General features: G+C 59.8%; 48 protein-coding genes and 9 pseudogenes (1 of these 57 running past the window's edge). 22 read left to right on the top strand and 35 right to left on the bottom strand.

Translation table 11 applies throughout. The features are described from left to right. Positions 1-106: the 3' end of a hypothetical protein gene (locus tag MUBE_RS06820; protein ID WP_116539960.1), read on the top strand. It extends 221 nt beyond the left edge of the window; only the last 106 of its 327 coding nucleotides appear in the window; the start codon falls outside the window, past its left edge; the stop codon is at positions 104-106. 45 nt (positions 107-151) lie between these two features. On the opposite strand, the pseudogene MUBE_RS20095 reads toward MUBE_RS06820, so the two are convergent. Both MUBE_RS20095 and MUBE_RS06810 read right to left on the bottom strand, forming a co-directional pair. Then, a pseudogene (locus MUBE_RS20095) lies at positions 152-785 on the bottom strand (hotdog family protein). Positions 786-800: 15 nt separating this feature from the next. Then, a complete protein-coding gene (locus MUBE_RS06810) occupies positions 801-2099 on the bottom strand; it encodes an adenylosuccinate synthase (protein WP_116539959.1) in 1299 nt (432 codons plus the stop codon). An 81-nt stretch (positions 2100-2180) separates the two neighbouring features. On the opposite strand from MUBE_RS06810, the gene MUBE_RS06805 reads away from it, so the two are divergent. The 3 genes and pseudogenes from MUBE_RS06805 (at position 2181) to MUBE_RS06795 (ending at position 4105) form a co-directional block, all read left to right on the top strand. Further along, complete coding sequence (locus MUBE_RS06805) at positions 2181-2870, top strand: peptidase M50 (protein ID WP_116539958.1); 690 nt, start codon at positions 2181-2183, stop codon at positions 2868-2870. Between the two features lie 37 nt (positions 2871-2907). Beyond that, a pseudogene (locus tag MUBE_RS06800) lies at positions 2908-3603 on the top strand (zinc metalloprotease). 187 nt (positions 3604-3790) lie between these two features. Continuing rightward, positions 3791-4105, top strand: coding sequence for a hypothetical protein (locus MUBE_RS06795; protein WP_116539957.1), 315 nt, complete (start codon positions 3791-3793; stop codon positions 4103-4105). Between the two features lie 90 nt (positions 4106-4195). Here the strand turns inward: MUBE_RS06795 and MUBE_RS06790 are convergent, their stop codons facing one another. Further along, positions 4196-4609 (bottom strand): DUF3151 domain-containing protein, encoded by a 414-nt coding sequence (locus tag MUBE_RS06790; RefSeq protein WP_116540012.1) that lies wholly within the window; start codon positions 4607-4609, stop codon positions 4196-4198. Between the two features lie 121 nt (positions 4610-4730). Here MUBE_RS06790 and MUBE_RS06785 point away from each other — a divergent pair, with 121 nt between their 5' ends. Further along, entirely contained in the window at positions 4731-5603 is an 873-nt protein-coding gene (locus tag MUBE_RS06785; protein WP_116539956.1) for an Rv0361 family membrane protein, read from the top strand. 61 nt (positions 5604-5664) lie between these two features. Here the strand turns inward: MUBE_RS06785 and fbaA are convergent, their stop codons facing one another. Next, entirely contained in the window at positions 5665-6696 is a 1032-nt protein-coding gene (gene fbaA / locus MUBE_RS06780) for a class II fructose-bisphosphate aldolase (protein WP_116539955.1), read from the bottom strand. Between the two features lie 136 nt (positions 6697-6832). Between fbaA and MUBE_RS06775 the strand changes: the two genes are divergently transcribed. Next, on the top strand, positions 6833-7519 hold the full coding sequence (locus MUBE_RS06775; protein WP_116539954.1) for a DedA family protein: 687 nt from the start codon (positions 6833-6835) through the stop codon (positions 7517-7519). Here MUBE_RS06775 and MUBE_RS06770 read toward each other — a convergent pair. Continuing rightward, the gene (locus MUBE_RS06770; RefSeq protein ID WP_116539953.1) at positions 7512-8618 is read right to left on the bottom strand and encodes a glycoside hydrolase family 76 protein; all 1107 of its coding nucleotides are present in this window, start codon (positions 8616-8618) and stop codon (positions 7512-7514) included. The genes MUBE_RS06775 and MUBE_RS06770 overlap by 8 nt on opposite strands. 583 nt (positions 8619-9201) lie before the next feature. Between MUBE_RS06770 and eutB the strand changes: the two genes are divergently transcribed. Then, a complete protein-coding gene (gene eutB / locus MUBE_RS17600) occupies positions 9202-9417 on the top strand; it encodes an ethanolamine ammonia-lyase subunit EutB (protein WP_243632906.1) in 216 nt (71 codons plus the stop codon). A 988-nt stretch (positions 9418-10405) separates the two neighbouring features. Here the strand turns inward: eutB and MUBE_RS06760 are convergent. After that, positions 10406-10846 (bottom strand): hypothetical protein, encoded by a 441-nt coding sequence (locus MUBE_RS06760; RefSeq protein WP_116539952.1) that lies wholly within the window; start codon positions 10844-10846, stop codon positions 10406-10408. Positions 10847-12372: 1526 nt separating this feature from the next. After that, complete coding sequence (locus tag MUBE_RS15680; protein ID WP_165849657.1) at positions 12373-12543, bottom strand: hypothetical protein; 171 nt, start codon at positions 12541-12543, stop codon at positions 12373-12375. Here MUBE_RS15680 and MUBE_RS20090 point away from each other — a divergent pair. Next, positions 12523-12696, top strand: a complete 174-nt coding sequence (locus tag MUBE_RS20090) for a DUF222 domain-containing protein (RefSeq protein ID WP_165849658.1) — start codon at positions 12523-12525, stop codon at positions 12694-12696. The genes MUBE_RS15680 and MUBE_RS20090 overlap by 21 nt on opposite strands. A gap of 336 nt (positions 12697-13032) precedes the next feature. Here MUBE_RS20090 and MUBE_RS20085 read toward each other — a convergent pair. Further along, a pseudogene (locus MUBE_RS20085) lies at positions 13033-13302 on the bottom strand (SOS response-associated peptidase family protein); the annotation flags it as partial. A 61-nt stretch (positions 13303-13363) separates the two neighbouring features. Here MUBE_RS20085 and aroA point away from each other — a divergent pair. Both aroA and rsgA read left to right on the top strand, forming a co-directional pair. Further along, entirely contained in the window at positions 13364-14650 is a 1287-nt protein-coding gene (gene aroA / locus MUBE_RS06745; RefSeq protein ID WP_165849752.1) for a 3-phosphoshikimate 1-carboxyvinyltransferase, read from the top strand. After that, positions 14647-15669, top strand: coding sequence for a ribosome small subunit-dependent GTPase A (gene rsgA, locus MUBE_RS06740; RefSeq protein WP_116540011.1), 1023 nt, complete (start codon positions 14647-14649; stop codon positions 15667-15669). Before aroA ends, rsgA begins: the two co-directional genes overlap by 4 nt. A gap of 491 nt (positions 15670-16160) precedes the next feature. Here rsgA and MUBE_RS06735 read toward each other — a convergent pair whose 3' ends face one another. The 19 genes and pseudogenes from MUBE_RS06735 to MUBE_RS06645 form a co-directional block, all read right to left on the bottom strand. Further along, positions 16161-17447 (bottom strand): fatty acid desaturase family protein, encoded by a 1287-nt coding sequence (locus MUBE_RS06735; RefSeq protein ID WP_116540010.1) that lies wholly within the window; start codon positions 17445-17447, stop codon positions 16161-16163. Between the two features lie 94 nt (positions 17448-17541). Further along, a complete protein-coding gene (locus tag MUBE_RS06730; protein WP_116539950.1) occupies positions 17542-18678 on the bottom strand; it encodes a ferredoxin reductase in 1137 nt (378 codons plus the stop codon). Between the two features lie 139 nt (positions 18679-18817). Continuing rightward, positions 18818-19357 carry a DUF6912 family protein gene (locus tag MUBE_RS06725; RefSeq protein ID WP_424399052.1) on the bottom strand — a complete coding sequence of 180 codons (540 nt, stop codon included), beginning with the start codon at positions 19355-19357 and terminating at the stop codon, positions 18818-18820. Further along, positions 19358-19516, bottom strand: a complete 159-nt coding sequence (locus tag MUBE_RS20080; protein ID WP_424399051.1) for a hypothetical protein — start codon at positions 19514-19516, stop codon at positions 19358-19360. It lies immediately after the preceding gene. 2 nt (positions 19517-19518) lie between these two features. Next, positions 19519-19773: a polyphosphate kinase 2 family protein gene (locus tag MUBE_RS20075; RefSeq protein ID WP_424399050.1), complete on the bottom strand. Its 255-nt coding sequence runs from the start codon at positions 19771-19773 to the stop codon at positions 19519-19521. A 42-nt stretch (positions 19774-19815) separates the two neighbouring features. Further along, a complete protein-coding gene (locus MUBE_RS06715) occupies positions 19816-21225 on the bottom strand; it encodes a WS/DGAT/MGAT family O-acyltransferase (RefSeq protein ID WP_116539949.1) in 1410 nt (469 codons plus the stop codon). Between the two features lie 55 nt (positions 21226-21280). Continuing rightward, the gene (locus tag MUBE_RS15135; RefSeq protein ID WP_133297067.1) at positions 21281-21508 is read right to left on the bottom strand and encodes a hypothetical protein; all 228 of its coding nucleotides are present in this window, start codon (positions 21506-21508) and stop codon (positions 21281-21283) included. Positions 21509-22024: 516 nt separating this feature from the next. Further along, positions 22025-23182, bottom strand: a complete 1158-nt coding sequence (locus MUBE_RS06705; RefSeq protein ID WP_116539948.1) for a cation:proton antiporter — start codon at positions 23180-23182, stop codon at positions 22025-22027. A 4-nt stretch (positions 23183-23186) separates the two neighbouring features. Continuing rightward, entirely contained in the window at positions 23187-23669 is a 483-nt protein-coding gene (locus MUBE_RS06700) for a cation:proton antiporter regulatory subunit (RefSeq protein WP_116539947.1), read from the bottom strand. A 682-nt stretch (positions 23670-24351) separates the two neighbouring features. Beyond that, positions 24352-27165 carry a preprotein translocase subunit SecA gene (gene secA / locus MUBE_RS06695; protein ID WP_116539946.1) on the bottom strand — a complete coding sequence of 938 codons (2814 nt, stop codon included), beginning with the start codon at positions 27163-27165 and terminating at the stop codon, positions 24352-24354. A 101-nt stretch (positions 27166-27266) separates the two neighbouring features. Continuing rightward, positions 27267-27956 carry a ribosome hibernation-promoting factor, HPF/YfiA family gene (gene hpf, locus MUBE_RS06690; protein WP_116539945.1) on the bottom strand — a complete coding sequence of 230 codons (690 nt, stop codon included), beginning with the start codon at positions 27954-27956 and terminating at the stop codon, positions 27267-27269. A gap of 828 nt (positions 27957-28784) precedes the next feature. After that, positions 28785-30554, bottom strand: coding sequence for an MtrAB system accessory lipoprotein LpqB (lpqB, locus tag MUBE_RS06685; RefSeq protein WP_116539944.1), 1770 nt, complete (start codon positions 30552-30554; stop codon positions 28785-28787). Beyond that, entirely contained in the window at positions 30551-32248 is a 1698-nt protein-coding gene (gene mtrB / locus MUBE_RS06680) for an MtrAB system histidine kinase MtrB (protein WP_116539943.1), read from the bottom strand. The genes lpqB and mtrB overlap by 4 nt, the downstream gene beginning before the upstream one ends. Positions 32249-32306: 58 nt before the next feature. After that, positions 32307-32993 carry a two-component system response regulator MtrA gene (gene mtrA / locus MUBE_RS06675; protein ID WP_055576516.1) on the bottom strand — a complete coding sequence of 229 codons (687 nt, stop codon included), beginning with the start codon at positions 32991-32993 and terminating at the stop codon, positions 32307-32309. Between the two features lie 92 nt (positions 32994-33085). Further along, positions 33086-33718: a dTMP kinase gene (locus tag MUBE_RS06670; RefSeq protein ID WP_116539942.1), complete on the bottom strand. Its 633-nt coding sequence runs from the start codon at positions 33716-33718 to the stop codon at positions 33086-33088. Between the two features lie 64 nt (positions 33719-33782). Further along, positions 33783-35261, bottom strand: coding sequence for an adenosylhomocysteinase (ahcY, locus tag MUBE_RS06665; protein WP_116539941.1), 1479 nt, complete (start codon positions 35259-35261; stop codon positions 33783-33785). A 118-nt stretch (positions 35262-35379) separates the two neighbouring features. Further along, positions 35380-35880, bottom strand: a pseudogene (locus tag MUBE_RS06660) (TetR/AcrR family transcriptional regulator). 122 nt (positions 35881-36002) lie between these two features. Beyond that, positions 36003-36113, bottom strand: a pseudogene (locus MUBE_RS06655) (rubredoxin); the annotation flags it as partial. 1426 nt (positions 36114-37539) lie between these two features. After that, entirely contained in the window at positions 37540-39015 is a 1476-nt protein-coding gene (locus MUBE_RS06645; protein ID WP_116539940.1) for an amino acid permease, read from the bottom strand. Positions 39016-39070: 55 nt separating this feature from the next. Between MUBE_RS06645 and MUBE_RS17590 the strand changes: the two genes are divergently transcribed. Both MUBE_RS17590 and MUBE_RS20070 read left to right on the top strand, forming a co-directional pair. After that, entirely contained in the window at positions 39071-39262 is a 192-nt protein-coding gene (locus MUBE_RS17590) for a hypothetical protein (RefSeq protein WP_243632905.1), read from the top strand. Positions 39263-39826: 564 nt separating this feature from the next. Further along, positions 39827-40460: pseudogene (locus tag MUBE_RS20070) on the top strand (oxidoreductase); the annotation flags it as partial. On the opposite strand, the gene manA reads toward MUBE_RS20070, so the two are convergent. The 4 genes from manA to MUBE_RS06620 form a co-directional block, all read right to left on the bottom strand. Next, complete coding sequence (gene manA, locus MUBE_RS06635) at positions 40438-41670, bottom strand: mannose-6-phosphate isomerase, class I (RefSeq protein ID WP_116539939.1); 1233 nt, start codon at positions 41668-41670, stop codon at positions 40438-40440. The pseudogene MUBE_RS20070 and the gene manA sit on opposite strands and share 23 nt — an antisense overlap. An 8-nt stretch (positions 41671-41678) precedes the next feature. Then, a complete protein-coding gene (locus MUBE_RS06630) occupies positions 41679-42764 on the bottom strand; it encodes a TobH protein (protein WP_116539938.1) in 1086 nt (361 codons plus the stop codon). Beyond that, positions 42761-44167 carry a phosphomannomutase/phosphoglucomutase gene (locus MUBE_RS06625; RefSeq protein ID WP_116539937.1) on the bottom strand — a complete coding sequence of 469 codons (1407 nt, stop codon included), beginning with the start codon at positions 44165-44167 and terminating at the stop codon, positions 42761-42763. Before MUBE_RS06625 ends, MUBE_RS06630 begins: the two co-directional genes overlap by 4 nt. A 111-nt stretch (positions 44168-44278) precedes the next feature. Beyond that, positions 44279-44725 (bottom strand): DUF3499 domain-containing protein, encoded by a 447-nt coding sequence (locus MUBE_RS06620; RefSeq protein WP_207801672.1) that lies wholly within the window; start codon positions 44723-44725, stop codon positions 44279-44281. A 186-nt stretch (positions 44726-44911) separates the two neighbouring features. Here MUBE_RS06620 and MUBE_RS06615 point away from each other — a divergent pair, with 186 nt between their 5' ends. Next, complete coding sequence (locus tag MUBE_RS06615; RefSeq protein WP_116540007.1) at positions 44912-45334, top strand: metallopeptidase family protein; 423 nt, start codon at positions 44912-44914, stop codon at positions 45332-45334. 28 nt (positions 45335-45362) lie between these two features. On the opposite strand, the gene MUBE_RS06610 is transcribed toward MUBE_RS06615, so the two are convergent. Next, entirely contained in the window at positions 45363-45698 is a 336-nt protein-coding gene (locus tag MUBE_RS06610) for a WhiB family transcriptional regulator (RefSeq protein ID WP_116539935.1), read from the bottom strand. A gap of 407 nt (positions 45699-46105) precedes the next feature. On the opposite strand from MUBE_RS06610, the gene cofD reads away from it, so the two are divergent. From cofD to MUBE_RS06580, 5 genes and pseudogenes are all read left to right on the top strand, one after another. Continuing rightward, the gene (gene cofD / locus MUBE_RS06600) at positions 46106-47107 is read left to right on the top strand and encodes a 2-phospho-L-lactate transferase (protein WP_116539934.1); all 1002 of its coding nucleotides are present in this window, start codon (positions 46106-46108) and stop codon (positions 47105-47107) included. After that, positions 47104-48444: a coenzyme F420-0:L-glutamate ligase gene (locus MUBE_RS06595; RefSeq protein ID WP_116539933.1), complete on the top strand. Its 1341-nt coding sequence runs from the start codon at positions 47104-47106 to the stop codon at positions 48442-48444. Before cofD ends, MUBE_RS06595 begins: the two co-directional genes overlap by 4 nt. Before the next feature lie 74 nt (positions 48445-48518). Continuing rightward, positions 48519-49034, top strand: coding sequence for a hypothetical protein (locus MUBE_RS06590; RefSeq protein ID WP_207801671.1), 516 nt, complete (start codon positions 48519-48521; stop codon positions 49032-49034). Positions 49035-49230: 196 nt separating this feature from the next. Then, positions 49231-50832: an Eco57I restriction-modification methylase domain-containing protein gene (locus MUBE_RS06585; RefSeq protein WP_165849743.1), complete on the top strand. Its 1602-nt coding sequence runs from the start codon at positions 49231-49233 to the stop codon at positions 50830-50832. After that, positions 50829-51416, top strand: a pseudogene (locus MUBE_RS06580) (NUDIX hydrolase). The gene MUBE_RS06585 and the pseudogene MUBE_RS06580 overlap by 4 nt, the downstream one beginning before the upstream one ends. Positions 51417-51422: 6 nt before the next feature. On the opposite strand, the gene manB reads toward MUBE_RS06580, so the two are convergent. Genes manB through rfbD form a run of 3 tightly spaced genes read right to left on the bottom strand, consistent with a single transcriptional unit; the run spans position 51423 to position 54347 of the window. Then, complete coding sequence (gene manB / locus MUBE_RS06575; RefSeq protein WP_116539931.1) at positions 51423-52499, bottom strand: mannose-1-phosphate guanylyltransferase; 1077 nt, start codon at positions 52497-52499, stop codon at positions 51423-51425. Between the two features lie 35 nt (positions 52500-52534). Beyond that, positions 52535-53428: a glycosyltransferase family 2 protein gene (locus MUBE_RS06570; protein WP_116539930.1), complete on the bottom strand. Its 894-nt coding sequence runs from the start codon at positions 53426-53428 to the stop codon at positions 52535-52537. After that, positions 53421-54347 (bottom strand): dTDP-4-dehydrorhamnose reductase, encoded by a 927-nt coding sequence (rfbD, locus tag MUBE_RS06565; protein ID WP_116539929.1) that lies wholly within the window; start codon positions 54345-54347, stop codon positions 53421-53423. The genes MUBE_RS06570 and rfbD overlap by 8 nt, the downstream gene beginning before the upstream one ends. Before the next feature lie 88 nt (positions 54348-54435). On the opposite strand from rfbD, the gene MUBE_RS06560 reads away from it, so the two are divergent. The 4 genes and pseudogenes from MUBE_RS06560 to MUBE_RS06545 form a co-directional block, all read left to right on the top strand. Further along, a complete protein-coding gene (locus MUBE_RS06560) occupies positions 54436-55905 on the top strand; it encodes an LCP family protein (protein WP_116539928.1) in 1470 nt (489 codons plus the stop codon). After that, positions 55893-56606: pseudogene (locus tag MUBE_RS06555) on the top strand (TIGR03089 family protein); the annotation flags it as partial. The gene MUBE_RS06560 and the pseudogene MUBE_RS06555, both read left to right, overlap by 13 nt. Positions 56607-56729: 123 nt before the next feature. Then, a complete protein-coding gene (locus tag MUBE_RS06550; RefSeq protein ID WP_116540006.1) occupies positions 56730-57008 on the top strand; it encodes a DUF1490 family protein in 279 nt (92 codons plus the stop codon). 9 nt (positions 57009-57017) lie between these two features. Continuing rightward, positions 57018-57671, top strand: a pseudogene (locus MUBE_RS06545) (cation-translocating P-type ATPase); the annotation flags it as partial.

Raw genomic sequence — 57671 nt, 5'->3', positions numbered from 1 at the left:
TTCTTGCGGCAAACGTATCCAGCCTACCGGAGGGCCCGCCATCCGGGGTCGTGGTGAACCTGGTCACCACCCTGACAACTATGCCAGGAGGCGACCATCAGCGTAATGCTACCGCCGCAGAACCAATAACCGTCCGGCTAAAAAATCCCCCTTAGGGCTGCCCAGCGAGTAACCGCACTATCAGGCCGTTGTCTTCGGCGAGCAGCATATCATCACCGTCGACCAGTTCTGCGGGCACAAACGCCTCGCGTAACCCTCGGTCCTGGCGACCCGTCCCCACATCACCAATATCGCATCAACCGAGGTGATCTTGCGGTAGTCCACGTGCAGGAAAGCCGTCGGGCTGATCGACCGTACCGTGGCATGCGCAATTAGGCCGAGCAGTATGATAAAATATTGTTAGCAATATATCGCCGTGTACTGCGTAGCTGCCCCCGACATTGAAATCGGGTGAAATATCCGGTCATTATCGATACCGTCGGAAATGTATTGGATCAACGTGCAAGACGGCAGGAGACTGCCCATGCCTGGTATGTCCGGTGCCTCATCTTCGTTCGGCGGCAAACGGGCCGAGCAAACCTACCAATGCCGCGGCGCGGTCGACGACATCGTCCCATACCTCGTCGCTGTCGCTGGAGTCAGTGGACACTGTCAGGTCTTGCAAAGCGGTGCATGGTTGCCGCGAATCGGCGAAAACGCACACCTGAGGTAGTCGGCCCGTGTTCCGGAAAGTCGCCATAATGTTCGTATTCAGGTTCTTCTGAAGGTAGATCTTCTGGGCCCAGGAACGATGGAGTTGGTCACGGACGGTTCCGCAAAACGTCGCGGCGCACAATGGTCTGATCCCGTCCTGGACCTACACCGATGCACGAAACTTGTGCTCCAGCAAGCTCTTCCAGCCTCAATACATAGTCACGGGCTTTGCCGGGCAGGTCCTCAAATTCCCGGGCTCCAGAGATATCTTCCCACCAACCCAGCAGCTCCTCATAGATCGGCTCGGCACGGGCGAGATCACTTTGGGTAATCGGCATATCGTGGGTACGCACGCCGTTGATCCGATAGCCGACGCAGACTGGCACAGTTTCCAAACTGGACAGCACGTCAAGCTTGGTCAGGAAGTAGTCAGTAATCCCGTTGACCCGGGTGGCGTAACGGGCGATCACGGCGTCGAACCACCCACAGCGCCGTCGTCGTCCCGTCGTCACGCCGATCTCGCCGCCGGCTTTGGCTAGGTATTCACCATTCTCGCCGAACAGCTCGGTGGGAAACGGGCCAGAGCCCACCCGCGTGGTGTAGGCCTTGAGGATGCCCAGCACGGTACGAATCCGAGTCGGGCCAATACCAGAGCCCACCGCTGCACCGCCCGCCGTCGGATTCGACGACGTCACATACGGGTAGGTGCCGTGATCAACGTCTAGCAGGGTGCCTTGCGAGCCTTCCAACAGCACCGTATCACCGACCTCCAAGGCAGCATTGAGCAGCAGCCGAGTGTCAGCAATGCGATGCCGAAATTGCTGCGCCTGCTGTAGCAGCGTCTCAACAACCTGCGACGGGTCCAATGCCTTGCGGTTGTAGATCTTAACCAGCACCTGGTTTTTGAACTCGAGCGCGGCTTCGATCTTGTGGGTCAACTCCTCAGGGTCTAAGACGTCGGCAACCCGTATTCCCATGCGGGCGATTTTATCCTGGTAGCATGGCCCGATACCGCGGCCGGTGGTGCCAATCTTCTTGCTACCCATGTAACGCTCGGTGACCTTGTCTATAGCTACGTGGTAGGACATAAGCAGATGAGCATCGGCGGAAATCAACAGCCGGGAAGTGTCGACACCGCGATCTTGGAGGCCCTGCAGTTCGCTGAGCAACACACCGGGGTCGACCACCACACCGTTGCCGATGATGTTGGTGACGCCGGGTGTTAGCACCCCCGACGGGATCAGATGCAGTGCGAAGTTCTCGCCGGTCGGCAAAACGACGGTGTGCCCGGCGTTATTGCCACCCTGATAACGCACCACCCACTGCACGCGTTCACCAAGCAGGTCTGTGGCCTTACCTTTGCCCTCGTCGCCCCACTGGGCGCCGATGAGGACGATTGCCGGCATGACTTGCTCCCACCTAATCCCGCCTATCTATTGTGGTCCAGCCGGTGATCCACCCTAGCCCAGCGGTTTGCGAGGAATGTCTTGAACATAGCCGAGAGTGCCTGTAACGGAGCGGTGTTGCTGTTCGGTGATAACCAGACTCAGCAACGATGGAACGCCCTGGCCACGCTGTCTACTCACCGGGCTGCCTACCCAGACGATATTGACGCGGTAGACGCGGCAATCGGACCGTACCGGCGACTAATCGTCGTTGGTGGTGACGCCGACCTTGCGGCGGTGCTAAGCCGGCTGTTGCGCGTCAACCGACTCGACATTGAGGTAGCTTACGTTCCACGCCAACGCACGGCAGCAACCCGGATCTATCGCCTTCCGACCGGACGCCTAGCAGCGCGACGCGCTTGGCGTGGTTCTGCCACGCGAGTGCCCTTGATCCGCGACGAGACCGGGTCGGTAATCGTGGGAAGGGCTGATTGGCTACCTGTCGACGACCAGCGGCCGCTGCACGGTGAGGCAGTCGTTGATGACATCCCGCTGTTCAACGGCGATGTCGCAGGCGTGCACATCACACCGACACTGGCTATGCCCGGCTTGCGGGCTCGGTTGCGTGGCCCCCGAACCGGCATCAACAGTTGGCACCGGTGGTTCAGCGGCCGCGCGGTGCAGCTAGGCAGTACCGGTGTCGCGGTGGTCCGGGACGGTGTTGCGGCGCGCCGTCCGGCGCGCCGATCGACGTTCTACCGTAACGTCGAAGGTTGGTTGCTAATCCGATAATTTCGGCTAGTGAATTCTCCCGCTCTGCACAAACCAGATGCGACCTAGCCCGATCTCTATGGCCCTGCTAGGACCAACCGCCGTCGGGACTGTGCTTACGTAGCTCGCCCGGGCGAGCGTGCAGCCATTGGCCCATGCCGGAGTATTCATCTTTATGCTTGCTGGTTGGTCAGTGTCGCTATGTCTGCACGAATTCGTGCACGCGCTGACGGCCTGGTGATTCGGCAACCACGATGTCGTAGTGCGCTGATATCTGACGCTGGACCAACAGCGCTACAGTCATCCGGCATTGTCACTGCTAGTGCCAATGTTGTTCGTCCTGCTGGGCGGGATCGGCCTGCCGAGCGCCGCCGTGTATTTGCAGACTTGGCTCATGACACCTACCCGCCGCACTCTGGTCAGCTTGGCGGGACCAACAGCCAATCTGACGTTGTCAGCGCTTATGCGAATCAGACTATGCTTCGACCCTGCACGCACAGCCCTGTGGGCCAGAGTCGTGCTCCTGAGCTTTCTTCAGATTGTGGCGGTCGTGCTGAACTTGCTGCCGACCGCGAGCCTGAACAGTTACGACGCCTGAGAACCACATCGGGGTCCTGGAATCCAGCACGCGGTGGCGCAGGCTAAGCAATACGTCGTGTTTATTCTGCTGTTCCTCTTGTTGGCACCGAGCCCGACCCAGTTCCTCTTCATGGTCGTGGGCTGGCTCCTTGATTTGTCTGGTGCGCCCCACTGACTGGTAGCCATGGACAATGCGTTGAGCCGCTGACCCTAACAACACGTGCAATGTATACGTTAACGTAATAGGCGTTGGACATAGTCACACTCATGTCGAAGCCAACGTATCTCGGATGATCCTCCGCATGATTTTTGTTGCCGCAGTGATCCTGGTAGCGTTCTTTCTTTCGTAACTGAATACCACGTTGCTGATTAACTCAATCGCGCTGCCCACCGATGCAGGACACATGCTCACCAACGTGGTTGCCATATTCATGGGGCTGACCGCGATGGTGGTCCAGCGTGACAGCTCGTCACTGGCCCGAGATATTGACCGTGGTGGCCAACACCACGCTGCTGATCTGAATCGCGACATTCATCCTCTACGAGGCGGTCAACAACTCAAAGAAGCCCCGTCCATTTCCAGCGTGTCAATAGTGATGATACTGGCCGCCTTGGCCGGCCAGTATCATGGTAGCGCTGTTGCTGCGTTCACACTCGGAGAACAGCCCGGCAGTTAAGGGTAGCCTACATGGAGGTGGTCGCGGACTGGATCACTCGACCGTCCAGAACAAGTGCCCCGACGGCATCGGTGACTGTTCGGCAACCTTCTAGAGTCCGAACTCATTGCGGGCCGCGGGATCGCAATCGTCAAGCAGATCCAGACAGCGTCCGTATTCGTCAGTCTCCCCGATGGTGTCAGCGGCCCGCGCTAGCGCCGCCACGCAGCGCAGAAAGCCGCGGTTCGGCTGGTGCGAATACGGCACCGGGCCAAACCCTTTCCAGCCATTCCGACGCAGCTGATCTAAACCGCGATGGTAGCCGGTGCGGGCATACGCATAAGCTGTGATGGCCTTATCGGCGGCCAGCGCTTCTTCGGCAAGTGCCGCCCAGGCCACCGACGCAGACGGATGCGAGGCGGCGACGGTGCCCGGGTCCTTGTTTGCATGCAGTTCCGCTTCGGCGTCGCTGTCACCGGGCAGCAGGATCGGATCAGGCCCCAGGAGATCACCTATAGATGTCATGGTCTCCATTCTGTCGTTCGCCCCGCCACCCGCGTGTACGGCACCTCGGCCCACGCCCCAATCCGGTGCAGGGTCGCTAAGCTCAAAATACTGACTTGATAGCGGGAGGACAGAAGCGCTCATGCCCAATGCACCCGAGCCCGACCTCAACGTCACATCAAACCGCACCGGGTTCGCTCCACGCACTGCAGATCAGGATGCCACACCCGATCAACCCGAAGCCAAGGATGACCCGGCCACGAATCCGGGTGAAGAGACAGTCGAGGGACACCTGATGACACATAGCGACTCCGAGACCGCAACGATGGTAATCACCAAACCCGAACCGGACCAAGATCCCGAGCCAAACATACAGCAGCACCAGCGCCGCTTCACCGCACCCGGTTTCGACGCCAGGGCAACCACCATCATTGCCACCGCACCGGATCCCGTGACCGAAATCATCCACCTGCCCTCGACAAGACTACCAGAACATCCCAGAATTTCCCCGAAAGTTGCTATACCGCAATCGATCCCACCCCGATCAGGTGTCAAGTTGCGGACATCGCGGCATTCCAATTGGGGCTGGATGCTGGCGCTGATCATGATAGTGTTGACGTTAGTGGCGATTGCAATTCTTGGCACTGTGCTGCTAACTCACGGTAAACACGTGAAAACATCGCTGACAGATCAAGTTCGGCACACCATCCAGAGTTTTGATGCCGCGGTACAAACCGGAGACCTGATGACGCTGCGCTCCATCACCTGCGGCACCACCCGTGACAGCTACGTGGAGTACGACGAGCACTCGTGGGACGAGACATACCGCCGAGTTTCAGCGGCCAAACAATATCCGGTAATCGCCAGCATCGATCAAATCATCGTCAATGGCCGACACGCCGAAGCAAATGTCACCACGTTCATGGCCTACGACCCGCAGGTCCGCTCGACACGCAGCCTCGACCTGGAGTTTCGCGACGATCAATGGAAAATCTGCCAGTCCCCCAGCGACTAACGCGCCAGTCCTTTGTCATCGAACGTGTGGCCAGCTTCACGTTCGAGCATGGTTCTAGCAGCTAGCTAACCGACTTTCCTGCACAACGCAGGTCTTTACAGGCCTCAATCACTCGCTTAGTCATCGACGCTTCGGCCTTCTTGAGATAGCTGCGCGGGTCGTACACCCTCTTGTTGCCCACTTCACCGTCGACCTTAAGCACGCCGTCGTAGTTGGTGAACATGTGACCAGCCACCGGGCGAGTGAACGCGTATTGGGCATCGGTGTCGACGTTCATTTTCACAACACCGTACCGCAGCGCCTTCTCGATCTCCAACTTCTCCGAACCAGAACCACCGTGGAACACGAAGTCGAACGGTTTTGAGCCCTCGGGCTGACCGAGCTTGGCTGCTGCCACCTTCTGTCCTTCGGCCAGGATGTCGGTACGCAGCTTGACGTTGCCGGGCTTGTAGACACCGTGCACATTGCCAAATGTCGCTGCCAGCAAGTACCGGCCATGTTCACCAGCGCCCAGGGCATCGATGGTCTTCGCGAAATCCTCCGAGGTAGTGTACAGTTTGTCGTTGATTTCGCCCACCACGCCGTCTTCCTCACCGCCGACCACGCCGATTTCGACCTCGAGAATAATCGAGGCGGCCGTCGCAACCTTCAGCAGCTCTTGGGCGATGGCCAGATTCTCATCAATCGGTATCGCAGAGCCATCCCACATGTGCGACCCAAACAGCGGATCCTTACCAGCCGCTACCCTTCTAGCCGAGATAGCCAACAGCGGACGCACGTAGCTGTCCAGTTTGTCTTTGGGGCAGTGGTCGGTGTGCAGTGCGACGTTGATCGGGTACTTGTCCGCAATGGTGCGGGTGAACTTCGCCAGCGCGACCGCACCGACCACCATGTCCTTCACGCCGAGCCCCGAAGCGAACTCCGCACCACCGGTAGAGAATTGAATGATGCCGTCGCTGCCAGCGTCGGCGAAGCCTTTGATGGCGGCGTTGACGGTTTCCGAAGACGTACAGTTGATAGCCGGAAAAGCATATGAGTTTCCCTTGGCTCGTCTCAACATTTCGGCGTAGATTTCCGGCGTTGCGATAGGCATAAAACTTTCCTCCTGAAAACTGAGTCTAGCCAGTATCGCAACACCTCAATGTTGGTTAGCAGCTAGCCTGCGCGGGATTTTTTTTTTGTCCACAACCAGTGGGAACAACGTGTCTCGGCCGGTATGTTGTGACGTCATGAACACCGCCGTGGTGGCCTTGCCACACATCCTCGACCCGATGTTCTGGATCGGTCCCCAGGGCCTTTTCGCGGCCGCGGTGCTGCCCACCATCCTGGTTATCATCTTCGTCGAAACCGGCTTGATGTTCCCGTTGTTACCTGGCGAATCACTGCTGTTTACCGGAGGCCTGCTAGCCGCTAAGGGGACCCTCGATATCTGGGTGCTGACCCTTTCCGTAGCGGTGGTCGCGGTGTTGGGAGATCAGACCGGATATTTCATCGGCCGCCACATCGGCCCTGCACTGTTTAAGAAGGAAGACTCACGCTGCTTCAAGCAGCACTACGTGACCGGATCGCACACCTTCTTCGAGAAGTACGGGCCGTGGGCTATCATACTGGCCCGTTTCCTGCCGTTTGTGCGGACGTTCACCCCGGTTATCGCCGGCGTGTCCTATATGCGCTATCCGTTGTATCTGGGTTTCGACATCGTGGGCGGCGTGCTCTGGGGTGGTGGCGTGGCGGTTGTCGGCTACTTCCTGGGCAATGTGGGGTTCATCCACCAGAATTTGGAGAAAATCATCCTGGGCATTCTATCTGCCTCGCTGCTGCCGGCACTGATCGCGGCCTGGCGCGCCTATCGGTCGCGGCACCTAACAGCCAGAATCGAACCCACTTTATCTGACTGGCGCCGCATAGTTAGGTGACGCTACAGGCGGCCTCCATCAACATCCACCCGGACAGCTGCACTGACAAATCCCGCTCAGCGACCTCGGAGCTTTGCACGGCACCACCGACGAGCCGTACCTGTTCGCCTTCCGCCGTGGGTAACTGCGTCTCACGGTCCCAAAACGGTCCAAACACGGGCAGTCCGTTCACAAATTGCCGATAGTCCCACGCCGACTTCGCTGACGATAGCACTAACGTGCGGGCGGTCTGGCGGGCCGCGACGTCTTCGGGCAGGTCACCCGGCAGTGTGGTGGCAACCAGTGCGAGATATCGCGCGGTAATGCCGGCGAACAAACCACCATCCCCGCCACCGGCGCCACGTAACACCCCGGACGGCGCCATGTGCGTATTGACGGCCGCGACCATACGATGCACCCGTGCCGCGTGTCGGGCCGCGGCGGTCGGATCGGTGCGTACCGCCAACTCAGTTTCGAGCCCCAGCACCACGCCCTGGCAGTAAGTGTACTGCACACGAACCAGCGAGCCAGCCTTGATGCCATCAAACACCAGGTGCGTCTCCGGGTCAATCAGAGTGCGATCAATCCAGTCAGCCATCTGTTCGGCCCGCCGCAGCCGGTCTCCGTAGCGGGCCAAGAATATTCCCGCTGGCCCGTTGGCGGGTGTGTTAAAAAACTGGTCTTGCTTGCGCCACGGGATGCCGCCGCCGTCTTCCGGCACCCACGCTTTGACGAGCTGGTCGTTGAGTTTGGGCAATGCGCGCCGACGTTGGACGCCGGCTACCCGGGCGGCACGTTCCAGTGCCAACGCCAGCCACGCCATGTCGTCGTAATAATTGTTGGTCCACGACCTGTTGTTGCGTAGCCAGTGTGACCTGACCTGCCGATCGATCTTGACGCACCGAGCCGGCTGCGGGTCGCGCAACTGCGCATCGACCAGACAATCCAACAGCTGTGCTTGCCACCAGTAGTGCCAGGTAGTGAAGAGTCGGTCCCGCCAATGAGGTGGCCATGATACCACCCCCAGCTGTGTTCCCGGCAACGCCCAGAGCCTTTTCAGGTGCCGGTGTGTGACGGCGGCTTCGGCGGTAGCTGCACGGCTCACCCATACCTGATCCATACCTACAGATCCCCGCAGTCTGCTAGTGCTATATTGATAACCTAAAACACTGGAACCGATCTCACCGGTAATGACCTGGCCGGAGTCCGGGTTCCTCATGTAGCTGCACCGGGACATCTGGCTCATAGCTTCGGGATTCTCCCAGAATAGGGCGGGATGACTGCCGGGATTGACTTGGCTTAAGCATTGACCCATTTACCCGTGGGGCATCAATATTATTGCTCGCCGAACTGTGCGGTCTGACAGCATTTTCAGCATTCACGCCCTTTTAGGGCCTGGGCAACCAACATCAACTCGTCGCCAAGAGGTGACATGATCTACTAGCGTAGTATATCGGGTACCGCCTACACCTTCGACGGTCTGGTTGACATGACGGTGAAAGCAACACCGTTGCGCTTTGGTGACCAACTCGCCGACCGTGACGCTGAACGTGCCGCGGCCTGCATGAGTACTCGCTGTACATACTCCTGAAGACGTTTCTCACCGAGGTACTAGCGCCCTACGAAACTAGACGAGATCACCCGGCTCATCCTCAATACTCATGGCCGCGACACATTTAGCCCGATCGCCGACTTAACCGTAGGTGGTCTTTATAACTATGTTGTTGGATGCCGCAACGCTTGACGACAGCACGTCCCGGATCGTCGCGATTGCCATCAGTCTCACTCCAGAAATGACCTCTGCAATATCGCAGCTGATGCGTAAACAGAACTTAATCCCGGTTGCCGGCGCCGCAACTGCGACCCCGGCCTTCCACACTACCATCGGATTGCCGGGCCGGCTCGCCACTCAACTGTAGCTTAACCACCCAACCGATGATCCGCGCGGAATTGCCGCTGGGACGCTCAATGGTCTGCTCATGGGGTGTGGCAACGTTTCAACATCCCGATCCAGTCGTGCGTGCGGTTCCACACGAAAACCATCCTGGGATTGGCCCACCAGGATGTGCCGCAAAACTCATATTCTAGTCAGTTGCAGGCATCAAAGACACCAACACCAGTTTACGGATCTACGCCAGCCGTATCTGTGTCTCGAACATCTACCCACCCGAACGGGCTTGCCTGCTATTCAGCTTGAGTCATCATTGTAGCATTGGCGGCCGATGCTCGTAAACTAGGTCGCTCGGGGGTCGTCTTAAAAACACCTATCACATTGAACTGAACCAGATCTGCTAACCAATTTAGAGACCAGAAACCAAAGCCATTTCCGGCAGCCACAATAAGTCCCCACAAGGCACAGCTGACGATCAACCTCAACACCCAGCCCGCTCGACGAACGCATCAAGTTGCGGTAAGCACTTCAGGGAACACCATACTCAGTTGCGGGGTTCACTAGTCGTCTCGACGAGAACTCCCGCCCTAGTAAGCTTGGGTTGAGGTAGTGGTGAGCATTGGTGGATTCGATGTCCAGCTCCTGCGACAGTAATGCAACGTTGACAACAGGGCGGGAGGCTAACAAATTGGCGACAATACCGCGACAGTCGGCTACCAGCTGACTACCCATTCGCAATAGCCAGGACACTAGCCCGAGAATCACTCGACAATTGGCGCAACGTCACCATCACCGTAGGGCGAAGTACGCGTCTGTATCGGCCAGCAGCTCGGCCGAGACCGGCATCGTCACCCGGCGGGTCAGGCCTTTGTTGCACAACATGGCTTGTGCCAATGCGCGGCCCGTGCTTTCGTTCCCGTTGGTTCAGGGGTGCATGGTCTCGAACTGCGCACGAGCCACCATGGCTTGTTGCAGCGCAAGAACATCGGCGCGCTGGACGCAGGCGATCAGTGTAGTCAATCGCGCCGGAGACCGGTTTGTGGCGTAGGCTGACAAATACCGTACCAATTAGGGATAGAGCCACCGCCGATCCACACTGGCTCGGTACGGAATCCGCCTAGCGGATGACGTAGCTTATTAACCGTCAATGCGCGGTGCATCTCCAGGATGGCGTCGGCGTCAACAGTGCCGGACAGGATGATCGCTACTTGCAGCGCAGCGATGTGTTTGGCCTTGCCACCGAGCAGCTCGGCCTCGGCGATAGCGCGGGCTGATGCGGTTAGATTCTCGATTTGCGTACTGGCGGCTGACTCCAACCGCAGCAACATAGCGGCAAACGGTGCGATTTCGCCTTCGAGCTCGGCGTCAAAACGTGTGCTCTTGTGGCTGGCGGATTTAGCTTTTACAAATACCGACGGCGGCAAATCCAGGACTAAGTCAGCAATGTTAGCCCGCACAGCGGGGTGGTAGGTCGTACTTCGACAGCGTCACGCCCGCGTATCGTACCTCCTACGGTTCCCAACGAATGTTCTCATAGACAGAGAGGGCGGAGTGAAGTTATTGCCACATTTTAGAATCGCTTATATCATTAAATGAAGTTTAATGTCGGTTGACTTCACTGACAGCTCTGATCGTGACATCCACTAAGATGCCGCACAGGCAGTCTATGACCTACACCATCGACGGTAGATCATCGGATCAAATATGGCTGGTTACTACGACATTGGCACTATATTACTTGTGATCCATTTGTGCAACAATCACACTAATAGTTGGATAATGCAACGGCGCCTTGTTGAGAACAGTCAGATCAAGTTTATATTGCGCCTTCCGGATGACCAATCGCCAATCGTCCTTCGGGGCCGAGGTAATCAATGTATGCGCTTACAAAATCTCTCTCACGTAAGACAGCTATGGTGTTAGTAACAGGCTGTCCCAAACTGGTATGTGGAGAACGTGAACTTAGGTTTGAACTCACACACCACGCTTGCTGGTCATGGTACCAAGCGGGTGCGTGGTCGAGCGTTGCCAGGCTTGCTTGGTAGTAAATTGCGGCACTGAGTACGCGGCAATCATCTAAGGCTCAGCCCGCTACTCGCACGCAGTTCAATAAAGGCCCTATTAGCTCGCCTTCGTCGTGCGGTGCGACGACCACACCGGCGGCACGTATACCGTCACACAATCGACGCTTCCCATCCTATGTCCCAATGTAGGATCGTCGACCAAAACTTCCGCCAGGCAATAACATCTAGACTGAGCACATCCGCTAGCAAGATTGCCGTAGCCGCTTCATGACGCGGGTCGACGAGAGTGTAGATACACGATCAGGACGCTCACGTCCGGATCGATTACACTGGAAAATTCGCCCAAAGCCCAACAAGATAGTCAGGCCCAAACGGGTTGACTTGACAGCCATTGCTTGTCGACACGGCAGCACCATAGCCCCCCTCATCTTTCGTGCGCTCAGGGATACTAACATCCTCTCGATCAGGCGCCGTAGCAGCTTCAATTAGGGTTCACCGGGCTGTAGTTTAATCACTTAGTCTAACACGCGCTACTTGCGGATTTTCAGTCGTCTGATACGAAGTTTAATTATTGACATTAACCAACAATATGCACCGCGCTATTAACTAAGTGTACCACTTTCAAACACAGTGGTACACTTAGTAGTATAGGTGCTTTGACTTGATGCTGGCCGAGGATTAAAATGTCGGTGCTTATCCTTCTCCCACGGTGTCGGTTACCTAAATCGTCAGCAGAATTCTTAGGTTGCCAACCTTTAATCACTTGTGTTACCAATGGTTTCATTGGTTTCAAACGGCAGTTTTTTATCGGTGTCTTCCGATAGTTTGGTGTTGTGAGTTGAGTTCATTGTGGTGTCGTGGATAGGAAGGTGATCACGGCTGCGTTGGATACGTTGGATACCACGGTACGGGGTAGCGTGGCGGCAGGTTCTTGCATGCGATTGCCGAGTGGACGCGGATCAGCCGTACCGAAGTCTCCCCAACGCATCCGTGATGCCACCGATCTTGGTGAACGGCACGTGATTCACCAGCAAACCATTACCGCCACAGTTAGCGGCCACCACAGCAGCCCAGCGTGCCGAACGACTCGGTGCCGACCAGATCTCGCGGTGATCCACCGGTTCTGCCACCAACTACCCGGCTGGATCGATGCGGCCATCCGTGAACGCGCCAAGGCTGATCCGGCCAAGCAAGACACCCAATACCGGTCCGAACACCTGGCCGGGTTAGCCGATCGTCTCGCCGACTGCCTCAACCCCGACAGGCATCTACACCGACCATGAATCGGGCCCGCCGACGCAGACTAGCCCTAAGCAAAAAGCCGACGGCATGTCGGCGCTACACACCTAGCTGACCCCTGAGGCCCGCACCATACTGAAGGACATGTTAGCCAAACTGGCCGCTCCCGGGATATGTAACCCCACCGATAACACCGCCAAACGCTAACTCAGCAGTGATATTTATCGGCTGCTACAGCAGCAGAGCGATTTGTCGCGGCTGCAGCGGGGCTAGCTCGAGCAGTCCAGGGCCATTGTTACGCACACTATTGACCAGCGTCGACACCGGGCGCACGTCGATGTCGTGCACATCTGGCGATCGCGCCAAAAGTTCGGAATCCAGTTGATCAACAAAGAGCCTTTGGTGTACAGGTCACCGCCGAAGCTTGCTTTGATCCACGGCGGAACCAATCCCCAAAGCATGAAACGTGCCCAGCGAGTCGGCTCGTCGTCGGGCTCGCTATGGCGGGACACCACCGTGGCGATAGTTGCCGCGGGAGCCACATTGTAGTTGGGAACGACTGTAATGGCATCGGTGGTTGCTTCATCAATCACTTTGATTTTCTCGGCCAGCAAAGCTGGATCCGCGGTGACCACAAACTGCCCGGACACGCCTACCATAGTGCCCGGTACCCGCAACGCTCGCCTACACGGCAGGATGTAGTGGATGAATATCGAACCTTGGACGGCCCCCTTTGCGTCGACACCGGTGCATGCGACCTTGACCATTCCGGGCTCCAAATCGCAGACCAACCGAGCACTGGTGTTGGCGGCGCTGGCGGCCGCACAGGGCCAGGGTACCTCGACCATCAGCGGCGCACTACGCAGCCGGGATACCGATCTGATGACTTCAGCGTTACGGACGCTGGGTCTACACGTCGACGAAGCAGGCTCCACCTTGACGGTCAGCGGCCAAATTGCCCCCGGCACAGGCACCCGCGTGAATTGCGGCCTGGCCGGCACGGTATTGCGTTTTGTCCCGCCGCTGGCGGCGTTGAGCGCCGACCCGGTCACCTTCGACGGCGACGAACAAGCCCGGACCCGGCCGATCGCACCGCTGCTGGATGCGTTGCGTTGTCTAGGTGTCCGGATCGATGGCGCCGGTTTGCCTTTCCGGGTGCAGGGCAGCGGGTCAGTCGCCGGTGGCACCGTAGCCATTGACGCGTCAGCATCCTCGCAGTTCATCTCCAGCCTGCTATTGTGCGCGGCGTCGTTCACCCAAGGGCTGACCGTGCAGCACATCGGTTTGACGTTACCGTCGACGCCGCATATCACGATGACGGTAATGATGCTGCGGCAAGCCGGTGTCAAGGTCGACGACTCGGTCAGCAACCGTTGGCAGGTGCAGCCCGGCACGGTCGCGGCCCGGCATTGGATCGTCGAGCCCGATCTCACGAACGCTGTTACTTTTCTGGCAGCGGCGGTGGTCAGTGGTGGAACAGTGCGCATCACGGGCTGGCCGGCAACTAGTGTGCAGCCCATCGGCAATATCCTGAACATATTGAGCCAAGTCAATGCCATTGTTACCCATAGCGATTCGTTGCTCAAGGTGCAAGGGTCGACGGCGTACGATGGCTTCAACGTTGATTTGCGCGCCGTTGGCGAACTCACCCCGTCGGTTGCGGCACTAGCGGCGCTGGCAACCCCAGGATCGGTGTCGCGACTATGCGGCATTGCCCACCTGCGCGGACACGAAACCGACCGACTCGCCGCGCTAAGCACCGAGATCAACCGCCTGGGCGGTGACTGTCAGGAAACGCCCGACGGCCTGGTGATCACCGCGACACCGCTGCGGCCTGGTGTCTGGCGAGCGTATGCCGATCACCGGATGGCGATGGCCGGCGCGATTGTCGGGCTACGGGTGGCCGGAGTCGAAATTGACGACATCGATGCCACCAGCAAGACGCTGCCGCAGTTCTCACAGCTGTGGACGGATATGCTCACGAGGTCGACCGATTGAGGCCTGGTGACTACGACGAGTCCGATGTCAAGGTCCGTTCCGGCCGAGGCTCACGACCGCGGACCAAGACCCGTCCCGAACACGCCGATGCCGAGACCGCCATGGTGGTCAGCGTGGACCGCGGCCGCTGGGGCTGCGTGCTAGGCGGCTGTCCCGATCGACGGATCACAGCCATACGGGCACGCTATCTGGGACGCACCCCAATCATCGTCGGCGACGATGTCGACGTCGTCGGCGATCTGTCCGGCCGACCCGACACCTTAGCCCGCATTGTGCGGCGCTTGCAGCGCCGAACAGTGTTGCGGCGCACCGTCGATGACACCGACACCAGTGAACGAATGGTGGTCGCCAACGCCGATCAACTGCTGATCGTGGTGGCGTTGGCGGACCCGCCACCACGCACCGGCCTAGTCGACCGGGCACTGATCGCCGCCTACGCTAGCGGGTTGGCACCGATCCTGTGCCTGACCAAGACCGACCTTGCCCCGCTGGAGCCATTTGTGACACAGTTCGTCGATCTGGACTTGACGGTGGTCACCGCAGGTGTCGACGATCCGTTGCTCGCAGTGGCGGACTTGCTAACCGGCAAGACCACCGTGCTACTCGGACATTCCGGAGTCGGCAAGTCGACCCTGGTGAATAGGCTTGTTCCCGCAGCGGATCGGCCGGTGGGCGGGGTCACCGACATCGGCCGTGGGCGACACACCTCAACTCAGTCGGTCGCGCTACCCCTGGAAAGTTCCGGCTGGGTAATCGACACCCCGGGAATCCGTTCGTTCGGGCTAGCCCACATCCAGCCCGACGACGTGGTGTTGGCCTTCTCGGATCTTGCTGAAACAATCAAAGACTGCCCACGCAGCTGCGGACATATGGGGCCGTCTGCCGACCCCGAATGCGCACTGGACAATATGTCCGGGCCCGCAGTCCGTCGCGTGGCCGCCGTCAGACGGCTACTGGCGATACTCAGGAAGACCTGGCGGGCTGCCGAGCGCGCGTGTCTGTACAACAACACGCCGTAAAGAACGTGTATTTGCGCGCCCCTCGCGGCCCAGATGGGTCAACCGTAGCCGGTCGCGGACCGGCAGATGACATCCAGCCCCGCTTCAAACATCGCAACACCACGGGCAGACCCGCTTGCTGCATTTCAGCCGTCATTCTCTAGTGACGAGATGAAAGAGCGCTTCCCGCAGATCAATCTGCCGATTACGGCAGACAACTCGCCGCCATTGTCGTACAGTAAGGTTGTCGTACAGTAAGGTTGTGGGTTTAATCGCCAGTAACGAAATCGCCAAGAACCTGAAACTGTGGATCGTGCCCACAGTTGCCATGACACCAGCGTAGGTCTGGCCAAGACCAAGTCAACAGCGGCGCCATTGCGATACGGACTGCAGACCATGATGTGAAGGCGGCGGCATGGCCAAGGGAAAAGCAGTACATACCATCAATTGCTTAGCACCGGAATCGAAATCGACACGAAATTGACCGCGCTAGCCGCCAAGGCGACCGGCAACTAGGCCGCTAGGTCCCCGTCAGCGCTGACCGCGGCCGCTGCGACCCGCTTGTTGCGGCGCCAACCCTGCACCGTGGCGATCGCGGTCTTTAGCCCACGTCGGCGTCCAGTCACCGGGTCGATGCCCGCGAAACCTGGCCGCAGTGCAGCAAACATCCGCTCACTGCTAGTCTCCGGCGCGTCGTCGGTGTCATCGAGCAAGTACCTGTTCGGAAGCGACAGCTTGGCCAAAGTGCGCCAGACCTTGCCGTACTGCACCAGGAACGAACCTGTAGTATATGGCAAGTCATATTTGTCGCAAATCTCGCGCACCCGTACCGAGATCTCAGCCAGCCGGTTGCTCGGCAGATCGGGATACAAGTGGTGCTCGATCTGATAGCACAGATTGCCACTCATAAATCGCATTGTGGGCCCGGCGTTGAAGTTGGCACTGCCCAGTATTTGCCGCAGATACCACTGTCCCTTGCTCTCGCCGATCATGTCGTTTTTAGTGAATTTCTCAGCGCCATCGGGGAAATGCCCACAAAAGATCACGGCATTAGACCACACGTTGCGGATCACGTTGGCCGTTGCGTTGGCCGCCACGGTGGATCGGTACGTCGCGCCAGGCGACAGCGCGGTCAGCGCTGGGAACGCGACGTAATCCTTGAACACTTGACGACCTGCCTTAGCCAAGAACTCATCGATCCGTTGCCGGGCCTCCTGATGATCTATCCGCTTCCTCACGATCTTACCAATCTCTACGTGCTGCAAGGCCACACCCCATTCGAAACCTAGCGCGAGCAGAGTGCTGAAAAGCAAGTTGAGGATGTTGAAGCGCTTCCAGCGTTGGTCACGGGTGACACGTAGCATGCCGTAGCCGATATCGTCGTCCATGCCAAGGATGTTGGTGTACTTGTGGTGCACAAAATTATGGGTGAATCGCCAATGCTTAGCCGACCCGGTCATGTCCCACTCCCACGTCGATGAGTGAATCTCGGGATCGTTCATCCAATCCCACTGGCCGTGCATGACATTATGACTGATCTCCATGTTCTCGATGATCTTGGCCACGCCCAGGATCACCGCACCTGCCCACCACATCGAACGCCGTGAACTGGCGGCCAGCAGCACTCGGCCGGCCACCTTCAGCACCCGCTGCGCTGCAATGGTGCGGCGTATGTAGCGGGCGTCCCGCTCGCCACGCGACTCTTCAACGTCACTGCGGATAGCATCCAGCTCAATGGCCAGGCTTTCAATATCAGCGTCCGTCAGATGCGCGAATGTGTCGACGTCTGTGATCGCCATCGTCATCTCCCTGCTGTTGGCGCGTGGCCTCCAAACTATTCCTAGATCTACGATATCGTAACCTACGATTACGTAAGTTACCTGCGAGTAGCTTTTAGATGTCGAGTGCACAATCGCCAGATGCGGCCGACACACACGTCTGAACCCGGGTTCCCGGTTCGTGTTCAGCGCCCGTACGCAGGTCGCGGACGTGGCCTTCGACCAATCCGACCACACACGACTGGCAGATACCCATCCGGCAGCCGAAGGGCATCTGAACACCAACGCCCTCACCCGCATCCATCAACGACGTCGCAGCATCAGCCGCCACGCTGCGCCCACTGCGAACAAACGTGACTGTACCGCCGACTCCGGGGGGCGCGGCCTTCGACACCACGAACTGCTCCAAGCGCAGCTGGTCGCTGATACCGGCCGCCGACCAAACATGCTCCGCCTTGTTAAGTAAGCTTTCTGGCCCGCAGACCCAGGCTCGGCGTTCGCACCAGTCTGGCACCTCTTCGCCTAGCCGGGCCAAGTCGAGTCGACCTTCAAGTCGGGTTCGTCGCACTCGCAGCCAATAACCAGTGTGCTCAAATGCCAGCGAAGCCAACTCGGCTCCGAACATCATGTCAGATCCAGTAGGCACCGAATGCAGGTGCGTGATGTCAGTGATTTGATTGCGGCGGGCCAACGTGCGCAGAATTGATATCACCGGAGTAATGCCGGACCCAGCAGTAAGAAACAGAATCGACGATGGCGCTGGGTCAGGTAAGACGAAATCGCCCTGGGGCGCGGCCAACCGGACGATGGTTCCTGGTTCGACACCAGCTACTAGGTGAGTAGACAGGAAGCCTTCCGGCATCGCTTTGACGGTGATAGTCACGGTACGCAAACCGGTTATAGGGCTCGACGTCAGCGAATACGACCGCCAGCGCCATCGCCCATCCACTAACAACCCGACCCCGATGTACTGGCCGGGCTGATAGTCGAAGCTAAAGCCCCAGCCCGGCTTGATAACCAGGGTCGCGGAGTCTTCCGTCTCCCGATGAACCGCCAACACACGACCCCGCAGCTCGCGCGCCGACCACAGCGGATTTACCAGGTGCAGATAGTCGTCGGGCAATAACGGAGTGGTAATGCGCGTGGCTATCTTGCGCAGCACGTGCCAGCCGGGATGCCGGTCGGCCCCGGCAACGGTGGGACGCTGGGTGTCTCCCATATTGGCCGTAACCGCTGCGCATTTTTTATTCATTAGGAAGCTCCTGCTCACAACTCGGCTTTTAGCTTCCGCTCATATTGGGCCGGTCCCACACCGACCCGGCAAAGCTACGGTAGTGTAGTCTATATGCTCGTATCTACGCCCCACGGCCTAGACTGCGTAACTGGAGAACTTAGAGCAGGTCAAGCAGGAAAGGCAGCTCCTGGTTGGCGTACCAAGCCAGATCATGGTCCTGCGCGTCGCCGACAATCAGGTCGGCGTCCTCATCACCCAAGTCAGCGGCATCAATGACCGCGATCGCCGCCGTGACAACCTGCTCGGCGCCGGCGGTGTCGACATACGCGGCGACAACCTGGTCGATCGTCACGGGCGCACCTAGTCGGACGGCGGCATCGTCGAGATCGGGACAGTACGTGACACCGTCGACCTCGACGGCTAATACGGCACGCCGCAGCGGCAGGGCGACCGCGGACTTGCCTGCGACCTCTGGATCAAGGATATCGGCCGCCAGCAGACGCAGTGACGCCAGCGCCGCTTCACGCAGTGCCACCTCGCCAAGCTCATCGTCGTCTCCCTCGACGTAAGCTTCGCGCAACATCGGGGTCACCGCGAATGCGGTTCCGTTGACCGGCCACAACGAGCCGTCGGCAACAAGCTGCTGCAACATGGCCACGGTGACCGGGACATAGACCTGAACAACGGCGCCAGCCACTCAGCCCTCAACTAACGTGGCCGCATAATCGTCGATGTACTTCGACAGTTCACGCAACAGCCGTTTGTAGTCGGCACTCCCGATCGGCCGTTCCAGCAGTTTGATCTTTAACTTCTCAACATCGTGATAGTCGATCGTGAACAGCAGGTGCGACATCATGTTCAGTCACGCGTGTTTCTTGACATCCGATCGGTTATCCGTTTGATCACTCCACCCTTGCCAACAGCGTCACGGCCCTCAAGGATGACGATCAAACATGTCCCGGATCGACGTACCCACTCCTGTAGTTTCACGAATTCCATTTGCAGCCAAAATAATTCAGCTTTGTTGACAGCGTCCGAGATAACACGACTGGCCGGCGTATTCAATTTCTTCTTCGCCTTCGCTGACTCGCCATCGTTTGTTGTGGTGTTCACAACAACGGATCGTATATCGCCACAGCAGTTTTGACCCGACAGTTACCGACAAGCCTCCAGAAGCTCATCAAGTGATTGGCTCAACAGCCCTGGCAGCAGGTCGACATCGCTCATCGCATCACGATCGGCATTGATGCCATAATACATCATACCGTTATAAGAGGTCACACTGATCGCTAACGCTTGGTTGTGCAACAGCGGCGGCACCGCGTAAGTCTCGAGTAACTTAGTACCGGCAATGTACATCTGCGACTGGGCCCCAGGAGCATTGGTGATCAACAGATTGAACAGCCGCGGGGAAAAGCTAGTGGCGACCCGGATACCCATAGCATGCAAGGTAGGCGGCGCAAAACCCGATAGCGTGACAATGGTCCTGGCGTCGACCAGGCTGGCGGCCGTCGGGTTCGACTCGGTGGCGTGCGCGATCTGCGATAACCGCACCACCGCGTTGCCCTCCCCCACCGGCAAATCAACCAGGAACGGCATCACCTCGCTGATTGCCTGTCCAGGCCCGCTCGAGTCGAGTTGGTCATCGGCATAGACTGATAACGGTGCCAATGCTCTGACCGTCGCGGTCAGTGCAACCGTTTCACCACGTGACATCAACCAATTACCTAACGCGCCGGCCACCACCGCCAGCACCACATCATTGATGTCACAGTCGTAGCGCGCTCGTACCGTCCGGTAGTCCTCAAGCCGCCCACTGGCAACAGTGAACCGCCGATTGCGCGAAACGGTGGCGTTGAGCGGGCTATTGGGTGCGGTACCGCGGGCTATCGTGCGCGCAATATCGAAGAACCGGCGACCAGCGTCAACGAATTGTCTAGAGTTAGTTGCCAGACCGACGAGGGCAGAACCGACAATCTGCATTCGTGAGCCCGGGCCGATCAGCCAGTCACCAATCGTACCCAACAGTAAGCGGGTGTTGCCGGGGTCGCGTTCAGGTATCCAGATGTCTTCAGCGAACGGTGGTGTACACCGGGTCCGATCAGCGATGACGTGGCCGATCTCCAACGCGGTCATGCCGTTGATCAATGCCTGATGTGACTTGGTATACAGGGCTACGCGGTTTTTATCGAGGCCCTCGACAAGATACAACTCCCACAGCGGCCGTGTCTTGTCCAGCGGCCGCGCAGCCAACCGAGCAATCAGCTCGTGCAGCTGTTCGTCGCTACCCGGCGATGGCAGCGCCGATCGCCTAACGTGGTAGGTGATGTCGAAGTCGCGATCGTCGATCCAAACAGGCCTGGCCATGCCCATATTGACTTCGCGGACCTTCTGCCGGTAGCGCGGAATCTGGGGTAGACGCTGTTCGATGGTGGCCAGTAGCGTCTCATAGCTCAATCCCGCGCGTGGACGACGCAAAATCGACAGCGACCCAACATACATCGGGGTGGCGGTGTTCTCCAGCCGATAGAACGACGCGTCCGACGGGGACAACCGGGTCACCATTACCGCCCTGTCCTCCTTGTCGACTCGTCGCGTTCAGCAACATCGCCCACGGTAATCACCGACCTGGGTACATCGCCACGCAGGTACACGCCAGCGTCGGATGTACGTTGATGACGAACAGCAGAAACAACCGAAAATGCCTGCCACTCTCCAGCAGCCCCCGTCCGATCGCTAAGTTGAAGAGTACTCGTAGACCATTAGTCCCCTCACGAGCCTGCCCTGCCGTGACAGCTTCGCTGTAATACCCGTCGTTGAGTACGAACCACCCGATATGAAACATCACCAGTGCCGGCAATCATTGCATGCGACGTACCACACTTCGCGTTCGCCGCACCGAGCTAACAGCAGGCTAGCCGGCCGGCAGCCCGAGATCACGACCGGCGGTTTTGCCGGCATTGCTCCGCAGAGTACTGGAAATCATCGACCGCAGCCGGTCCGCGGCGCAGCTGCGGCCTCTGCTGGCACCCAACCTCGTCGACTCGGTGCTTCTCGGTAGGCCCACCAACAACCGGACACCCACCCGAACGCCAGGGCGCCGCAGTGCTGCACCAGATGCGTCTACAACCTATCGGGCGGCACGACGACCCGGACACTGCTGCCGAGGTTTCTGGCACGTACGATCGTGGTGGAGAACCGGAGACATGCGGTCGTGTGCCCTGTGGAACAGGTGCCCGCTAGTGGCCGAAACCCGCTGGCTGGGCAGTTGCCCTGCACATCGATTGAACGGTCTCAGACACCATCTGCCTAGTGGTGATCGTGAACGCGACACAGCCAGGCAAAGCAGGTCACCAGCATCTGTCTAGTTGGCCGGCCCAGAGCTAGTCGGCAGCGAACCCGGAGTGTAGCGGGCCAGCACCGGGCCCACGATCGCCATGATGAAAACATACGCAGTGGCCAGCGCGGCCACTGCAGGGGTCGACGTGCCGATCAATCCGATGATGATCAGCGAAAACTCGCCCCGGACGACGAGCGCTGTGCCAGCGCGCAGCTGCCCTCGCCGCGCCACGCCATCGTGCCGGGCGGCCAGAATTCCGGTCGCCACCTTGGTCACCGCGGTAACAGCAGCCAGGATCAAGGCTGCTGGAAACATCGGGAGGAGCTTGTGCGGGTCGACCGATATACCAATAGCAAGGAAAAAAATCGCGGCGAACAGGTCACGAAGAGGGCCGAGCACCTTGCGTGCGCGGTCAGCAGTGTCCCCCGTCAAGGTCAGGCCGACCAAGAATGCGCCTACGGCGGCCGACGCGTGCAAGGATTCGGCCACCGCTGCCACGATCAGGGTGACCCCCAGGACTCTCAACAACAGCTGCTCGGAATCGGGGTGCGCCACCAGCCGACCAACATGATGGCCCCAGTGATAGGATGCAGCAAAAGCCGCGAATAGCGCGCAGACCGCGGCGACCATGCCGACGACGGCATCTAGCCAGCTGCCACCCGACGCGAGTACTGCAAAGAGGGGCAGGTAAGCCGCCATCGCGAAGTCTTCGAGCACCAACACCGACAGCACCGCCGGCGTTTCCCGGTTACCGAGCCGACGTAAGTCCGCCAGTAAACGCGCAATGACACCGGATGAGGAGATGTACGTGACGCCAGCTAGCGCGAGCACAACGACTCCGTCCAAACCCAACAGCCAGCCGGCCACCGCGCCAGGTGTGGCGTTGAGAACGATGTCGATACCGGCTGACGGTAGGTGATGCCGCAAACTGCTGGCGAATTCGGTCGCGGAGAACTCTAAACCCAATGTCAGCAGCAACAACACAATACCGATAGGCGCTCCTGTCGTGATAAATTCATCAGCGGCGGCCACAGGCATGATGCCACCCTTACCGAGCGAAAGCCCCGCCATCAGATAAACCGGTATCGGAGACAACGAGTATCGGCGTGCGCCTGCACCCAGCACGGCAAGTGTGGTGAGGAGAGCGCCGACTTGGAACAGCAGCGCTCCCGAAATTTCCATCGTCTCAGCCCTTGCCGACGATCTGCTCGACCCCGGCGATACCTTCTTCGGTGCCTATCACGATCAGTACGTCTCGTGCCCGCAGCGGTTCAGCCGGGCCTGGCGAGGCCACGACGTCTTCGTCGCGCACGATCGCGACAATCGATGCGCCGGTACGAGTGCGCGCCTGGGTGTCACCCAGCGGCCGGCCTACGAACGGGCTCTCCGGTGTGATGCGAACTTGCCTGGTCTCGAGCCCGGGGATTTCATTAGCCAGCTCGGTGAACCGCTCGGCGATCCTGGGTGCACCCAAAATCTGAGCGACAGCGTCGGCTTCGTCGTCAGTGAGGCAGAAGACCGGTCGCGCCTCGTCCGGATCCTCGCGGGCATATACAACGACATCGAAATCGCCGCTGCGCCGCGCGATGATCCCGATCCGGTCACCCCTACGACTGGTGAACTCGTAGCGCAAGCCCACCCCAGGTAACAGTACCTCCTTGACGTCCATAGCCTCAATCCTTAACGAGAGGTCGCCGAAAAAGAAAAAGCAGTAGTCACGGCAATCCCCTTGGAGTTCAGCGGAACTAGTGTTAGCAAATGGACGGCACCACAGTGAGCATTAAGCGCGTGCACCACACTACACTGACGTCAGTTCCGCGATCGCTGGGTAGTACATTGACTTGACCGAAGAGTTAGTCTTAAGCGGCGTACCGGCGTGGCATGTGTCTTAAGGCAGCATAGGAACGTGACGCCGGTACTCAACAGTATTGGCCACCCAGCGTCGCCACCAGGTCATACTCTTCTAGCTGGGTGGCGATCAGGCTGTAGCCATGGCGGGGCTCCGGACGTGACGTCACGGGCGCTCCCCAGCCCGTAGGGCAATGGCAAGCGCAAGCCAATGGCAGTGTAGGGCTTTCGGCGCCACGCTACGTAAACTATCTAAGGCCGAACAAGTCGAAATGATTAATTTATGAAAGTCGACGCGAACACTATTTCCCACCCAAACCAGAACAGCACCCACAGCTCCAGCCGTCTGACCGGTGCCCGCACCTCCCTAGATGACCGCCGGCATGGTGCACCATTACTGAAAGAGCAGCAACACGGCGCTGATCAACAACACGTAAGTGCTACGCTCGGTCAGCACTAGCGCAAACCACGTACACTAACCATTCGACCCCTGGGTACATTACTTACCCAAATCTCGGCGGCTTGGCGCGGCGGCCTTGCCGTCGCGCAGCTTCGCGCCGTTCACGTCGAGTGGCCCCAGCTGGCACCCCGGCTGGTGTTTTCTGCGCACCACCGCCGTTGCATTGTACCTGTGGTGAACCGTCCTCGGACGGCCCAAAATACGTAAGAGCAGGCGCCTTATTGTCAATCCCCTTGGCTCGCAACGTGCTTGAGTTCTCGTCGCATCGTCGGGAAGCAGTGTCGACCCTGTCATCCGCGACCAATCCAGCGCACTCTTCGGGTACTTGCACCGGAGTCACCTGGGAGGCAGGCACCGCCTCGACAGCAACATTAAATAAGAAGCCGACCGACTCCTCTTTCATGCCGTCAAGCATGGCCATGAACATGTCGTAGCCCTCACGCTGGTACTCCACCAACGGATCACGCTGGGCCATCGCGCGCAGCCCGATGCCCTCCTTGAGATAGTCCATCTCGTAGAGATGCTCGCGCCACTTGCGATCCACGACATTCAGCAACACGTTGCGCTCCAGCTGACGCATCGCACCCTCGCCACCGATTTTCTCAAGCTCGGCTTCCCTTGCCGCATAGGCTCGTTCGGCATCTGCAAGCAGAGCCTCGAGCAACTCGTCGCGAGTGAGCTCGCCGTGCTCGGAGTCCTCGTCCGTTCGCGTCAGCGATTCGTGCTTGATCCCGACCGGGTAAAGTGTCCCCAGCGCCGACCACAACGCATCCATATCCCAGTCCTCGACATAGCCTTCGCTGGTCGCACCGTTGACGTAGGCGGTGACCACGTCACGGACCAGGTCCAACGCCTGCTGCTGCAAATTCTCGCCTTCGAGGATACGTCGACGCTCGGCGTAGATCACCTTACGTTGCTGGTTCATCACCTCGTCGTACTTGAGGACGTTCTTGCGGACCTCAAAATTCTGCTGCTCGACCTGGGTCTGGGCGCTCTTGATCGCCCGGGTGACCATTTTAGCTTCGATCGGCACATCATCGGGCAAATTCAGCCTGGTCAACAAAGCTTCCAAAGTGGCGCCATTAAACCGGCGCATAAGCTCGTCGCCCAGCGACAAGTAGAAGCGCGACTCGCCGGGGTCACCTTGGCGACCGGAGCGGCCGCGCAGCTGGTTGTCGATGCGCCGTGACTCGTGACGTTCGGTACCTAACACATACAGGCCGCCGGCCTCGATCACTTCAGCGGCCTCTTTGGAGGCCTCCTCTTTGACGATGGGCAGTTCGGAGTGCCAGGCAGCCTCGTACTCGTCTGGCGTCTCCACCGGATCCAGGCCACGCCCACGCAGCCGTTGATCGGTGAGGAAATCGACATTGCCTCCCAGCACAATGTCAGTACCCCGGCCGGCCATGTTGGTGGCGACGGTAACACCACCGCGGCGGCCGGCCACGGCGATGATGCCCGCCTCCTGCTCATGGTACTTGGCGTTTAGTACGTTGTGCGGGATGCGCCACTTAGTGAACTGCCGCGAAAGATACTCCGAGCTTTCCACGCTGGTGGTGCCGATCAGCACCGGCTGGCCTTTCTCGTAACGCTCGGCAACATCATCGACCACCGCCATATATTTGGCTTCCTCAGTCTTATAGATGAGGTCAGGTTGGTCTTTACGGATCATGGGCTTGTTGGTCGGGATGGCAACCACGCCCAGCTTGTAGATCTCGTACAGCTCGGCCGCCTCCGTCTGGGCGGTACCGGTCATGCCGGCGAGTTTGTCGTAGAGCCGGAAATAGTTCTGTAGCGTGATGGTAGCCAACGTCTGATTCTCGGCCTTGATCTCGACGTGCTCCTTGGCCTCGATGGCCTGGTGCATGCCCTCATTGTAACGACGTCCAAGCAACACACGACCAGTGAACTCGTCGACGATCAACACTTCGCCGTCGCAGACGATATAGTCCTTGTCGCGGTTGAACAGCTCCTTCGCTTTCAACGCGTTGTTCAGATAGCTGACTAGTGGCGAGTTGGCGGCCTCGTAGAGGTTGTCAATACCGAGCTGGTCTTCGACAAACTCCACGCCCTTTTCGTGCACACCGACGGCGCGTTTACGTAAGTCGACCTCATAGTGGACGTCCTTGTCCATCAATAACACCAACCTAGCGAACTCGGTGTACCAGTTGGACGCACCGTCAGCAAGGCCGGAAATGATCAACGGGGTGCGGGCCTCGTCAATCAGAATGGAGTCCACTTCGTCGACGATGGCGTAGCTATGCCCACGCTGCACCAAGTCGTCCAGCGAATGCGTCATATTGTCGCGCAGGTAGTCAAACCCGAACTCGTTGTTGGTGCCGTAAGTGATGTCGGCGTTATAGGCCACCCGACGTTCGTCGGGCGTCATAGGCGCCACGATCACCCCAACCTGCAGACCGAGAAACCGGTGCACACGCCCCATCCACTCGCTATCGCGTTTGGCCAGGTAATCGTTAACAGTGACGATATGCACACCCTTACCGGCCAGCGCGTTGAGGTAAGCGGGCAACACACAGGTCAGGGTCTTGCCTTCACCGGTCTTCATCTCCGCGGCGTTGCCCATATGCAACGCCGCCCCGCCCATCACCTGCACGTCGAACGGGCGCTGATCAAGCACCCGCCACGCCGCCTCGCGCGCCACGGCGAACGCCTCCGGCAACAAGCTGTCAAGCGTCTCCCCGTCGGCGAGACGCTTCTTGAACTCGTCGGTCTTGGCCTTCAGCTCGGCATCGGTGAGCTCCTCGACATCATCAGACAACATGTTGACATAGTCGGCCACCTTTTTGAGGCGCTTGACCATGCGACCTTCACCAACGCGCAGTAACTTCGACAGCACAACTATGTCCTCTGTGAGTTGGAATCTTCCTTTTCGACAAGGCGCCATTCATCGTAGGTGACCGGCTGCAATGGCCGTCCGAACATGTCAAGCCAGCCTGATCAAACGAGCCTGATCAGGCCATAGTCATAGGCGTGCCGTCGATAGACAACCGACGGCCGTTCGACATGTTTGTCGTAAAACAAAAAGAAGTCGTGTCCGACAAGCTCCATCTCGTAAAGCGCGTCGTCTACCGACATCGGCTTGGCTGGGTATTCTTTGGTACGGATGATCCGCCCCGGCTCATAATCCGCAACCGCACCGTCGTGATCGTGCACCTCAACCGGCTCGGTACTGAAGCCCTTCTCTGGTGGCACAGTGACCGCGGTCGCTTCCGCCACTGACATAGGGGTCTTGTCACCGTAGTGCACTTTGCGTCGGTCTTTGCTACGACGCAGCCGGCTTTCGAGTTTGACGACCGCTGACTCGAGTGCGGCATAAAAGCTGTCGGCGCAAGCCTCACCGCGCACTACCGGCCCTCGACCTCGTGCGGTGATCTCTACGCGCTGACAGGATTTACGTTGGCGACGGTTACGTTCATGATCGAGTTCAACGTCGAACAGATAGATGGTCCGGTCGAACCGTCCCAAGCGGGCGAGTTTCTGCGAGACATAGATGCGGAAATGATCGGGGATCTCGACATTGCGGCCCTTGAACACGACCTCAGCGTTCAGCACCGGTTCGAGCGGCTCGTCGGATATAACCGGTGCTGGGTCGAGAACCTGACCAGAATCCGCAGTTAGCCTTGACATACGTGACAACTCGTTTCTCTTTTCACGTAAGACGCGCCCTGCGCGCCCAAGCTTTGATGAGTTACGATCCACTGCGCCCTGCTTCGCCGCGCTTGCGGCCGCGACTAGCTGTACAAAACCACACCGACGGGGTTGGAACGGTTCTCCAAAAAAGTGACCACGCAGGCTGCCCGCCGGTGCAAGATGTCGATTTCTCACCTCCTGCCGCGAGTAGCGTCACTGAAAAACGTCGACTATAGAACCTTCTGGAAGGCTCACAATCGACGTTAGCTCGTGTTCACCTCGCCGTGCCACCAAATTTAGCGGATGTGTTAGGAATCCTTCATGTGTTCTCATTGGATCCGAGCAGAATACATCGGATTCAAGCTGGCCACCGTCATTCACTTTCACCGAAGTTCCATCAAAAGCCCGCGATTGTCAGCATCGCGGTCACCCGTGTCCCGGCAGCTTGCAGAATCTGGACCGACTCAATACGCTGAGGCACCGCTAGTGATGACATCGTCGATGATTACTACTTCGCTGTGCGGCAGCTAGCCACACAGCAGTGCCTGCCCAGCTATATTGCACACTCCTGCGCTGACGCATCAAGGCCTACGGAGTGGTAGGCCAACACTTTTATCCGCAACGTCGGGACAACAGTGACATCCGCATGTTTCACCAACGTTACTATCACGATCCGCGCCAGCGGTGCAATCAGGTCGCGGTAGCCGTGCTTCTTTTCATTGCAAAGATCACCCAGCGACGGGCACCGGTGTAACGGCCGAGCGCGAAAACCGACACCAGCAGATCGATGCGGAGGACTACCACGCACAGTTCGCCAGCAACCACTCAGCCCGGCAATACCGGCTCCGCCCCTGCAACGGTCAACGCCGCGACCTCCGACCAGCCCTGTTGGCTTTCGGCAACGGACGCCGAATACTGCAGTACCCCTTGCGGTCCCGCGACATATACCGTCGACGGGTTGGCCACAATCGCCGACAGTGGAACCTGCAAACCACGGGCCGGCGCATCAGAATTAACTCCGTCGAGGTTCACGTACGACACTGGATGCGCAGCATCGGTGCGAGTCACCACGATGTCGTCGCCGGTCCGCCAGGACAACGATACCACTGAGGTACCCAGTCCGAAGCCCAGTCGACGCGGGTATGTCAAGGCAAACTGTCCGGCCTGGGTCTGCTCGACACCGGCGAGAATCACCTGTCCACCGATCACCATCGCGGCACGCGTCCCATCCCGAGACAGCTGCAGGTCGGTAATCGGCCCCGGGAACCGGCTGGCCACTGCGGCGGAATCCACCGGAATACGCACGGGTTGCCCCGAAGCTGGTTCCTGAATGGCCCGCAACACATTGTGGTTGTCGACCACCACCCATACCGCGTCGTCGAGCGACCAGCTGGGTCGCGACAAGCCGTGTCCGTCGGCGGACTGGACCGCCTCGCCACCGAGATCACCGATCCACAACGACGCCGCCGTATCTGGAGCGCCGCGGCGCAGGGTCACTACCGACGCCACCTGCCGCCCGCTGCGGGATAGTGCAGCGCCGGTCTGGTCGCCCATCCGCCCAAAGGCTCCCAGCACCGTGGTGGCATGCTGTCCGTCCACCGATACCAATGCCCCGCCCACCAGCGCATGCAACCCCGCGCCCGCGCCGTCGGCCACGCCCGGGTCGGTGGCAGCGACGTCGGAGGTGGTCCACCCGTCGGCGAACCTGTCATCCAGTGGCGCACCGTCAGCGTTGATCACATACGGCCCTCTGATGTCCGCCCTGGCCAGCGTCCATATGATCTGCGCGGCAAGCAATTGCCTACTGTGCGGATCGGTGGTAGATAGTTTCTCGAGATCTATCCGCGCACCGCCGTAACCTCGCCCAATCCCGCTCTTGCTGCCGTCAGCCCGCGTTACCGGGCCACGCAGCCGCAGCGGTGGAGCCAGCAGATTGCGGACAGTGTGCGCCATCTCAGGTCGTGGACCAGCCAGCAATTTGGAGACAAGCTCAGTAGCCAACTGATCATGACCGGGAACCGCGACGTAGCGAGGGTCGGGAACCACGGTCTTGCCAGTCAGGTCGGCGAAGTAGAGGGTGTTACGTTTGTACGTCGCCTGAAACTGCTGCCAGTCCAGGAAAACCCCGTTGGGCAACCGGTCGATACGCCAGCCACCCGGCGTCTTAATCAATTCGATCGGACCCGGGTCCGGTAGCATACCCTCTGCGGTCTCGAACACACCCATATCGGACAGCGAGCCAAGGATGTCTGCCCGCATCGTCGCCGAAACGCGTTCGGCGCCAAGGGTTTCAACGAACACCACATGGTCGATCAACAGTGCGCTACCGGCGTCGTCCCAGGCGTTGGATGCCGACTGGGTCAGGAACTGACGCGCTGCCAGATGCCGGTTGGCCGGATCGGCTGTGGCCTTGAGGAATTCACGCAACAGCACATCGGGATCCATACCGGGGGTCGGCTTGAGTAGATTCGACGGTGCGGGTCGCTCCACGGTACCAATCGCCTGTGGAGCGGACGAACTGGGTACCCCAGCGCAACCAGCCAGCAATACACCCAGGAACAACAGCCGCATGATCACTATAACGCGCCGCATCATCCGCTCTTCTCGGCATGTTCTCGCGGGCGCGGACGTTGGGTGCCGTGTTGCTGGCTGGCTGAGACGATGTGCGGAATTGGTTGCGGGATCGGTTTCATGGGCAGTGGACTGGTGGTGACCTTGTGGCCACGAACTAGCGGAAGCGTCAGCCTGAAGCAGGCGCCCTGGCCTGGCTCACCCCACGCTTCAAGCCGGCCCTGGTGCAACCGCGCATCCTCGATGCTGATCGCCAGTCCCAGCCCGGTACCACCGGAGCGCCGCACCCGTGACGGGTCCGAGCGCCAAAACCGACTGAACACCAACTTCTCTTCGCCGGGCCGCAACCCGACCCCGTAATCGCGCACGGTGACCGCGACGGTATCGTCGTCGACGGCCATCCGGATCCGTACCGGTTTATGTTCGGCGTGGTCGATGGCGTTGGCGATCAGGTTGCGGAGGATCCGCTTGACTCGGCGGGCGTCAACTTCAGCAATCACCTCTTCGGCAGGCATGTCCACCAGCAGTTCGATACCGGCCTCCTCGGCCAGGTGGCCAACATTGCCCAGCGCGTTATTCACCGTCGTACGCAGATCGACCGCCTCGACGGAGAGCTCTGCTACGCCGGCGTCGTGTCGCGAGATCTCGAGCAGGTCGTTGAGCAGTGTCTCGAATCGATCTAGTTCGCTGACCATCAGCTCGGTGGACCGCCGCAACGTGGGATCGAGGTCGGAGCTGTGGTCGTAGATCAAGTCAGCGGCCATACGCACGGTGGTCAGCGGCGTGCGGAGTTCATGACTGACATCAGATGTGAACCGGCGTTGCAGGTTACCGAACTCCTCGAGCTGGGTGATCTGCCGAGACAAGCTCTCCGCCATGTCATTGAACGACACCGCCAGCCGCGCCATGTCGTCCTCGCCGCGCACCAACATCCGTTCCGACAGATGCCCTTCGGCAAATCGCTCGGCGATCCGTGACGCAGACCGCACCGGCACCACCACCTGGCGCGATACCAGTAACGCGATACCCGACAGCAAGACCAGCAGCACCAGGCCACCGGTGGCCATCGTGCCACGCACCAGCATGACAGTAGCCTGTTCGTTCTTCAGCGGAAAGATCAGGTAAAGCTCAAGATTAGCCACCTGCGACGATGTCGGCGTGCCTATGATCAGCGCTGGCCCCGAGAAGCCTTCGGTGTGCACCGTCGCGTACTGGTAGGCTGCCTGCCCGGCTTTGATGAAACCACGCAAGGAATTAGGCACCTGATCGATGGATCCGGCCGTAGTTGCGGCACGCGGGCCATCGCCGGGCACCATCAATACCGCATCGAAGGCACCGGCGAGGCCAGCACCAGAAGTTGGGTCAGTTTTCGATGTCAACGTGTTGCGGGCCAGCTGCAGACTGCTGTCCAGCGAGCGGGTCTCTTCACCGTTAACGATCCCAGTGACGGTGGTACGTGCTCGCTCGATCTGCTCGATGGCGGCCCTAACCTTGACGTCGAGCACACGGTTAGTGAGCTGACTGGTGAGCACGAAACCAAGCGCCAAAATCACCGTCAACGAAAGACCAAACGTTAGAGCAACAACGCGCAATTGCAGCGATCGACGCCAAGCGACACCCACGGCTCGAGTTAACGCGCCCATACCGCGAGCCATGGGGCCCGAGCGCCCCCAGCGTCCCCAGCGACCCCGAATGCGTCGCCGGGAGCTGAAGATCACCGGCGCCGCCCCTCAGCGTCACTAGCATCGCTGCGCAATACATCGTCGCTGGTGCGTGTCACGGAGGTCCGGCCTTGTATCCCACTCCTCGAACGGTCAACACCACGGTCGGGTTCTCCGGGTCTTTCTCGACCTTGGCGCGTAGCCGCTGGACATGCACGTTCACCAAGCGAGTATCCGCTGGGTGACGATATCCCCACACCTGTTCGAGCAGCACATCACGAGTAAACACCTGGCGTGGCTTGCGTGCCAGCGCAACCAGCAGGTCGAATTCCAGTGGTGTCAAGGAAATCTGTTCACCATTTCGGGTAACCTTGTGTGCCGGCACGTCGATATCGACGTCGGCGATGGACAGCATCTCGGCTGGCTCGTCGTCGTTGCGCCGCAATCGCGCCCGGACACGAGCGACCAGCTCCTTGGGTTTGAACGGCTTCATGATGTAGTCATCTGCGCCCGATTCCAACCCCAGCACCACGTCTACGGTGTCCGTCTTGGCGGTCAGCATCACAATCGGAACGCCGGAGTCGGCACGCAACACCCGGCACACGTCGATGCCATTCATGCCGGGCAACATCAAATCCAACAACACTAGGTCGGGGCGCAACTCACGCACCGCGGTCAGGGCCTGAGTACCGTCGCCGATGACCGCGGTGTCGAAACCCTCCCCACGCAGCACGATAGTGAGCATCTCGGCCAGCGAAGCGTCGTCGTCGACGACCAAAATCCTTTGCCTCATGCTGTCCATGGTGTCACCAGATCGGGACAAAACTAGGACGCCACACGGGCGCTTCGTATAGGATTAAGCTCAAAGACCGTCAAATTCGGCCCTAACGGAATCTAACTGCCCATCAAAGCGGTGGCCAACCAACCCGGCTCGACGTCCGCGTCAACAACTAGCCACCGCCCGCCCCAACCTGCAGCGGCCAGGCTGGCGTATACCGCACCGGTGCGCTGCTGAAGGTCGTCGTCACATTCGTAGCTGTCACGCGGCCAGTCGGGAGCGACGCGGGCCCGGTGGCGGGAACGCTCCCCGGCGAGCTTAGCGGAGACCGCAAGCAACACTTGCCAATCGGGCGAGGGCAACCGCAATCTCTGGTATTCAACTTGCTGCACCCAGGCCACCGCCTCCCCGCTAAAGTCATCATGTAGGCGCGCGGCGCTGTAGGCGGCATTGGACGCAACGTAACGATCGAGGATCACTACATCATGATTGCGGCGCATGGCTGCAATGTCCTCGACCGCCCCAGCGCGGTCGAACGCGAACAGCAAGGCCATAGCATACACCGACGACGCGAGATCACCGTGCTGGCCGTGCAGCGCCTCCGCAGCAATGTCAGCTGCCACTGATCGCCGATAGCGCGGGAAAGCCAACGTTGCCACCGATTTCCCGATGGCCTCAAATGCCTGGCATAACCTCTCGGACAAGGTTCGCTTGCCAGCGCCGTCAATGCCTTCGATTGCTATCAACACTGCGCGAGCCTAGCGGTATGCCGACGAACGTGCGGCTGGCAACATACCCAGCTCCAAACGAGGATCAGTAGCGATAGTGATCCGGCTTGAACGGGCCCTCAACGTCGACGCCAAGATACTCGGCCTGGTCCTTGGTCAGCTTGGTCAGCTGCCCGCCAAGGGCCTCGACGTGGATGCGGGCCACTTTTTCGTCAAGATGCTTAGGCAACCGGTACACCTCATTGTCGTATTCGTCGTTCTTGGTCCACAGCTCAATCTGCGCAATCGTCTGGTTGGCAAAACTATTGCTCATCACGAACGACGGATGCCCGGTGGCGTTGCCCAGATTCAGCAGCCGGCCCTCGGACAGCACAATGATCGACTTGCCGCTGTCGCCGAAAGTCCACAGATCGACCTGCGGCTTAATGTTGAGCCGCGTAGCACCAGAGCGTTCCAGCGCGGCCATGTCGATCTCGTTGTCAAAGTGACCGATGTTGCCCAGAATGGCGTGATCCTTCATTGCCCGCATGTGCTCGAGTGAGATGATGTCTTTGTTGCCAGTTGCGGTGACAACGATGTCCGCGTCAGCGATGACGTCTTCGACCCGCTTGACGTCGAAGCCTTCCATCAGCGCCTGCAGCGCGTTAATCGGATCGATCTCGGTGACGGTGACCCGCGCGCCTTGGCCCTTTGCCGCCTCTGCGCAACCCTTACCTACGTCGCCGTAGCCGCAGATGAGCACATTCTTGCCGCCGATCAAAGCGTCAGTGCCGCGGTTGATGCCGTCAATCAGAGAGTGCCGGGTGCCATACTTATTGTCGAACTTGGACTTGGTCACCGAGTCGTTGACGTTGATCGCAGGGAAGGCCAGGGCCCCGGCTGCGGCGAATTGGTACAGCCTCAACACGCCCGTGGTCGTCTCTTCGGTAACACCCTTGACCGATTCAGCGATCTTGGTCCACTTGCCCTTGTCGGTCTCGAAGCGCTTTCGCAGCAGACCCAAGAAGACTTTCCACTCAGCAGGGTCGTCGTCCTCGATGGGCGGCACTAAACCGGCCTTCTCGTATTGCATGCCGCGCAGCACCAGCATAGTGACATCCCCACCGTCGTCCAGGATCATGTTGGCTGGCTTATCCGGATCCGGCCAGGTGAGCATCTGCTCGGCAGCCCACCAATACTCCTCGAGCGTCTCGCCCTTCCAGGCAAACACCGGGACACCCTTGGGCTGCTCGGGTGTGCCGTATGGGCCGACGACGACGGCCGCTGCCGCATGGTCTTGGGTCGAGAAGATATTGCACGACGCCCAGCGCACTTCGGCGCCCAGCGCAACCAGCGTCTCGATCAGCACCGCGGTCTGCACTGTCATGTGTAGCGAACCGGAAACACGAGCCCCCTTCAGCGGCTGCACCTCGGCATATTCACGACGCAGCGACATTAGGCCAGGCATCTCATACTCGGCGAGGTCGAGTTCTTTGCGGCCGAAATCCGCTAACGACAGATCGGCAACCTTGAAATCGATGCCGTTACGAACGTCGGGCGTCAGCGAACTGTCGGTCATCGTCATAACGTGTCGCGATCCTTCTAGGGCTCAGAGACTCCATAGGGGTAAACAGGCTCTACTCGTCAACCAGTGTAGTCGCTCACCTTTCTGAGGCCCTGAGGCCCCTGCAGGTTCGGTCAGGTCAAGGCACGTTGACAACCCTATGGTGCTCGGCGAACGGCATCATCGAAACGTAGCTCAACGGCAGCCTGACGATGGCACACACCAGAATGCCGGCGTCTTCATCACTGCTGTCCACCCAGGTCTGGGTGAACACCGTCGCCAAACCGAACCGACGCGCGAGTAATATACAGGCACGCTGTCGGTAGTGATGAGCTGCAACAGATCCAGCGTGGCGACGCCAGTCAGCAACGAAATCACCACAGGGTTTGCCGTCACCTTGGAGAAGAACAGCCGAAAACGCTGCAGAAACAATTCCTACATGTTGCCAACGTTAGTGGCCAGGGTGACATGGACGCTGTCGACCAGGCGATCAGCCAGACACAGCGCATAGCCCTGCACCAGGCCCAGCCGTGAGCCGAACTCGTTGTAAAGGCCTCCCAACCGATGCCTGCCCAGTGGCACAGACGAAGCCGGGCAACACAATAGCCGACCAATCCCACATCAACAGCAGATCCCCCATCGCATCCAATACCGTATTATGCAGCGAGACTGACGATACTTCAGCATTAAAGAATCCGCTTCACAAGCGCGGCACCACCCAGTTTTCGCAACGATGTTGGTGTTCATCACGAACAAACCACTTCACGCCATATCGAAATCCGACTTAGCCGCGCTACAGCCAAGGCAGCTCCAGGCCTCGAGAATATCGTTCCAGCGAGTGCCAGGCTTGATGCCATCCTCCGGCCAAGCCCTACACCTCGTCGCAGATGTAACCGGATACCGGGAACTGGTAGGCGGCCGTCATTGTGTAGCACGATAATTTGGCCAAAAACTTCCCTCTCAGCCGAGGCTATTAAGTTATCCTGAGCGGATATCGCCGTGTCGTATCCGACGATTCATCACCTTACACCACAGCGGTGGGAAATACGTCAGCGTGACCATCAACGCACGCCTACTCGGCAAGTTGGGTCAAGCCATCGAAGCTACGCAGCGTTTGATAACGACAAGTCGGATCGGCATAGTGGTGCTGTGCCGCTGCAGGTAGTACAGATACAGATGGTATGAGGAACATGTTTGGTATCCAGATGGTCGGAGTTCCAACTGTACTCGGGGGCGCAGCGCTCGTAGCAGCCGGTTACGGGTTTTTGCCGCAGCAGTCCGTAATGCTCTGAGGTAGTTCACCGTCTCAAACACGGTCCAGGTGTCAATCACCTGAATCACCACCAACCGGATCAGCGTCGGACCGAATATAGCGGTCAGCTTGCCTCACAACACCACCGACATCAGCCAGGTGTTGAACATGTCGTTGCGTGGGTGCATTTGTGGATTCCATGGGCTCCGCCCATGGCGCCGCAACCGCTGAGCCTCCAAACGCACTGCGGAGCACAAACTGCCGATAACACTGCGCGGCAGAAATTTCCAGTAATGTCTCACCGAAGTAGCACGATGCCGGATCCTCGGGCGTCATCATCCGGACATGGTGGCCACGGTTGTGCTCGACATATGAAGTACCTGTAGCAACTGTGCGCAAAGGCCAGCTTAGACAGCCACCACTCCTAGAGCTTCCTTAACTTGTGTGCCCCATCTCGTGTGCGGCGTTCATGCCGACAAAGCAGAGAACACCGATCGACAGCGTCAGTCCGATCTTCGGCGGCCAGCTCAACCTCCAGATAACCCAGCCAACCTCAGGTCCGACGCCATGAACATATAGGCACTAACGATCACGCTGACATATTGGAAAGAAAAGATGATGTAAGCTTATGTTAAGCAGTGATAGTCTTTATCGTAATTCTAGCCGTTCTATGGCCTGGCCGGGCAGGTTCTGCCCATACGGACTTGAACTTCAGGTCCAAAACGGGCAGCAGGATGTGAACTCAAGAAAAGCCTGATCCACAACAACGCCAGTAAGGCAGTATGTCAGCCAGCCTGATTCATGCACCAAATGATCAGCAAGACAGCTAACAGTATCATCAAGGGAGCCAACCCGAGGAGCTATTAGGTCATGATTTTATCATACCACGACGTCGGGTCGCAGTTCGGTGGTCATGCGCACCAATCAGGTTGACCGCTTCGGCAATTAAACGTCACTATGATCTAGACATAGTGCATTGGTTGGTAAACTGTGGGATCCGGTTTACACTATCGCGTTGTCGGCGTCGAGATCGAAGTCACATTCGACCTAGTTGACATGTTGCGTGTCTCGGCGGCCTTGCACCGAGTGCTGGTAGCCGTATCCAACGTAGATCGCTATGCCCACCAACAGCCAGATGGTGAACCGGATCCAGGTCAACGCGGTCAGGTTCAACATCAGCCAAACTGAAGCACAGATCGATGCAATCGGCAGCAACGGCACCCACGGCGCACGGAACGCCCGCTGCAGATCCGGCTGCGTTCGGCGCAGGACAATCACCCCGGCCGACACCAGGACAAACGCGAACAACGTTCCAACGTTGATCATCTCCTCAAGCTTGGCTATCGGAAACACTGCTGCCGTCGTACCCACCACCGCTGCAACAAACACGGTAGTCCGAACCGGGGTACCGCGCGAACCGGTCCTCGCCAACCCCTGGGGCAACAGCCCGTCGCGCGCCATGGCAAACAAGACCCGACATTGCCCGAGCATCAGCACCATCACCACGGTGGTCAATCCGGCCAACGCTCCGACGGAAATGACTTTACTAGCCCAATTCACCCCGTTGACCGTGAACGCAGTAGCCAGGTTTGCCGGACCATGGCCGGGGACAGTCTTGAGCTGGGTATAGGAAACCATTCCGGACAGCACGACCGAGACCGCGACGTAGAGCAAGGTCACGATCCCCAGCGACGCCAGGATCCCCTTCGGAACATCACGCTGGGGCCACTTGGTCTCCTCAGCCATAGTGGCCACGATGTCAAAACCGATAAACGCGAAGAACATAACCGATGCTCCCGCCAACACGCCATACCAACCATAATTGCTACTGTGCGCACCGGTGAGCAGCGACAACAACGACTGAGTAACACCACTTGCGTCGTGTCCGGTTTCCGGGCTCGGAATGAACGGCGAGTAGTTAGCGGCTTTGATGTAGAAGGCACCAACCACCACGACCAAAACCACCACCGACACCTTGATGCCGGTAACCACCGCAGAAAACTTCGACGACAACTTGGTACCCAGCGCGCACAGGATGGCCACCACCGAAACGATCAGCAGCGCACCCCAGTCCAGCTGGACCACTCCGAGTCCGACTGTGCCACCGACGAATCCGAAAACAGTACCCAGGTAACTCGACCAGCCTTTGGCCACTACAGCCGCACCTATCGCCATTTCCAGCAGCAGATTCCAGCCGATGAGCCAAGCAAAGAATTCACCAAAAGCAGCGTAGGAGAAAGAGTATCCACTGCCCGCCACCGGCAGCACCGAGGCGAATTCGGCGTAACACAGCGTCGCTAACGCGCAGGTGGCCGCTGCAATCAGAAAAGCGACCCAGATAGCTGGACCGGTGATGTCGCCAGCAGTCGATGCGGTCACCGTGAAGATACCGGCGCCGACAACTACCGATACCCCGAAAACTACTAGATCCCGCCAGGTCAGGTCCTTACGTAGCCGGGTAGTGGGTTCGTCGGTATCGGCAATCGACTGTTCGACCGACTTCATCCGCCATCGACTGGCCATCAACCGTCCCTTCGTCAGCCGTTGTGACGGCACAGTACCGAGTAACCTCCGGGGAATGCGCGTGGTAGCTGAAAGCGCACGAGGCCAGGCGGTCACCATCGGGGCCAGCATTGCCGGTTTGTCTGCCGTGTGGGTACTCTCCGACTTCATATACCCGGGTGACGGTTTTCAAGCCAACGACACCGACAAACGTCATCAGAATTTGCCAGAGCCAGCACCTGCTGACCAGTGGGGCAAGCGAGTTTGAGGGCTTGTTTCCGGACCTGTTGAAGAACATGGTAGCCGTCGACGTGCCGATACTTCAAGAACCGACCGGACTGTATCCAACTGAGCGCCACAGGCACGTACCTGGAATGGGGCACACCCTGTATGAGGAACTCACGGCCTATGTGCCAAGCAGACCGTATCTGGAGATGACGGATCCGCGACATCGCCAACGTCGAGATCGTGCGGAGGTCTGTTGTGGCGCCGGGGTTCGACCGAATACAGCATTTTGAGGGGCCAGTGTACTATAGATACTCAGGCAAGCTGAATGGCCCAGAGTCGTGGCCGCCAAATTGGGGGGCTCGACGTTGCCGGCTGCAACATTCAGCCACTAGTGTGATTGTCGCAATGAGTATACCGGCGGTCAACCGAAGACACCGTGGATATCGCCATCCACTACGCCACTCACTAACTTCCTGTACTTTCGTACATCTGCCTAACTTAATTTCGTCTCCCTGCGGGCCTGGTCCCGGAAGAAGTGGGCGTCACCAGCGTGTCTGTAGGAGGTGGGCATGCTTGCGCTACGAGAACAGTACCTGAGTCTTAAACCACTTTCGGGGTGGCCCACGCTAAACTCGCTTCAACTTTCCCCGAGATGATTGCACTGACTGACGCGCTGCTTGGCGCGCATCTGAGTGCGACGCTGGCACACGCTGAGCCGTGCAGTGACTTGATGTTTCACGCTTTTCCGGCCAGCAGATAGCGCCGCTATGCCAAATTGGACCATTTCCGGGGCAGGGAACCGTCCCCTTCGGGGATGCCGTAGCCAGCTTCAACCCCACATTTGGACCAAGAATGACAATGACGTCGGTAAAGGCCGGTCACCTGCGACGGGCACTGAAATCCCGCAACGACGACCTGGCTCGCGCACTGAATTGGGCCACTACCAAAACCACCTACGCTGTGTGGACAATGAACGCCATCACCGAGCTCATGCTTTCATCACGGATCCTGGTACACACCCCGGTGGTACCGACCAGTCGGCCGGCTGTTCGACCAATTCCTCGGGACCGCCCAGATCGATCCCGTGCTCGCCACATGGGTTCTGTGCCAACTCTCCTTTCTGCACAGACTGTACTTGGTGCCATAAGCCAACGTAATTAGGTCGCGTCAGCGTTCACAACCTGCGGCTGCAGCTACGCGAGCGCTGGCAGGCCATCATAAACCGACGGTCACTCTGAACAGCTTGGCAGGTTTATGCGCGACCAGCCGAATCGGGCCGTCGTCGGCTGCCACCCAGACCGCCATACCGCGTTCAATGGTGAGTGACTGGGCTTTGCCGTGCACCGTTGTCGCACCCTCAATGCACAACAAGATCTGCGGGCCTTGCAACACATCGTGGCGTGACGCGTCGACCTCGTGCCCCAGATAATCGCCGTCGAGTGCCAGTAGCGCGACCTCGAACTCATCGGTCGGAGTTTCGTATACCACCGCGAAACCCTCGCAGCGAGTCGGGGGACGCAGCGCAGCCTCAGGGGTAGGGGTGAAGTCCAGCACCCGCAACAGCTCGGGCACATCGACATACTTGGGGGTGAGGCCTCCTCGTAACACATTGTCCGAGTTAGCCATTACCTCCACACCGACCCCTCGCAGATAGGCATGCAAATTGCCAGCCGGCAAGAAGATGGCTTCTCCGGGAGCGAGGGTGATGCGGTTGAGCAACAACGACGCCAGCACGCCGGCGTCGCCGGGATAGCGCTCGCCAAGCTCCATCACCGTCTTGACTTCCGGCAGGAACTCCGTTGCGCCGGAGCTGACGTAGGCGATGGCACCCTCCAGCACGGCAGGTACCAGCACGTCAATGTCAGGCTGGGGTGCGGTGATCCAAGTGGTGAACAGCGCACGCAGACCGTCGGCGTCAGACTGATCGCTCAGCAAATGGATAAACGGATCGAGGTCGGAGACCGCTAACGCCATAAGCAGCTCGGCAGTGCATGACGCCTGGCGAAATCCAGCCAGCGCCTCGAATGACTGCAGCGCCACCAACAACTCCGGCTTGTGGCTTGTATCACGGTAGTTACGCTCCGACGAGAACACCGGAATGGCCAGATGTTCTTCGCGTAGATAACCCTCGACCGCCTGCTCGGTGCTCGGATGGGCCTGCAACGACAGCGGTTCGTCAGCCGCCAGCACCTTAACCAAGAACGGCAGCACATCACCGAATCGGGCGCGTGACACGGCGCCGAGCTGTCCCTCCGGATCAGCGACCAGAGCCGCCAGTAAAGAGGTTTCACCGTTCGCTGCTTGTAGCCAAGCCGGGTCACCGGGGTGCGCACCGAACCAGAGCTCAGCTTCGGGGTGAGCAGCCGGCACAGGTCGCCCAGTGAATTCGGCGATAGCGGTCCGCGATCCCCACGCGTATGTCCGCAACGCTCCGCGTAGCAGTTCCACTTCCTATGCTATCCTCGGACCAATCGCAAGTAAACAGCGGCCATCTCGAGCCGAAGAGCCAATATTGCCAATTGCTGCTCGGCGCTACTCGGCGCCGGCAACTTGGCCAAGCCGTTGGGCTTGTCTGGCACATCCTCAGCTGCGACTAGGTAGACGTCGTCGATCCCAGCGACCTGGGCGGCCACCACGGTCCGCTCGCTAGCCAAAGTGAACGCCAACACCCGTAGTCGCTCGGGTAGCGGTCCATCGATCTGTTCGTCGTGAAAGAGAGCATTCACCGAGGCAGGAGCATAGTCGGCAGTACCGGCCAAGGCACGTACCGCCACAACAGCGTCCGAGAACCCGGTGGCGGATACCACCTGGTGCGCAATCCGCAGCAGTACCGAACTGCCATGCCGAGCCAACGCCAGCGTCGCAGCACCATCGCCCGCTAACGCCACCCGACGACCAGACACGCGCGCGGCTAGTGTCTTGGCAGGATTGGTAAAGACCTCGTAGCCGACGCTATTGCGTAGCGCTTCGGCGTCTAACTCGTCGGCAAGCATCGCCAAATCGAGGTGTAGCCTGGGGTCCACATTGTGCAATGCGGCCAAGCCCGCAGCCAGGTACCGGCACAATCCAAATTCGTCGGGAACCCGCAGTCGCGGCTCGAGCACCGCGACACGACCGGCCGTCGCGTCACGGAGTGGCCCCTCGTACGGTGCTGCCACGACCACCCGCGCACCACGGCGCACCGCGATCGCGGCAGCACCGACCAGTGCCGGATCGCCGGGGTCATCGCCCGCAACGATCAACACATCAAGCGGTCCGACCCAAGGCGGGAGCTCGCCAGCGACGACGATCGGCTCGGCGGCCGCACTGGAGGTCGCGGCCAACATAGACCCAGCCGTCTCCGCGGTACCGCGGCCGGCCACCCAGATCACGGTGCGTGGACGGTCGTTAGCGCGTAGCGGCTCCAACGCACCTTCATCGGCCGCAGCAGCGATAGCGCGCACTTGCGCGCCGGCCGACGACGCGGCCCGCAACAAGCCGTCCCGATCGGCAGCAATCAAGCCCTCAGTGTCTTCAAGGTCGATAAATCGAGTGGCGTTCACGGTTCCGCCTGTGAGCCCGGGATGTGGGCAGCGATTTGAGCACTGACCTGGGCTACCACCATGTCTACACCTTCGGTACTGCAGCCCTCCACATTGAGCCGCAACAACGGCTCGGTGTTGGAGCTGCGCAGGTTAAACCAGCTGCCGCCGCCCAAATCTACTGTCACCCCATCCAAGTGATCGATCGAGTGAATCCTGCTATCGAAAAACTCCACCACGGCGTCCACACAGCTCGGCGCGTCCGCTACGGTGAAGTTGATCTCACCGGACGATTCGTAGCGTTGGTAGTCGGCGGTCAGCTCCGAGAGCGGCCGTTGCTGCTCACCGAGAGCGGCCAGCACATAAAGCGCGGCCAACATCCCGGAGTCGGCCCCCCAAAAGTCACGGAAGTAGTAATGTGCCGAATGCTCACCACCGAAAATCGCGCCGGTTTCAGCCATCAGCTCCTTGATATAGGAGTGCCCGACCCTTGAACGCAACGGCGTGCCACCGCGCTCGCTGACCAGTTCGGGCACCGCACGGGAGGTGATCACGTTGTGTATGACCGTAGCACCGATCTCCCGGTTGAGCTCACGAACAGCCACCAAGCTGGTTACCGTCGACGGCGAAACCGGCGAGCCACGTTCGTCGACCACGAAGCACCGGTCGGCATCCCCGTCGAAGGCCAGTCCGATATCGGCGCCGGTGTCACGCACATAGGCCTGCAGATCCACCAGGTTCGCCGGATCCAGCGGGTTGGCCTCGTGATTCGGAAACGAGCCGTCTAGCTCGAAGTACAACGGCAACAAAGTGATCGAATCAATGGCGCCGAGCACAGCGAGCGTCGTGTGACCGGCCATGCCGTTGCCGGCATCCACGGCGACCCGCAATGGACGCCATCCAACGGTGTTCACCAATGACCGCAAAAACGCCCCGTAATCGGCCAGCACATCGCGATCAGCAATAGTTCCGGGTCGCCCTTGGGAAGGCGAATATGGTGCAACCCCGGCGATCACATCGTCGCGGATGACAGCCAACCCAGTATCTGCACCGATCGGTTTGGCACCCGCACGACACAGCTTGATGCCATTGTAGGCTGCTGGATTGTGACTCGCGGTAAACATCGCACCCGGGCAATCCAGCAATCCCGCGGCAAAATACAGCTGGTCGGTAGAGGACAGGCCAATCCACACCACATCAAGGCCTTGACCGGTTACCCCCGCCGCAAAAGCCGCGGCCAGCGCCGGCGAACTGTCACGCATGTCGTAGCCGAGAGCTACTTGCCGGGCACCCTCAGCGCGCATCAACCTCGCAAATGCCGCACCGAGATCGGCGCTCAACGACTCATTTATTTCTTTACCAACTAGACCGCGTACGTCATATGCCTTGACGACACGGTGGACAGCCGCGGCGGACCAAGACATGCGGGGCCTCCTGATGACGGGGACTCTTGGCGCCAGCCTATCGGCCCAACACAGACGCGGGCAGGAACGGCATAGATATAGTATTAATGGATAGCCGGTTGCTAATCCGAACTAGTCGGAGGGGTCAGGCAACACTCGCAGATGTCCGCGTCGCCGTCCGGAACGAAGCTCAGGTGGCGCGAGCAGACCACCACTGGGCGCGGTGGCATGAGCTCCTGCAGGCTGCAGATGGGGATCTGTCAAGTCGCCTAGCGGTGTCCTGGTTCCGCTCCCGTAAGGCCGGTCTGCGCCGCCTGGGCTTTCACGTACCGCATCAGCCAACGCAACCAGGTCGTCCTCGTCAGGATTGCTGGGCAGTGGTCCGGCATGGCGCACGAGTTCCCAGCCACGCGGTGCCGTGATACGGGCGGCATGGTCGACGCACAGATCCCACGAATGCGGCTCTCGCACAGTAGCGAGCGGACCTACCACCGCCGTCGAGTCCGAGTAGACGAACGTCAACGTCGCCACAGCATAGTGCGGACACCCGGGCCGGCAGCAGCGACGGGGAACGTTCACGACCGCAAGGCTATCGTGCGAAAACGCCGCCGAAGCACCGGACACGCGCATCCGTTCGGCGCGGGATGTTTAACCGTTACCATCAGCCCAGTGAGTAATTCCTGCAGCGATTCGCCCAGCTCCTCGCGACACGGTCGGTGGTCGCGCCGGTCCCCGGTACGTCGAGCCGCGAGAAGAGGCCGAGACATCCGCGGTCCGCTGTTGCCGCCAACAGTACCGGGATGGCGTAGCCGGGCTGAGCGGTTCGACATGGCGGTGTTGGAGGCCTACGAACCTATCGAGAGACGCTGGCATGGGCGTGTGTCGAAGCTCGACGTCGCGGTCGACGAAATCCCCCGCATCGCCGCCCGGGACCCGGAAAACGCTCAGTGGCCACCCGAGGTCATCGCCGACGGGCCAATCGCGCTCGCCCGGCTGATCCCCGCTGGCGTCGACATTCGCGGTAATGCCACGAGGGCGCGAATTGTCCTGTTTCGCAAACCGATCGAGCGGCGGGCCCACGACACCGTCGAACTTGGTGGATTGTTGCACGATATTCTGGTGGCTCAGGTGGCGATTTATTTAGACGTCGAACCTTCAGTCATCGACCCGACGATCGACAGCGACTGAGTCGCCGGCCCTGATGCAGCCCCTCCAGTCAGATAACACCACGCTTGAGGCGGCGACGTTCGCGCTCGGAAAGACCGCCCCAGATGCCGAAGCGCTCGTCATGTGCCAGGGCGTATTCCAGGCACTCGTAGCGCACTTCGCAGCCCAGGCAGATCTTCTTAGCCTCGCGCGTGGAACCACCCTTTTCAGGAAAGAAAGCCTCGGGATCCGTTTGCGCACAAAGTGCGCGGTCTTGCCATTGATCACTTGGCTCTGACTCAAGTTCGGCTTCAAATCCAGCTAGTGCTTCAGGAACCAAGCTCAAATACGGCCGGGCGACCGCTGTCTGCGCCACGCCGGACGTGGTGTGCGGTGTGCTTCCCATTACGCCCCGAAGGTGCTCATAGGACATGCGTCATCCGCCTCCTCACCGTGTGATTGGGGGTGATCTTTACCCAACTGTATGTAATGTACAGACAATTCGAACAAGTGATCGAATCCCGGCCTGCGACACCGGGACCGGCCAGCCAACCGTGAAATGACACTAATGTGATTAGACACGGGTTAACCTGTCAGGTCAAGCATGGCCACAAAATTCCATACCATCTTGTGATCGAATTTCGGCGTTTCTGTTGCTGTCGACCCTCGGCGTGTCAAGCGCGTCTAACCACAAACTCTGCACAAAACCCTTTCCTCACTTCCCTAGTTCTCTAGAGGCGCTAAGGGTTCGGCTTAATCCCCCGACTCTACCCCCACAAGCGGGCGACGAGCCGGGCGGTACTGTCATGCGGCGTGAAGGTCACGGTTCTTGTTGGTGGATCAGGCGGTGCCCGCTTCTTGCTGGGGATTCAACAGTTGCTCGGCCTGGGTCAATTTGGCCCACAGCAATGCCCAAATACCTCAGCAGCAGATCACGAGCTAACCGCCGTCGTCAATATCGGCGACGACGCCTGGATGCACGGGCTGCGTGTCTGCCCGGATCTGGACACATGCATGTATACTTTGGGTGTTGGGGTCGACCCGCAGAGAGGCTGGGGCCAGTGCAACGAAACCTGGCACGCCAAGGAGGAACTCGCGCGGTACGGCGTGCAGCCGGACTGGTTCGAACTCGGCGACCGCGATCTGGCCACTCACTTGGTGCGCACCCAGATGTTGAATGCCGGCTACCCACTGTCAGAGATCACCACAGCACTGTGTAACCGCTGGCAGCCGGGCGCACGGTTGGTGCCGGCCAGTGACGACCGTTGCGAAACCCACGTAGTGATCACTGATCCGATCGATGAGAGCCGGCGCATGATCCACTTTCAGGAGTGGTGGGTGCGCTACCGCACCCAGGTTCCCACACATAGCTTCGCTTATATTGGAGCGGAAAAAGCCAGCGTCACAACTGAAGTGGTAACAGCCATTGCTGACGCCGACATCATTTTGGTGGCACCGTCGAATCCAGTGGTAAGTATCGGCGCCATCCTGGCCATCCCCGGTATTCGCGGTACACTTCGAGCAGCTACAGCCCCGGTCGTCGGCTACTCGCCAATCATTGGTGGAAAGCCGTTGCGCGGCATGGCCGACGAATGTCTCGCAGTGATCGGAGTGCAGTGCACCGCAGCGGCAGTAGGCCAGCATTATGGGGCGCGCTGCGCCACCGGTATTCTGGACTGCTGGTTGGTACACGAAGACGACCGCGCCGAAATCGATGGGGTCACAGTGCGATCGATACCGCTGCTGATGCGCGACCCGAAGGCAACAGCTGACATGGTAAGCGCCGGTTTAGAGCTCGCGGGCGTGGCAACGTGACCGAGCACGGCACCGCCTCGACGATCGAAATCCTTCCTGTCGCCGGGCTTCCCGAATTCCGGCCCGGCGACGATCTGAGTACCGTCATCGCCGCGACCGCGCCGTGGCTGCGCGACGGCGACGTCGTAGTGGTCACTAGCAAAGTAGTATCCAAGTGTGAGGGTCGGTTGGTCCCGGCGCCCAAGGATGCCCAAGCCCGAGATAAACTGCGTCGCAAGCTGGTCGACGATGAGACGGTGCGCGTGCTGGCACGCAAAGGCCAAACCTTGATCACTGAGAACAGGATCGGGTTGGTGCAAGCTGCCGCCGGCGTGGACGGATCCAACGTTGGCCGAGGCGAACTTGCGCTGCTACCTGTCGATCCCGACGCCAGCGCCGCGGTGCTGCGCACTGGGTTACGCGAGCGGCTCGGTATCAACATCGCCGTAGTCATCACCGACACGATGGGCCGCGCTTGGCGCCACGGCCAAACCGACGTCGCGGTCGGCGCGGCCGGTTTAGCTGTGTTGCACAACTATGCGGGTGCTGTCGACCGTTACGGCAACGAGTTACTGGTCACCGAGATAGCGGTGGCCGACGAGGTCGCAGCCGCCGCCGATCTGCTCAAGGGCAAATTGACCGCTATACCGGTGGCCGTGGTGCGCGGCCTCAACCCAACTGAAGACGGCTCGACCGCCCGGCACCTGCTACGAGGCAGCACCGACGACCTGTTCTGGCTCGGTACCGCCGAAGCCCTCGAATTGGGTCGCCAGCAGGCACAACTACTGCGCAGGTCGGTGCGCAAGTTCAGCGAGGAGCCAGTAGCAGCAGAGCTGATCGAAGCAGCCGTGGCCGAGGCCCTTACCGCCCCAACCCCACATCACACCCGGCCCGTGCGGTTTGTGTGGCTGCAGACCCCAACCATCCGGACCCGGCTGCTGGACCGGATGGCCAACAAATGGCGCTTAGACCTCGCCGGCGACGCCTTGCCCGCTGACGCGATAGCACGGCGCATGGCGCGTGGCCAGATCCTCTACGACGCACCTCAGATCGTCATTCCCTTCATGGTTCCCGACGGCGCACATACCTACCCCGACGCCGCCCGCATTGGTGCCGAGCACACCATGTTCACAGTCGCCGTCGGAGCAGCGGTGCAAGCCCTGCTGGTCGCGCTGGCAGTGCGCGGGCTGGGGAGCTGCTGGATCGGCTCAACGATCTTCGCCGCCGACCTGGTCCGTGCCGAGCTCGAACTGCCAACCGACTGGGAGCCGTTAGGAGTCATCGCAATCGGGTACGCCCAGGAACCAGCCGGGTTGCGTGAGCCGGTCGAAGTAGCCGACTTGCTGCTCCGCAAGTGAACCCACACTGCGGCCATTAGGTTGCACACCTGTGGCCGTCTTGCAGCCGATGCCAGAGATCAACCTACCCATAAATGAGCTCACCGCTTTCGGTCGAAAATGGCTCGTCGGCTCGAAATTCTCCCAAGAAAGACGAGATGGACTCCGGCACGTTGATCGACGTGACTGTCCGAGGCGCACTGTCGATGATGCTCAGTAACATCCCGGTCGCGGTTCCCACCGCCAGCCAGCTGCAGCCATCGCAGCCCGATTATGTGGAAGTTGGGTCAGTGCAAATAGTCGGCGACGTGTGGCCACAGAACTTCGATGTGGGCTACCAGCCGGACGGAGCGCGAATCACGTTCGACAGCAAGACACTGAACAATCACGACAGCGTCGAGAAGAACTGGCAGGACACGCTAAACGACTTGGCGACCGAGGCAACTCAGTTTCCCAGTGCCGTCGTAGGTTTTGCGGTCGCTATCCCCACGACATGCCTGGCACCAAGAGCACAAACGAATACCATCATAGGGACCTCGGCTTGGCTGGGCAGCCGAAAACTTGTGAACAAGCCCGACCATCGAGCAAAGACAATGAGCTTGGTCTCCTAGGACCCGGTAACCGGTCGAGTCGACCCCGACCTGTCCGACTCACAGAGCCCACTGCAGATCGAACGATTCAGCACCGACATGTACCACTCGTACCAAGCCCGATTCAAGGCCCTTTCACCTTACGCTACCTCAATTGTCCGACGCACTTTATGGATGGTGATTACGTATGTCGACGGCTACCCCGATACTTAATCCCATGACGACATTCGCGGGCAAGACAGCCGTGTCTGCAGACAAAGTTCGCGGCGGTTATTACACGCCGGCTCCCGTTGCCCGATTTTTGGCCCGTTGGGTTCGCCAGGCGGGTCGGAAGATCCTTGAGCCATCCTGCGGCGATGGTCGAATCTTGCGCGAAATCACCGCGCTCACTGACCAGGCGCACGGAGTGGAACTGCTGGCACGCGAGGCACGGAAGGCCCGAACATTCTGTTCAGTTGACACTGAGAACTTCTTCACGTGGCTGCGCAAGACCCGAATGGGCAGCTGGGACGGTGTCGCCGGAAACCCGCCCTACATCAGGTTCGGGAACTGGGCCGCCAACCAGCGGGATCCGGCGCTGGAACTGATGGGGCATGCGGGCCTGCGCCCGACAAAGTTGACCAACGCCTGGGTCCCGTTCGTTGTGGCGAGCACGACGCTGGTGCGCGACGGCGGACGAGTAGGCCTAGTCATTCCAGCAGAACTACTCCAAGTCAGCTACGCGGCACAGCTACGCGAATTTCTCCTGAGTCGCTTCTCCGAGATCACCCTCGTCACCTTCGAACAGTTGGTATTCGACGGAATTTTGCAAGAAGTTGTGTTATTCTGCGGTGTCGCCGGCGCGGGTCCAGCGCAAATACGCACTGTCAGTGTCCGCGATGCGAACACCCTCGACATGCTAGCCGAACAGGAACTGGGTGTCGAGTCTGCTCCGGCATTGCTGCACGAAAAGGAAAAGTGGACCAAGTACTTCCTCGACCCCGCGCAGATCCGGTTGCTGCGAAAACTCAAGCATGCCAACACGATGACCCGGTTCGGCGAACTGGCCGATGTAGATGTAGGCATCGTGACCGGCCGCAACAGCTTCTTCACCTTCACCGACGCCGAAGCGCGTGCACGAGGGCTGCGACCGCACTGCGTCCCGCTCGTCTCGCGCAGCATCCAGCTGTCTGGCCTCGTCTACGACACGGGCTGCCGGGCTGGCGATATCGCCGCCAAGCACCGGACATGGCTGCTCGATGCTCCGCGCAACCCGACAGATCCTGCCCTGGTTACGTATATCGATGCTGGTGAACGCGCTGGCGTCGATAAAGGCTACAAATGCGCGATCCGCAAGCCATGGTGGAGTACACCATCGTTGTGGATCCCTGACCTGTTCATGCTGCGCCAAATCCACCTAGCGCCGCGCCTGACCGTCAACGCCGCCGCCGCAACCAGCACCGATACCGTGCATAGGGTTCGTATTACCGCCAACGTGGCCCCAATCGCTCTTGCCACCGTGTTCCACAACAGCGCCACCTTCGCCTTCGCCGAAATCATGGGGCGCAGCTACGGCGGAGGCATCTTGGAGCTCGAACCCCGGGAAGCCGAGCAGCTGCCCATTCCCCCACCGATATACGCCAACGCCGAACTTGGCCAAGATATCGATCTGTTGCTAAAGGCTAACGAGATCGAAAAGGCGCTCGACACCGTGGACCATCGGGTGCTGATTGACGGACTAGGCTTGTCACCGGGCCTCGTCGCCGAATGTCGCGCGGCCTGGGTGTCACTTCGCGATCGCAGGACCAAGCGGGGATCCCGGGTGAACATCTCGCGATGAACATTCGACAGTCCACCATCGCGATCCTCGCCGATTGGCGTGCGCCCGATCCGACCCAGGACTCGTTGCGGCATACGGTGCTGGCCTTTATCCATAGCTGACCCTACACGTGCCGTCGGGAATGCGTCCCTGGTCACGTCACCGCGTCGTCACTGGTCCTAAACGACACCGGCAACCAGGTGCTACTCACCCTGCACCCGCGTCTTGGTCGCTGGCTGCAGCTGGGCGGCACTGTGCGGATATCGACGACGACCTCATTGCCGCGGCGCTACGCGCGGCCACCGAGGAATCCGGCGTGGCCGATCTGCACATCACACCTGAACTGACCGCAATTCACATCCACACGGTCACTTGCTCGCTGGGCGTGTCGACCCATCATCGGGATCTGCAATTCGTGGCGCACACACCGGCCGGGGCGCACATCGCAGTAAGCAACGAATCGGAGGACTTACGGTGGTGGCCCGCCGACACCCTGCCGCCGGGGGCCGATCACGCGCTTATGGTACTTAGTCGCCCGGGCCACCCACCGAACTCGAAGCTGGCCGAAAATTCACTGCTCGAGCGTGAGAATGGCTGCACGTTAGTCGTAATCAGACATCAGACGAGTAGCGGATCCCGCCGTCGGGAACCGAGACGCCGGGCCACACTCGGGCACCCCGCAACAACTCACAACGCGCACCGATGTCAGCACCATCGCCAATTACCCCGTCGCGGATCAATGCTCGCGGACCAATGCGGACACCGAAGCCAAGGATCGAACGCTCGATCACACTGCCGGCCTCAACCTTGGCCCCATCGAAAATCACCGCACCGTCTAGCCGGACACCAGGGCCGACCTCAGCATCACGCCCAACGACTGTGCCGCCGACCAGCACCGCGTCGAGAGAAACTGCCGCGCTGTTGTACACCAAGTGCTCACCACGGTGGCCGCCCAAGGCTGGTGACGGGGCGATGCCACGCACCAGATCCGCCGATCCACGAACGAAATCTTCTGGGGTACCCATGTCCCGCCAGTATGTGGCATCGACGTAGCCACAGACCTTAACGTCGGTGTCGGCGAGCAGGGCCGGGAACACCTCACGTTCGACCGATACCTCACGGCCTCGCGGAATCCTGTTAATGACCTTGCGCTCAAAGATATAGCAGCCGGCGTTGATCTGGTCGGTCGGCGGGTCCTGCGTTTTCTCCAGAAAAGCGGTGACTCGGCCATCCTCGGTGGACACACAGCCGAAAGCCCGTGGGTCACCCACCCGTACCAGATGTAAAGTGACGTCGGCGGAGTTGATTCGGTGAAATCCCAGCAACTGCCCGAAGTCAACACCAGACAGCACATCGCCGTTGAACACCATGACGGTGTCGTTACGCAGCTGACCGGTGGCATTGACGATACCACCGCCGGTCCCCAACGGAGACTGCTCGGTCACGTAATTGATCTGCAAGCCTAGCTTGGACCCGTCACCAAACTCCGTCTCAAACACCGCCGCCCGATATGAGGTACTCAGAATCACGTGCTCGATGCCGGTCGCAGCGATCCGCGACAACAGATGGGTGAGAAACGGCAGCCCGGCGGTTGGCAGCATAGGTTTAGGTGCAGACAGGGTCAACGGCCGCAGCCGGGTGCCCTTGCCGCCGACTAGGACTACCGCATCGACTTGAGAAGTTGCCAACTCAATGCCACCCTTCTGCCAGTTGTCCCGTCCTGTTACACAGCCTGTTTGCGGCGCGAACTGCGCACCATCAAGCGAGAACGCACCGCCAACGAGCCACGCAACATCCAGCGCAGTGGGGCTCGCCACCAACCAGAATGTCGATCAGCCAAGAAGATATAGGTACTTTTGTGATGGGCTGCCAAATGGCTTGCCGGGTCATGTCCGGTGGAATGGCCCTTGTGGTGCAGTACTTCGGCCGACGGTACATAGATGCTTAACCAACCGGCTTTGCCCAGCCGGTCCCCCAGGTCGACGTCCTCCATGTACATGAAGTAACGCTCATCGAAGCCACCGACCTCACAGAAAGCCGACCCCCGCACCAGCAGACACGAACCAGACAGCCAGCCCACCGGCCGTTCGGTTGGCTGGAGCCGCTCCTGGCGATAGGCGGCTGTCCACGGATTACGTGGCCAAATCGGCCCTAGCACCGCGTGCATGCCGCCGCGAATCAGGCTTGGCAAGTGACGCGCAGACGGGTACACCGACCCGTCGGGATCGCGGATCAACGGACCCAGGGCCCCCGCGCGAGGCCATCGGGCGGCGGCGTCCAGCAGAGCGTCGATGCTACCCGGTCCCCATTGCACATCCGGGTTAGCCACAATCACCCAGTCATCAACCCAAGGTTGATCAATTGCCCCGCCCTTCTCAAAGAGCTGTGCGATCGCGAGATTCGCCGCCGTTCCGTACCCAAGATTGGCCCCGGTCTGAAACAACCGAACGTTGGCGTAACGCTCGACCGCCACCTGCGGTGTCCCGTCGGTGGACCCGTTGTCGGCCAACACCACGCTGACCGGACGGTCAGTAGCGAGTGCTAACGAAGCCAAGAAACGCTCCAAGTGTGGGCCCGGCGAGTAGGTCACCGCGACGACAGGAAGCGCGTCACTCACGCGTAGAGGGTAACGGTCGATCGGCCGGAACGCGGCCGCGAAATACCGCGAGTGCCTCGACAAGTGCGCTGCGCCAGGGCCGTAACGGCGTTAAGCCGGCCGCGGCGGACTGTCGACCAGATAGCGCGGAATAGGCTGGCCGGGCCGCCGGCCGCGGATTTTGGGCAGTGCTGACGGGTCGCACTCGCAGCGGGTCGGCGCCGCATTCTTCGAACACGGCGCGGGCTTGGCCGAACCGTGAGACCTCACCCTCGTTCGCGGCGTGCAGGATCGACCCTTGCACACCTCCATCGGCGATCTGCAGCAACGCAACAGCCAGGTCGGCAACGTAGGTCGGCGATCCGGTCTGATCATCAACCACGTCCACCGGGCCGTCCTCGGCAGCCAGCCGCCGCATGGCAGCGACGAAGTCCTTGCCGGTCCCGCCAGTGTAAACCCAGGCGGTCCGGACCACAGTGGCTTCGGGCAACGCCGCCAGTACAGCTCGTTCGCCGGCAAGTTTGCTGCGGCCGTACACTCCCAGCGGCCCAGTTTCATCCGTGGTCTCATAGGGACGCGGCGTAACCCTGTGGGAGCCCGAGCCGAAATCACCACTGAACACGTAGTCGGTTGAGACATGAATGAGCGCGGCGCCGGCGCACCGGCAGGCACGCGCGATGTGCTCCGGACCGGTGGCATTGACCTCGTACGCCCTCGACTCGTCACTCTCGGCGCCATCGACGTTAGTGTAGGCAGCGCAATTGATCACAACATCACCACTTTGGATGATCCGCTGAGCTACCGCGGCATCAGTGATATCCCACTGCGACGAAGTCAACGCCAGCACGTCCCGGCCCGCCGTGGTGGCCTGCGCCGCCAGAACGTTACCAAGCTGCCCACCGGCACCGGTAATCACTAGTCTTCCTGACCTGTCCGACATGACTTGAGTCTGGCATGCCTTAGGAAAGCTCGGGCCACGCCGCGACTGGCTACCCAACAAGCCGCTGTGTCGAAAGTAGTCTAGGGAGATGCCTGTGCAACGTGTGGTTCGTACAGTTGCCACTGCGCTGACTCTTGCGATCGTGCTGGGGACCGGAGGCGCGTGGACTAGCTTCCAATCGTTCGAGGACGGCATATTCCACATGTCCGCGCCCTCACTGGGTAAGGGTGGCAACGACGGTGCGATTGATATTCTGCTGGTCGGTTTGGATAGCCGTACCGATGCTCACGGTAACCCGCTGTCGGCCGAGGAGCTGGCGACGCTGCGGGCCGGTGATGAGGAAGCCACCAACACCGACACGATCATCCTGATCCGGATACCCAACAACGGGAAGTCGGCAACCGTAATCTCGATTCCACGGGACTCTTACGTGCAGGCTCCCGGCCTGGGTAAAGCGAAGATCAACGGCGTCTACGGCCAAACCAGGGAGGCCAAACGAGCGAGTCTGGTCCGGGCCGGCAATTCCGCCGAGGACGCCATGGCTCAGGGCACCGAGGCCGGTCGTGAGGCCCTGATCAAGACAGTCGCCGATCTCACCGGCGTTACCGTCGACCACTATGCCGAGATCGGGTTGCTCGGTTTCGCGCTAATCACCGACGCGCTCGGTGGCGTCGACGTCTGCCTCAAAGATGCAGTGTTTGAGCCAATGTCGGGCGCCGACTTTCCGGCCGGCCGGCAAAAGCTGAGCGGTCCGCAGGCGCTGAGCTTTGTCCGCCAGCGCCACGAGCTGCCCCGCGGCGACTTGGACCGGGTGGTGCGTCAACAGGCGGTGATGGCCTCACTAGCCCACCGAGTCATCTCCGGAAAAACCCTATCCAGCCCGTCCACAGTGAAGCGGCTCGAGCAGGCTATCCAGCGCTCGGTGGTGATTTCTTCGGGATGGAATCTGATGGATTTCCTCAAGCAGTTGCAGAGCCTGGCAGGCGGCAAAGTCGCCTTCGCCACCATTCCGGTGCTCGACGAAGCCGGGTGGAGCGACGACGGCATGCAAAGCGTGGTACGGGTGGACCCGCACCAGGTTCAAGACTTTGTTGGCGGCCTGTTGCACGAACAGGACCAGGACAAGACCGAGGAGCTGTCCTACACACCCGCCAAGACCACCGCCAACGTGGTCAATGACACCGACATCAATGGACTGGCCGCGGCGGTGTCAGATGTGTTGACAGCCAAGGGATTTACTGCCGGACTGGTGGCCAACAACCAAGGCGGCCACGTGAAGGGCAGTCAGGTGCGCGCCGCGAAGCCTGACGACCTCGGCGCCCAGGAGGTCTCCAAGGAACTGGGCGGATTGCCGGTCGTCGCCGATGGATCGATACCCGCAGGATCGGTGCGGGTGGTGCTGGCTAACGATTACACCGGTCCCGGCTCTGGGCTGTACACTGACGGTTCGATGGCGCCAGTCTATGCGTCAAACCCTGTTTCGTCGGCTGACCCCAACATCCCGACACCATCCCCGATCCTTACCGCCGGGTCCGACGAACCCGAGTGCATCAACTGAGTACACTCAGCGCGACTATCCTGGACCCGATGTTGCTGACCGACCTACTCGACCCGCGCATCACCTATTACGACGACGCCACCGGAGAACTCACCAAGTTATCTGCAGCAGTCCTGGCCAGCTGGACTGCCAAGACCGGCAACCTATTGCACGACGAACTGGCCACCGGACCGGCCAGCCGGATCGCAATCTTGTTGCCGACACACTAGCAGACGGCGGTTGTTTTATTGCAGGGCGTGGTGGATCAGCGCCGAGATGCTCTTCGGCCCAGCGGGCTGAAGAGACCCGGCGTCAGACCTCGCGCTGCGCACCGCCGAACGGCTGTGCGAAGTCTCAAGCAGTACAGCTCCTGGCCGCGAGGTTATCGTGCGACCCGCTCGGCCGGCCAAGCGGCGTCAACGACTACGCGACCGCAGTGCGGGTGCACGGCGATCAGACAGTTCCCGAACGCCATTCCGATCCCGCGCTTGCAGGCTGATCAGTCGAGGAGATCCTGACCAACTGTGAAAAGTCATCGGCAGCAATAAGCTTAACGTCACGCGACTGGGTATTCTCCACCGAGTCGTGGACCGAACTTACCTTATTTGATCAACGGTCTGTTGGCGATCATGACCGTCGGCACGTCGTTAGTACAAATGGCTCACCCCGATCCGGCGGCACTGGCACACAAGATTGAAACCGAAAAAGTCACCCGAGTACTTCGAGTCAGGAAATTCCCGCCATCGGCTAAGCCAATTCATATTGATATCGCCATATTTACACGTTACTGTCGCGAAGACATCGGCGGCGTGTGGAACGACAGACCCAATAGGAAGGTTCGAGCAATGGTTCAGGGACTGTTGACAAAGGCAGCAACCACGGTAATCACCGGCCTGGCCGGGGTAACCGCCTACGAGGTGTTACGCAAAGCCGTGGCCAAGATGCCGCTACACCAAACCGCGGTCTCGGCTGCGGAGCTGGGGCTGCGCGGCAGCCGCAAGGCCGAGGAGGCCGCAGAGTCGGCCCGACTCAAGCTTGCCGATGTGATGGCTGAAGCTCGCGAACGCATCGGCGAAGAGGCGGCCACGCCGGCCGTTAGCGGCATCCACCAGCACGATCACTGAGCGCATGACATGACTCTTACGATAGCTGAACAGATCGCGACAGCCGAAGATCCTACCATCGTAGTGGTTTCGGATGCAGCTGAGCGCATGAGGATTCAGGTCCATTGGGTCCGCTGCAACTCCCGGCGGGCTGTAGCGGTCGAAGAAGCGGTAGCCAAGTGTAACGGTGTGCGGGTCGTGCACGCCTACCCGCGCACTGGGTCCGTCGTCGTGTGGTACTCGCCCCAACGCTGTGATCGCCCATCGGTACTGGCAGCGATCAGCAGCGCAGCACACGTGGCTGCAGAGTTGATCCCCGCCCGTGCGCCGCATTCGTCCGAGATCCGCAACAGCGAGGTGCTGCGTATGGCGATCGGCGCTGCAGCGTTGACGCTGCTTGGCATGCGCCGCTACGTGTTCGCGCGTCCACCGCTGCTACCACCAACCAGTAGGCTGGTCGCTAGCGGCTTCACCATATTCACCGGGTACCCCTTCCTGCGTGGCGCGCTGCGCGCGCTGCGCTCTGGTAAGACCGGCACCGATGCGCTGGTTTCGGCAGCAACCATCGCCAGCCTGATACTGCGCGAGAACGTGGTAGCACTGATCGTACTGTGGCTGCTCAACATCGGTGAATACCTGCAGGATCTCACATTGCGGCGGACTCGACGGGCGATCTCAGAACTC

The sequence above is a fragment of the Mycobacterium uberis genome (assembly GCF_003408705.1).
Lineage (GTDB): Bacteria > Actinomycetota > Actinomycetes > Mycobacteriales > Mycobacteriaceae > Mycobacterium > Mycobacterium uberis.
This window is presented reverse-complemented; position numbering and strand designations above follow the sequence as displayed.

Bases quoted from the DNA above. Each gene is read 5' to 3' on its own strand.
- MUBE_RS06790 (WP_116540012.1), bottom strand. From the start codon at position 4,609: ATGACATCTATAGGTGATCTCCTGGGGCCTGATCCGATCCTGCTGCCC.
- MUBE_RS06610 (WP_116539935.1), bottom strand. From the start codon at position 45,698: ATGGGAAGCACACCGCACACCACGTCCGGCGTGGCGCAGACAGCGGTC.
- MUBE_RS06785 (WP_116539956.1), top strand. From the start codon at position 4,731: ATGCCCAATGCACCCGAGCCCGACCTCAACGTCACATCAAACCGCACC.
- MUBE_RS06775 (WP_116539954.1), top strand. From the start codon at position 6,833: ATGAACACCGCCGTGGTGGCCTTGCCACACATCCTCGACCCGATGTTC.
- MUBE_RS06550 (WP_116540006.1), top strand. From the start codon at position 56,730: ATGGTTCAGGGACTGTTGACAAAGGCAGCAACCACGGTAATCACCGGC.
- lpqB (WP_116539944.1), bottom strand. From the start codon at position 30,554: ATGATGCGGCGCGTTATAGTGATCATGCGGCTGTTGTTCCTGGGTGTA.
- MUBE_RS06590 (WP_207801671.1), top strand. From the start codon at position 48,519: ATGAGCTCACCGCTTTCGGTCGAAAATGGCTCGTCGGCTCGAAATTCT.
- rfbD (WP_116539929.1), bottom strand. From the start codon at position 54,347: ATGTCGGACAGGTCAGGAAGACTAGTGATTACCGGTGCCGGTGGGCAG.
- MUBE_RS06645 (WP_116539940.1), bottom strand. From the start codon at position 39,015: ATGGCCAGTCGATGGCGGATGAAGTCGGTCGAACAGTCGATTGCCGAT.
- MUBE_RS06735 (WP_116540010.1), bottom strand. From the start codon at position 17,447: ATGGCGATCACAGACGTCGACACATTCGCGCATCTGACGGACGCTGAT.
- MUBE_RS06715 (WP_116539949.1), bottom strand. From the start codon at position 21,225: ATGGTGACCCGGTTGTCCCCGTCGGACGCGTCGTTCTATCGGCTGGAG.
- MUBE_RS06625 (WP_116539937.1), bottom strand. From the start codon at position 44,167: ATGTCTTGGTCCGCCGCGGCTGTCCACCGTGTCGTCAAGGCATATGAC.
- MUBE_RS06770 (WP_116539953.1), bottom strand. From the start codon at position 8,618: ATGGATCAGGTATGGGTGAGCCGTGCAGCTACCGCCGAAGCCGCCGTC.
- MUBE_RS06730 (WP_116539950.1), bottom strand. From the start codon at position 18,678: ATGAATAAAAAATGCGCAGCGGTTACGGCCAATATGGGAGACACCCAG.
- MUBE_RS06585 (WP_165849743.1), top strand. From the start codon at position 49,231: ATGACGACATTCGCGGGCAAGACAGCCGTGTCTGCAGACAAAGTTCGC.
- fbaA (WP_116539955.1), bottom strand. From the start codon at position 6,696: ATGCCTATCGCAACGCCGGAAATCTACGCCGAAATGTTGAGACGAGCC.
- ahcY (WP_116539941.1), bottom strand. From the start codon at position 35,261: ATGACGATGACCGACAGTTCGCTGACGCCCGACGTTCGTAACGGCATC.
- mtrA (WP_055576516.1), bottom strand. From the start codon at position 32,993: ATGGACAGCATGAGGCAAAGGATTTTGGTCGTCGACGACGACGCTTCG.
- MUBE_RS06705 (WP_116539948.1), bottom strand. From the start codon at position 23,182: ATGGAAATTTCGGGAGCGCTGCTGTTCCAAGTCGGCGCTCTCCTCACC.
- MUBE_RS20080 (WP_424399051.1), bottom strand. From the start codon at position 19,516: ATGATGTCGCACCTGCTGTTCACGATCGACTATCACGATGTTGAGAAG.
- MUBE_RS06560 (WP_116539928.1), top strand. From the start codon at position 54,436: ATGCCTGTGCAACGTGTGGTTCGTACAGTTGCCACTGCGCTGACTCTT.
- MUBE_RS06810 (WP_116539959.1), bottom strand. From the start codon at position 2,099: ATGCCGGCAATCGTCCTCATCGGCGCCCAGTGGGGCGACGAGGGCAAA.
- MUBE_RS06700 (WP_116539947.1), bottom strand. From the start codon at position 23,669: ATGGACGTCAAGGAGGTACTGTTACCTGGGGTGGGCTTGCGCTACGAG.
- hpf (WP_116539945.1), bottom strand. From the start codon at position 27,956: ATGTCAAGGCTAACTGCGGATTCTGGTCAGGTTCTCGACCCAGCACCG.
- MUBE_RS17590 (WP_243632905.1), top strand. From the start codon at position 39,071: ATGCGCGTGGTAGCTGAAAGCGCACGAGGCCAGGCGGTCACCATCGGG.